Source organism: Marinomonas polaris DSM 16579 (genome assembly GCF_900129155.1).
GTDB lineage: Bacteria > Pseudomonadota > Gammaproteobacteria > Pseudomonadales > Marinomonadaceae > Marinomonas > Marinomonas polaris.
Genome location: NZ_FQVF01000030.1, coordinates 1 through 49,975, shown reverse-complemented (window position 1 = coordinate 49,975; position 49,975 = coordinate 1). Strand labels below are relative to the sequence as shown.

The 49,975-nt window shown below is 46.7% G+C and carries 53 protein-coding genes and 1 pseudogene; 18 read left to right on the top strand and 36 right to left on the bottom strand.

Annotated elements, in window-relative coordinates:
* The coding region (locus BUA59_RS22415) for a transposase (RefSeq protein WP_139222361.1) at positions 1 to 435 on the top strand (435 nt) is incomplete at its 5' end.
* 223 nt (positions 436 to 658) lie between these two features.
* On the opposite strand, the gene BUA59_RS22405 is transcribed toward BUA59_RS22415, so the two are convergent.
* The 6 genes and pseudogenes from BUA59_RS22405 to umuD all read right to left on the bottom strand — a co-directional run bounded on the left by BUA59_RS22405 (position 659) and on the right by umuD (position 6,396).
* Positions 659 to 1,108 (bottom strand): TetR family transcriptional regulator, encoded by a 450-nt coding sequence (locus tag BUA59_RS22405; RefSeq protein ID WP_072842298.1) that lies wholly within the window; start codon positions 1,106 to 1,108, stop codon positions 659 to 661.
* Positions 1,101 to 2,945: a tyrosine-type recombinase/integrase gene (locus BUA59_RS23965; RefSeq protein WP_175550807.1), complete on the bottom strand. Its 1,845-nt coding sequence runs from the start codon at positions 2,943 to 2,945 to the stop codon at positions 1,101 to 1,103. Before BUA59_RS23965 ends, BUA59_RS22405 begins: the two co-directional genes overlap by 8 nt.
* Positions 2,942 to 4,552, bottom strand: coding sequence for a hypothetical protein (locus BUA59_RS22395; protein WP_072842284.1), 1,611 nt, complete (start codon positions 4,550 to 4,552; stop codon positions 2,942 to 2,944). Before BUA59_RS22395 ends, BUA59_RS23965 begins: the two co-directional genes overlap by 4 nt.
* 10 nt (positions 4,553 to 4,562) lie before the next feature.
* Positions 4,563 to 5,720: a tyrosine-type recombinase/integrase gene (locus BUA59_RS22390; protein ID WP_072842282.1), complete on the bottom strand. Its 1,158-nt coding sequence runs from the start codon at positions 5,718 to 5,720 to the stop codon at positions 4,563 to 4,565.
* Positions 5,721 to 5,839: 119 nt separating this feature from the next.
* Positions 5,840 to 5,950, bottom strand: a pseudogene (locus BUA59_RS22385) (Y-family DNA polymerase); the annotation flags it as partial.
* Complete coding sequence (gene umuD, locus BUA59_RS22380) at positions 5,950 to 6,396, bottom strand: translesion error-prone DNA polymerase V autoproteolytic subunit (RefSeq protein ID WP_012069683.1); 447 nt, start codon at positions 6,394 to 6,396, stop codon at positions 5,950 to 5,952. The pseudogene BUA59_RS22385 and the gene umuD, both read right to left, overlap by 1 nt.
* Before the next feature lie 203 nt (positions 6,397 to 6,599).
* Between umuD and BUA59_RS22375 the strand changes: the two genes are divergently transcribed.
* Both BUA59_RS22375 and BUA59_RS22370 read left to right on the top strand, forming a co-directional pair.
* A complete protein-coding gene (locus BUA59_RS22375) occupies positions 6,600 to 6,929 on the top strand; it encodes a helix-turn-helix domain-containing protein (RefSeq protein WP_072842278.1) in 330 nt (109 codons plus the stop codon).
* 93 nt (positions 6,930 to 7,022) lie between these two features.
* Complete coding sequence (locus tag BUA59_RS22370; RefSeq protein ID WP_072842276.1) at positions 7,023 to 7,700, top strand: hypothetical protein; 678 nt, start codon at positions 7,023 to 7,025, stop codon at positions 7,698 to 7,700.
* On the opposite strand, the gene BUA59_RS22365 is transcribed toward BUA59_RS22370, so the two are convergent.
* A complete protein-coding gene (locus BUA59_RS22365) occupies positions 7,697 to 8,116 on the bottom strand; it encodes a type II toxin-antitoxin system YafO family toxin (protein ID WP_100187815.1) in 420 nt (139 codons plus the stop codon). The genes BUA59_RS22370 and BUA59_RS22365 overlap by 4 nt on opposite strands.
* 1 nt (position 8,117) lies before the next feature.
* Positions 8,118 to 8,270, bottom strand: coding sequence for a hypothetical protein (locus BUA59_RS23960; RefSeq protein ID WP_157789907.1), 153 nt, complete (start codon positions 8,268 to 8,270; stop codon positions 8,118 to 8,120).
* 359 nt (positions 8,271 to 8,629) lie between these two features.
* On the opposite strand from BUA59_RS23960, the gene BUA59_RS22360 reads away from it, so the two are divergent.
* Both BUA59_RS22360 and BUA59_RS22355 read left to right on the top strand, forming a co-directional pair.
* On the top strand, positions 8,630 to 9,523 hold the full coding sequence (locus BUA59_RS22360; protein ID WP_072842274.1) for a cation diffusion facilitator family transporter: 894 nt from the start codon (positions 8,630 to 8,632) through the stop codon (positions 9,521 to 9,523).
* 150 nt (positions 9,524 to 9,673) lie between these two features.
* Positions 9,674 to 11,008 carry a PQQ-dependent sugar dehydrogenase gene (locus BUA59_RS22355; RefSeq protein ID WP_072842272.1) on the top strand — a complete coding sequence of 445 codons (1,335 nt, stop codon included), beginning with the start codon at positions 9,674 to 9,676 and terminating at the stop codon, positions 11,006 to 11,008.
* A gap of 121 nt (positions 11,009 to 11,129) precedes the next feature.
* Here BUA59_RS22355 and BUA59_RS22350 read toward each other — a convergent pair whose 3' ends face one another.
* The 7 genes from BUA59_RS22350 to BUA59_RS22320 form a co-directional block, all read right to left on the bottom strand.
* Positions 11,130 to 11,417: a sll1863 family stress response protein gene (locus BUA59_RS22350; protein ID WP_072842270.1), complete on the bottom strand. Its 288-nt coding sequence runs from the start codon at positions 11,415 to 11,417 to the stop codon at positions 11,130 to 11,132.
* Between the two features lie 50 nt (positions 11,418 to 11,467).
* Positions 11,468 to 12,397, bottom strand: coding sequence for a carbamate kinase (arcC, locus tag BUA59_RS22345; protein WP_072842268.1), 930 nt, complete (start codon positions 12,395 to 12,397; stop codon positions 11,468 to 11,470).
* Between the two features lie 65 nt (positions 12,398 to 12,462).
* Complete coding sequence (gene argF, locus BUA59_RS22340) at positions 12,463 to 13,464, bottom strand: ornithine carbamoyltransferase (protein WP_072842266.1); 1,002 nt, start codon at positions 13,462 to 13,464, stop codon at positions 12,463 to 12,465.
* A 93-nt stretch (positions 13,465 to 13,557) separates the two neighbouring features.
* Positions 13,558 to 14,799, bottom strand: a complete 1,242-nt coding sequence (locus BUA59_RS22335; RefSeq protein ID WP_072842264.1) for an arginine deiminase — start codon at positions 14,797 to 14,799, stop codon at positions 13,558 to 13,560.
* Positions 14,800 to 14,914: 115 nt separating this feature from the next.
* Positions 14,915 to 16,324: a YfcC family protein gene (locus BUA59_RS22330; protein WP_198432114.1), complete on the bottom strand. Its 1,410-nt coding sequence runs from the start codon at positions 16,322 to 16,324 to the stop codon at positions 14,915 to 14,917.
* A gap of 203 nt (positions 16,325 to 16,527) precedes the next feature.
* Positions 16,528 to 17,463, bottom strand: a complete 936-nt coding sequence (locus tag BUA59_RS22325; RefSeq protein WP_072842260.1) for an OmpA family protein — start codon at positions 17,461 to 17,463, stop codon at positions 16,528 to 16,530.
* Complete coding sequence (locus BUA59_RS22320; RefSeq protein WP_072842258.1) at positions 17,460 to 17,876, bottom strand: DUF4398 domain-containing protein; 417 nt, start codon at positions 17,874 to 17,876, stop codon at positions 17,460 to 17,462. Before BUA59_RS22320 ends, BUA59_RS22325 begins: the two co-directional genes overlap by 4 nt.
* A 451-nt stretch (positions 17,877 to 18,327) precedes the next feature.
* Between BUA59_RS22320 and BUA59_RS22315 the strand changes: the two genes are divergently transcribed.
* The 11 genes from BUA59_RS22315 (at position 18,328) to BUA59_RS22265 (ending at position 27,939) form a co-directional block, all read left to right on the top strand.
* Positions 18,328 to 19,710, top strand: coding sequence for an NAD-dependent succinate-semialdehyde dehydrogenase (locus tag BUA59_RS22315; protein WP_072842256.1), 1,383 nt, complete (start codon positions 18,328 to 18,330; stop codon positions 19,708 to 19,710).
* Between the two features lie 10 nt (positions 19,711 to 19,720).
* Entirely contained in the window at positions 19,721 to 20,872 is a 1,152-nt protein-coding gene (locus tag BUA59_RS22310) for an NAD(P) transhydrogenase subunit alpha (RefSeq protein WP_072842254.1), read from the top strand.
* A 71-nt stretch (positions 20,873 to 20,943) separates the two neighbouring features.
* On the top strand, positions 20,944 to 21,285 hold the full coding sequence (locus BUA59_RS22305) for an NAD(P) transhydrogenase subunit alpha part 2 (RefSeq protein WP_012069672.1): 342 nt from the start codon (positions 20,944 to 20,946) through the stop codon (positions 21,283 to 21,285).
* A gap of 10 nt (positions 21,286 to 21,295) precedes the next feature.
* Complete coding sequence (locus tag BUA59_RS22300) at positions 21,296 to 22,744, top strand: NAD(P)(+) transhydrogenase (Re/Si-specific) subunit beta (protein ID WP_072842252.1); 1,449 nt, start codon at positions 21,296 to 21,298, stop codon at positions 22,742 to 22,744.
* A gap of 71 nt (positions 22,745 to 22,815) precedes the next feature.
* Positions 22,816 to 23,850 carry an alcohol dehydrogenase AdhP gene (adhP, locus tag BUA59_RS22295; RefSeq protein WP_072842250.1) on the top strand — a complete coding sequence of 345 codons (1,035 nt, stop codon included), beginning with the start codon at positions 22,816 to 22,818 and terminating at the stop codon, positions 23,848 to 23,850.
* Positions 23,851 to 23,946: 96 nt separating this feature from the next.
* Entirely contained in the window at positions 23,947 to 24,786 is an 840-nt protein-coding gene (locus BUA59_RS22290; RefSeq protein WP_072842248.1) for a PRC-barrel domain-containing protein, read from the top strand.
* The gene (locus BUA59_RS22285; RefSeq protein ID WP_072842246.1) at positions 24,783 to 26,402 is read left to right on the top strand and encodes a bifunctional ADP-dependent NAD(P)H-hydrate dehydratase/NAD(P)H-hydrate epimerase; all 1,620 of its coding nucleotides are present in this window, start codon (positions 24,783 to 24,785) and stop codon (positions 26,400 to 26,402) included. The genes BUA59_RS22290 and BUA59_RS22285 overlap by 4 nt, the downstream gene beginning before the upstream one ends.
* 79 nt (positions 26,403 to 26,481) lie before the next feature.
* On the top strand, positions 26,482 to 26,715 hold the full coding sequence (locus BUA59_RS22280) for a DnaJ domain-containing protein (RefSeq protein ID WP_072842244.1): 234 nt from the start codon (positions 26,482 to 26,484) through the stop codon (positions 26,713 to 26,715).
* Positions 26,716 to 26,823: 108 nt separating this feature from the next.
* Positions 26,824 to 27,174, top strand: a complete 351-nt coding sequence (locus tag BUA59_RS22275; RefSeq protein ID WP_072842242.1) for an ElaB/YgaM/YqjD family protein — start codon at positions 26,824 to 26,826, stop codon at positions 27,172 to 27,174.
* Between the two features lie 118 nt (positions 27,175 to 27,292).
* Positions 27,293 to 27,664 (top strand): phage holin family protein, encoded by a 372-nt coding sequence (locus BUA59_RS22270; RefSeq protein ID WP_072842240.1) that lies wholly within the window; start codon positions 27,293 to 27,295, stop codon positions 27,662 to 27,664.
* Positions 27,661 to 27,939, top strand: coding sequence for a hypothetical protein (locus BUA59_RS22265; protein WP_072842238.1), 279 nt, complete (start codon positions 27,661 to 27,663; stop codon positions 27,937 to 27,939). Before BUA59_RS22270 ends, BUA59_RS22265 begins: the two co-directional genes overlap by 4 nt.
* 18 nt (positions 27,940 to 27,957) lie before the next feature.
* On the opposite strand, the gene BUA59_RS22260 is transcribed toward BUA59_RS22265, so the two are convergent.
* From BUA59_RS22260 to BUA59_RS22170, 20 genes are all read right to left on the bottom strand, one after another.
* Positions 27,958 to 28,746, bottom strand: coding sequence for a Crp/Fnr family transcriptional regulator (locus BUA59_RS22260; RefSeq protein ID WP_072842236.1), 789 nt, complete (start codon positions 28,744 to 28,746; stop codon positions 27,958 to 27,960).
* A gap of 304 nt (positions 28,747 to 29,050) precedes the next feature.
* Positions 29,051 to 29,938 carry a F0F1 ATP synthase subunit gamma gene (locus BUA59_RS22255; protein ID WP_072842234.1) on the bottom strand — a complete coding sequence of 296 codons (888 nt, stop codon included), beginning with the start codon at positions 29,936 to 29,938 and terminating at the stop codon, positions 29,051 to 29,053.
* Entirely contained in the window at positions 29,935 to 31,473 is a 1,539-nt protein-coding gene (locus BUA59_RS22250; protein ID WP_072842233.1) for an alternate F1F0 ATPase, F1 subunit alpha, read from the bottom strand. Before BUA59_RS22250 ends, BUA59_RS22255 begins: the two co-directional genes overlap by 4 nt.
* Complete coding sequence (locus tag BUA59_RS22245) at positions 31,470 to 32,282, bottom strand: F0F1 ATP synthase subunit B family protein (protein WP_072842231.1); 813 nt, start codon at positions 32,280 to 32,282, stop codon at positions 31,470 to 31,472. Before BUA59_RS22245 ends, BUA59_RS22250 begins: the two co-directional genes overlap by 4 nt.
* Positions 32,283 to 32,285: 3 nt before the next feature.
* Entirely contained in the window at positions 32,286 to 32,567 is a 282-nt protein-coding gene (locus tag BUA59_RS22240; RefSeq protein WP_072842229.1) for a F0F1 ATP synthase subunit C, read from the bottom strand.
* 61 nt (positions 32,568 to 32,628) lie between these two features.
* On the bottom strand, positions 32,629 to 33,324 hold the full coding sequence (locus BUA59_RS22235) for a F0F1 ATP synthase subunit A (protein WP_072842227.1): 696 nt from the start codon (positions 33,322 to 33,324) through the stop codon (positions 32,629 to 32,631).
* Positions 33,324 to 33,677 carry an ATP synthase subunit I gene (locus tag BUA59_RS22230; RefSeq protein ID WP_072842225.1) on the bottom strand — a complete coding sequence of 118 codons (354 nt, stop codon included), beginning with the start codon at positions 33,675 to 33,677 and terminating at the stop codon, positions 33,324 to 33,326. Before BUA59_RS22230 ends, BUA59_RS22235 begins: the two co-directional genes overlap by 1 nt.
* Positions 33,667 to 34,071 (bottom strand): AtpZ/AtpI family protein, encoded by a 405-nt coding sequence (locus tag BUA59_RS22225; RefSeq protein WP_072842223.1) that lies wholly within the window; start codon positions 34,069 to 34,071, stop codon positions 33,667 to 33,669. Before BUA59_RS22225 ends, BUA59_RS22230 begins: the two co-directional genes overlap by 11 nt.
* A complete protein-coding gene (locus tag BUA59_RS22220) occupies positions 34,068 to 34,484 on the bottom strand; it encodes a F0F1 ATP synthase subunit epsilon (protein WP_072842221.1) in 417 nt (138 codons plus the stop codon). Before BUA59_RS22220 ends, BUA59_RS22225 begins: the two co-directional genes overlap by 4 nt.
* Positions 34,459 to 35,931 carry a F0F1 ATP synthase subunit beta gene (atpD, locus tag BUA59_RS22215; protein ID WP_072842219.1) on the bottom strand — a complete coding sequence of 491 codons (1,473 nt, stop codon included), beginning with the start codon at positions 35,929 to 35,931 and terminating at the stop codon, positions 34,459 to 34,461. Before atpD ends, BUA59_RS22220 begins: the two co-directional genes overlap by 26 nt.
* A gap of 224 nt (positions 35,932 to 36,155) precedes the next feature.
* Positions 36,156 to 36,896 carry an ABC transporter ATP-binding protein gene (locus BUA59_RS22210; RefSeq protein ID WP_198432113.1) on the bottom strand — a complete coding sequence of 247 codons (741 nt, stop codon included), beginning with the start codon at positions 36,894 to 36,896 and terminating at the stop codon, positions 36,156 to 36,158.
* Positions 36,889 to 37,050 (bottom strand): hypothetical protein, encoded by a 162-nt coding sequence (locus BUA59_RS24060; protein ID WP_217653771.1) that lies wholly within the window; start codon positions 37,048 to 37,050, stop codon positions 36,889 to 36,891. The genes BUA59_RS22210 and BUA59_RS24060 overlap by 8 nt, the downstream gene beginning before the upstream one ends.
* Entirely contained in the window at positions 37,037 to 38,215 is a 1,179-nt protein-coding gene (locus BUA59_RS22205) for an ABC transporter permease (protein ID WP_217653770.1), read from the bottom strand. The genes BUA59_RS24060 and BUA59_RS22205 overlap by 14 nt, the downstream gene beginning before the upstream one ends.
* The gene (locus tag BUA59_RS22200) at positions 38,212 to 39,507 is read right to left on the bottom strand and encodes an efflux RND transporter periplasmic adaptor subunit (RefSeq protein WP_072842217.1); all 1,296 of its coding nucleotides are present in this window, start codon (positions 39,505 to 39,507) and stop codon (positions 38,212 to 38,214) included. Before BUA59_RS22200 ends, BUA59_RS22205 begins: the two co-directional genes overlap by 4 nt.
* A gap of 3 nt (positions 39,508 to 39,510) precedes the next feature.
* A complete protein-coding gene (gene tkt / locus BUA59_RS22195) occupies positions 39,511 to 41,673 on the bottom strand; it encodes a transketolase (RefSeq protein WP_217653769.1) in 2,163 nt (720 codons plus the stop codon).
* Between the two features lie 23 nt (positions 41,674 to 41,696).
* The gene (tal, locus tag BUA59_RS22190; protein WP_072842215.1) at positions 41,697 to 42,875 is read right to left on the bottom strand and encodes a transaldolase; all 1,179 of its coding nucleotides are present in this window, start codon (positions 42,873 to 42,875) and stop codon (positions 41,697 to 41,699) included.
* Positions 42,872 to 43,588: an HAD family hydrolase gene (locus tag BUA59_RS22185; protein ID WP_084122652.1), complete on the bottom strand. Its 717-nt coding sequence runs from the start codon at positions 43,586 to 43,588 to the stop codon at positions 42,872 to 42,874. The genes tal and BUA59_RS22185 overlap by 4 nt, the downstream gene beginning before the upstream one ends.
* Entirely contained in the window at positions 43,588 to 44,667 is a 1,080-nt protein-coding gene (locus tag BUA59_RS22180; protein WP_072842213.1) for a class I fructose-bisphosphate aldolase, read from the bottom strand. The genes BUA59_RS22185 and BUA59_RS22180 overlap by 1 nt, the downstream gene beginning before the upstream one ends.
* On the bottom strand, positions 44,660 to 47,053 hold the full coding sequence (locus BUA59_RS22175) for a phosphoketolase family protein (protein ID WP_245813226.1): 2,394 nt from the start codon (positions 47,051 to 47,053) through the stop codon (positions 44,660 to 44,662). Before BUA59_RS22175 ends, BUA59_RS22180 begins: the two co-directional genes overlap by 8 nt.
* A 16-nt stretch (positions 47,054 to 47,069) precedes the next feature.
* On the bottom strand, positions 47,070 to 47,294 hold the full coding sequence (locus BUA59_RS22170; RefSeq protein ID WP_072842211.1) for an SHOCT domain-containing protein: 225 nt from the start codon (positions 47,292 to 47,294) through the stop codon (positions 47,070 to 47,072).
* Positions 47,295 to 47,581: 287 nt separating this feature from the next.
* Between BUA59_RS22170 and BUA59_RS22165 the strand changes: the two genes are divergently transcribed.
* Complete coding sequence (locus BUA59_RS22165; RefSeq protein ID WP_072842209.1) at positions 47,582 to 48,433, top strand: endonuclease I family protein; 852 nt, start codon at positions 47,582 to 47,584, stop codon at positions 48,431 to 48,433.
* A gap of 632 nt (positions 48,434 to 49,065) precedes the next feature.
* Here BUA59_RS22165 and BUA59_RS22160 read toward each other — a convergent pair.
* Complete coding sequence (locus tag BUA59_RS22160) at positions 49,066 to 49,377, bottom strand: DUF2695 domain-containing protein (RefSeq protein ID WP_072842207.1); 312 nt, start codon at positions 49,375 to 49,377, stop codon at positions 49,066 to 49,068.
* Between the two features lie 318 nt (positions 49,378 to 49,695).
* Here BUA59_RS22160 and BUA59_RS22155 point away from each other — a divergent pair.
* Positions 49,696 to 49,975: transposase (locus BUA59_RS22155; RefSeq protein WP_139248932.1), on the top strand; the 280-nt coding region annotated here is incomplete at its 3' end.

Below are 49,975 nucleotides of genomic sequence, written 5' to 3'. Positions count from 1 at the left end.
GCGTTCCCGCAACTGCTGGCCGCCTACGAGCACAAGGAGCGCTTCTACGGCATCTGGGACGCCACCACACGGCTCCAGGCAGAAGCCGCCCTGGACGAGTGGATAGCCACCATCCCGAAGGGCCAAAAGGAAGTCTGGAGCGATCTGGTCAGGGCAGTGGGAAACTGGCGCGAAGAGACCATGACCTACTTCGAGACGGACATGCCCGTCACCAACGCTTACACGGAGTCCATCAACCGACTGGCCAAGGACAAGAACCGTGAAGGGCGCGGTTACTCCTTCGAGGTGATGCGGGCACGAATGCTCTACACCACGAAGCACAAGAAGAAGGCACCGACTGCGAAGGTCTCTCCTTTCTACAAGAAAACCATCGGTTACGGACTGCCGGACTTCGCAGAGGAACTCAACTACGGAGTCGATCTATCAACCATCTGAGGGTGGTATCAGATTGATGGGGTGAAGGTGCCCCATCAACCATTAAATCCGTATACCCGTTTAACTCGCGGCATGCCAGTTATGCGACAGCAATGCTTCGATTTGACTTGAGCGTTGGTCGGGAGGCGAATACGTACATGCCAGCCAAGCGAGTACACCCCTGATCTGTTTGCCAGTGTGCAGCCCGGCGCCTCGCAGAAAGTCATGCAGGTGATGGATCAAATCAATGCGAAATAGGGTCGGGACACGTTGCGACCGGGACGTGTCCCTCGTGCTTCGGAGTTAAAGCCACAACCTTTCCGCCGGCGACTGTTTTCAACTTAGCCATTTCGAACAGCAAACGCTGGTTTACAGAGGCAATTCGGGCAAGCTCCTCTAATAGCTGATCGTTTTCCGCACGGAGTGCCCTGTTCTTCTCCTTCTCATGCATCAGCGCCTGGTGCTTCGAATCTCGCTGGGCGCGTACCGACTTGCCCATGAGATTGCGAATTTTCTCTGCCACCGCTGGGTATGTATTGTGGATGAGACCGGGCGTAACACCTGCTGCTCGGGCAACCGCAGCGATGGAAAGCTTTTCGTTACCTGCGACAAGACTATCGATGACCTTATCAAGCGAATTTAGGGTCTTCGATCTTGAACGAGCAGGGGCCTGATCATCAGTGGATTTACTCATCATTTACAGCCCGGTTCGTATCGTCGTTTATGGGAGAGAGACCCAAGCTAGTGATGACGTCCAGTGCGACTTGCAAGTCGCGCTCTGCTCGCTGCCTCACGGCAGGGCCAACGTCATCGATTTTGATAAGCTCTTGCTGTTGGATATAAATGTCCTGCCAGGTGCCAGCGAAGAATTCATCGATCACCGAATTTTTGCACCCTGGGCACCGTGTGGCCTCGTATAGGCCTGCGCCTCCGCAGCCCCGCTCCGTTGCAATGCACCAGCCGTGTCCAGTCGCACGAATGTTGGCATGCGGGGCCGTCTGCGCGAGCAAAGCGGCCCTGTTCTTGATTGGAATTGCCCGCAATTCCACAATCTTTTCGCCTGCTCCACCTGCCAGTGGTTGATCATCGAGCCATGATTCGATCAGGTCAATTTTGAACTCCGTCATCTGCTGCAAAATCTCATCAAATAGAGTCAGATCTTGCTGTGGATTGGACGCATAAAGTTGGGTCATGCTCATACTGCTGTGTTTGAACTGCCATTTAAGCCAGATCAGTGAAGTGCGCCCCATTCGAGACTCTACGAAACACCTTGCATATGTCCGTCTGCACTGGTGTGTTCTCAGTTGCCAGTCGCTTCCAGCGGCTTTAGCGATTCTTACAAATGCCTCGTTAGAACCCTGACCACTGAGCGCCTCAACATGTTTCTCTTTGAGCTTGCCTCCATTTGCGTGCCGCCCCAAAAATAGTTTCTTTGAGTCCTTTTGCGCTTTCTCTAACCTTAAAAGATGCTCTGCGGGGTTGCTTGGATGAGTCGTTCTTGCGAGCCTTCTAATCTCTTGTTCCAATTCATTTCTGATAGTAACCGAATATTTGGCCAAAAGATCCAGCGCGCCCAAAGTCAACTCAGGCACAAGATATTCTACGCGCCCCTTGCCAGTTTTATGTTCAATGGTAGATACCCAGCAAAATACGACCCCATTCTTGAATTCTCTGCGCCATGCACCAACCTCAATACCAATGGCTTCGTCATTACGCATGCCGCTAGTAATTGAGACTATGTACAACACAGCATCCCGGACACGAATAGAGATTCGATCATCGCTAGGATGGTAGCCAATGCCGCTGACAGCCAATTCATCTCTGGCCTGTCGAACAATCTCTTCACAATAATTAAAAATTTTGGATTGTTCGCCGGGAGGTATGATATCTGTCCGCCCTACATTCTTACCGGCAGCGTCAGCGCCTTTGATTTTGCCAATCCCACAGACTCGCCATAGCGACGCATCACCCCACGGATAACGTTGAAGAGGAAATATCGTATCGGCAGAAAACACCCATAAGAAATCAATCACTCGTAAGCGTCCATACAGAGGAAGCGGCCTTAACTTCAATTCCTCTTTGCAATGGTGAACATAGTTACTAATATGAAGAGGACGGACATCCGCAAACCTTGAAACACCGAGACTGTTTAGCCACCGAACGAACGGCATAACGCTTGCGACAGCGAAAGTAGTAATGCCGCGTGCGATTGGAGGCTTGGAGCGGGGAAGACCTCTTTTAAACCAAGCATAAGCAACCGCTTTACAGTCATCTATCAAAGCCGGAGGCATGCTCATGTCCCAGGCGATGAATTTATAAGACTCGGAAACATTGGCCTGATCAAAAAACGGACGTAAATCCCATTGTGCATCACCAAACCGGCTAAGGACTAATGTCTCGCCTTTCTCATTGATGATTGCACTGATCACAATAGCATCGCGCTCTTCTGGGCTCAGGCCGTTAGCCGTAACCGGCTGTGCGATAAGGACATCATATGCTTTCAATGCTGCATTAGAACTTCTGATATTCAAATCGACCCGCTCCGTTTCTTTTTCATAAACTCAATCTTTTTTGCCCAGAACAGGTGCGGAGCAGATTCAGCTTTGGCCTTGGCTTCATTTACCAACGCGACATCAAATTTTCGCGAGGTGAACTCATTTATCAGCCGGATATAGTCAAGCTGACGTTTACGCCATTCGTCCCACTCATCAGTAAGGAAATATTCAATTTCCGCATACAGGAATTGCTGATAGCTAAATAAACGATATAAATCCTCAACCGTCCCCACAATCGCATAGCTAGGGCAACCTAGACAGTGAATGAACTCAGAGCAATGATTTACGCCATCTTTCGGTGCCCGGCTACCGTAGAGGCTATCCTTGCAACCGCCCGGTGGGGTTGGTGTGACGTTGATGCCGCGAAGCTTGTCCGGAAAGGCCTCGCCAACAAATGTCGCGCCTTCGACCTTGATCTCATCGTTGATTTTCAGATAGTGGTTATCTGCGACACCGGGACTATGGCCCATGACGGAGGAAACCTCCAGGATGTCACCACCGCTCAACTTCCACAAACGGCTCTCCATAGTTTTTCGCAGCCGACTAAGCGTTACGTGCAGACGATCACCCTGATCGTCCTGGAGGGCATGACGCTCACAGATGCTTTTAGTTGAAATGTATAAAGCACCAGATTTAAGGTAAACAATTTTGTTCTCGCCACCTCGTTGCCCTGAGCGGTACAACCATACATGTGAACGAATTTCTTCGGATGCAAGGGCGACAAGAGGCTTGCTGATTTCGAGAGCCTTATTCAAAACTGCAACACCATCGAGCGGAATAGTGCTGAACTCATCTATCAGATTAGTTTGCCGTATCGTCTTGCTCTGCGCACCTTTTCCTCTACGCTTGATTGTATTTATCAATCTTAGATTTGGCACAAACGGATGAGGCTTGAGGGCGTCTCTAGTCATTTCTAAAAGTGGCGTAGTGTTGATGCCGGATCTTGCCGCCGTGATCAGTAACATCACCGACATTGCCTCAGCTCCGTTACCGATAAATGTGCCCTTATGGATAGCTATAAGGTCAGACTTCAACGCCCCCAGCAGCCTCTGCATTTCTCCCATGGAAAGCGGGTCTGCGTCCTTCGTGCTTTGCGCATTGTTAGGAAATGGATTAGGCGGCAAAAGATCATCAGTATTGGTTTCAATGAACCCATAATCAGCTAGCACAATGACCAATGACTTAAAGCTGGTATAGTAATTCTTGGCAGTTGAACCGTTAGGATACTTTAGTTTAAGCCAGGAGATAAAACGCTCCATGTGGCGTTTGGTCAGGCTGTTTGGTGTTGCGGGTGGAGACTTTATTGCCCCGCCCCCCAGAAAACCAAGGAAAAACCTCAATCCATTTACAGAGTAGCCAATCAATGTGGCCACGGAAAAATTGCCTCCTTGCAGCAACGTCCTGATCACATGAATACTTTGAATTGCCCACGCATCGAAGCCAAGGCCTAAATATTGAGTGTGGTCGAGCTGTCTATGGTTTCTTGGGTTCCTAGGTAAATCAATCTTGATGCTGTCCTCGACAGCCTCAAATCCTTTCGTGACGGTTTGCAAGGACGCCTTATAGTTCTTTTGCCGAGCCAACGTAATTACCTCAGGTGCGCTTATTGGAGCCAGCCATGAACATCATGTCAATTTCGTCCTCATGCGCTAGAACGGATTGAGCCTCAAGCTGATTGATAAGATGCAAGTAAATCATCGTTGTTTGAATATCTGAATGCCCCAACCTGTCTCTGACATACAACAGCGGCTCACCTTCAAATTCTTTGCTTTTCCGAAGAGCAAGCAGGGTATAAGTCCCATAAGTGTGGCGTAGCATATGGGCCCGAACATAAAAGCCACACTTTCGTTCATAGGACTTCATAACGTCCACTACGGAATCTTTTGAATAATGCCTGCCTTCATTAGTCAGCAGCAGCGCGGTAACACTTCCATCGCCATTGGACTTACGAACCTCTCGCTGGTGAAGGGAATATGACCACATGCTCTCCATCAGCGACCATGGCACGTCAATAGTTCTAGGCCGGTCGTACTTGATATGCATGTCTGAAGGATCAAGAGCAACGCTAATCATTTGCCCTGGGCGTAGTCCCTTCTTTAACCTAGGGTTGAACACATATTTGAGAGGAAAAGACCTCGCTTCACAGGAGCGAAGGCCAGTACGCACCATGAGGTGGAACAATATCTGGTGGCTTGGATCGGTATCGAGGGCAAGGCATACCTTGACTTGATCTTTGGTCAGGAATTTGGTCAAGCGCTTTCGGTCGCGAACCATCACCGAAACTTTCGTGCTCTCGGCTCCGGGCCGAGCGATATGACTGAGAAGACCGGAATGTTGGGCAGCTCTTACCCTTTTCTCACCGAAGGGCAGCACGGTTATCAGGTTGCGCTGCTTAGCCCATCGGTAGAACCTCACGATCAAGGCTAGGCGATTGTTCACCGTGCCGGGGTCAAGTGTTAATTCTCCGCTCGACCAATCCCTGTACCTCGACAGAACGCTCAGACCGTGGGCCGGGACTTCCTCGTTCCAGGCCAATCCATTTGCTTCCAGGAAGGCGAAGTAATCGTACAAACGCCGTCCATAGGCTTCCCAAGTCAAATCGCTTAGGGACTCACCTGACTCGATGAGCGTGTGCCAAAGGAAGGATTGAGCTGGCTCGACTGGCCACCCTTCTGACCCAATCAGCAACGGAAAACCTTCAAATGAACGACCTGCTAATGCTAGGTCTTTTGTTGCGAATACCAACCTCATGCCGCTGCCCTAAACCACTTCCAAAGGATTACCTTATGAAGCCTGGAAACTGCTGTTCCAGAGGGGTTCAGAAGGTGGCGCGGACTCTACAGGATTTACTAACGATTTCCACCCCGCAGATCGTTATTCGACAACACAACCACAGGCGTGTGCTTTAAATCTGGCCGGAACAACTTCTCGCAACTGGCGTAAAAGTTATTGCAATCGACCAAAGCAAAGACCGTCTTCATCAACCGCGCTCGTACTTGCGAACCACGCCCGTGACCACACCGAAGATCTCTAGCTCGGACTCTTCGGTAATATGAATCGCCTTATAGGCTTTATTCTTCGGACGAAGCAACACATTGGGCTTCAGCTCCAACGTCTTCACCGTCATTTCTCCATGAATGCAGGCAATGACGATATCCCCATGGCGCGCGGTTAACGAACGATCCACCACCAACACATCACCTGAATAAATGCCCACATCGATCATCGAATCCCCTTGTGCACGCACATAAAACGTCGCATTAGGATGAGCGACACAGAACTCATTTAAGTCCAAGGATTTTTCAACAAAGTCCTGAGCGGGCGAAGGAAATCCCGCTGAAACGGAATCCACATACAAAGGGATTCGCACACTATTGGCCGCGATAAACGCCGCCGACTCAGACACACCAAGATAAGTCACACGCATGATCAACACCAAAATACTGTATAGATATACAGTATAGTTTTAAGCAGCGCAAATGGCCAAGTGAATTTTTGTAAGCAGTAGGATTTCCGATTTTTCGACCAGTAATGAGGGATATTTATATTGACGAGTATGTTAATAAAACCTAACATACAAATTATACAAAAAAACGTATATTTATATTTCGTTAACAGCAGGCTATCATTATGGAAAAATTACAATTTACAAATATTTTTGATGTGATTGCTGATGATTCAGCGAAAGCGGCTGATCTCGAGTTCCGTGCAGATATGATGCTTGTGCTTAGAAACTACTTCCAATCAAAAGGCTGGAAACAAGCGGATATAATGGTTAACTTGGGCATCACCCAACCTAGAGTAAGTGAGCTAACAAGAGGCAAAGTAGACAAATTCTCTTCTGATAAACTCATTGGTTTTCTTGCAAAAATTGGTTATACGATCAAACCAACGCTGACACTGCAAGATAATCAGACACCCATTTTCGAATGCACCACACGGTCATTAAACGAAGCATAATTTCATGAAGAAACTAACTTCAAGTATTAAGCTCATTAAATTACTTAATGCAACTATTGCAGCAAATGGACAATCATAAAAGGTATATAAAACATGAGTTTCAAGGACGGGAGTTGGTGGGTTTGTTGCACTTTTATCATCATTATCAGCTACACGCTTGGTACATTGACAGGCTTTCCAATATGGTCTGCTACTGATAGTAAGCTATCAGTTTTTTCAAACTTCGCGACCAGTCTCGCTGCCATAGCAACACTTGCCGCCGCCTTTTATGCTTACAAGTCTTTCAATTCATGGGAAGAAAGGATCAAAAAGCAACACCGACTTGAACAGTCCGCAATCGCTCTAAAAGAGTTAAGCCAGTCCTATAACGCAATGATGATTGATGTAAGACAACTCTTAATCAATAACTCTCATGACAACAAAATCGAATGCGATTTAGAAAAAGCCACCAACTCAAGAGAACAAGAAAAGGCCATAGATCTACTCTCTCGCCTTAGCATGGAGCGCAGAAGCATAACCATGAACTCAATCGAGAAGTTTCACGTATCATCTTCAGCCTTTGCTTCACAACTCATAAACTGTGAAGCCTTTAATTTTAAAAACATCAGTTCAATCCCAACTGCTGCAGACACACATAGATTTTTAGAAACAATAATGGAAAAAAGAGAGACAGAACTGTCAGCAGAAGATAGCAATAAAGTTGCTTCATTCAATAAAAAGGGCATTGAAGGGATCAGAAGCCTATTTAAAGAAATCTACTCGCCCGACTAAACCACATCATCCAGCTTGCCATTGATCCAAGGCTCAACAAATTGAGTGTACAAGCTCGTAAGATAAGCACGCCATTGCACGTTGTTGTGGGCATCTGGACCTAGAATAGTTAGCAACAGGTACTTCTCTTCAAAATCATCAAAGGCATAAATCAGCCAATAGTCATTATCAGGATCACCCATTCGGGTAGTGCGATAATAGACCTGATCAATTCTAGGGTGTCGTTTAGCCCAAAGATTGGCTAGCTCTTGTGTTTGAGCGAGGTGTATATGGTGAACATGAGGGTGGCTTAATGATGCGTCACGACCATAAAAGTCTGGCTGTTCACCATTAAGCTTGTAGGATTCAAAAGTATTTTTGTGAAGCTCCCAGTCAGGAGCCATTCTAAAAATAGAGGCTGTCTGTACAATCGCCAAGTTAAGCCTTAGCTGGTTGCAGTTGCTCTTTAGAAGTAGGAAACTTGCCGTGTTTTTGAAAGTAAGCAAACACAGCGTCACCAACGGCAGCAGCTGACTTAACGTCTTTCGCGGTCGCTTTTGGCTTTTCTTGTCTTGCTTTAGGTAAAGGCATGGTAATTAACCTCAATGAAATTATGACATCATCGTCAAAATCTTATTGTAAACTCAATTTATCATGTTAGCAAAGATCATTTATGTGCCGCTTTCTACAATTAAGCGCGATTCATATACATATCAATCATCTACATAATTTCATAAAACTACGGCACAATAATATTTTTTGGCTTAAACGCCTCCCCCTCCCCCAACGCTTTGCACATCTGTTCTCTCGACTGGGTGTGCATGTAGCGTTTATATCATTCCTGCTTATGTCGTGTGGCTGGTGAATTTAATGTACAAACGATTCCCTCGAGTCTCGCTTTCCTGAAAGGTAAAAAAGGTATACTGTTTTTTATTTGCGTATGAGGATCTATGGGCCACGATCACAGCCACCATGTTAGTAATTACAATCGTGCGTTTGCCATTGGCATCGTTCTCAATGTCTTTTTTACAACGGTCGAGTTTATTTATGGTTTTGCGGCAGATTCACTCGCGCTGATTGCCGATGCAGGACACAACTTAAGCGATGTGCTGAGTTTATTGCTTGCTTGGGGCGCAAGTATATTAGCCAAAAAAGCCGCGACCGAAAAACGTACTTATGGTCTTCGTAAGGTGACTGTGGTGGCGTCTTTGATCAGTGCTGCCATGCTATTGGCAGCACTGGGAATTATTGCTTGGGAAGCGATAGCGCGTTTCTCTGAACCTGCGCCCGTTGCGAGTATTACCATGATGGTAGTGGCTGCGATTGGTGTGGTGATAAATACGGCCACCGCACTCTTGTTTATGGGAGGTCATCAGCACGACTTAAACATCAAAGGCGCATTCTTGCACATGGCAGCCGATGCGGCAGTGTCCTTAGGTGTTGTGATTGCTGGCGCACTCATTTGGTGGAAAGGCTGGTTGTGGATCGATCCTGTTATCAGTCTATTGATTGTCGCGGTGATTTTCATAGGAACATGGAATCTACTCAAAGATTCCATGAACTACACATTAGATGCTGTGCCAGACAAAATTGACATGCCAGCACTAAGAAAGTTTCTAGAAAACTTGCCAGATGTCGCGCGCATTCACGACCTACACGTTTGGCCGTTAAGCACCACAGAAGTGGCTTTAACCGTGCATTTGGTGATGAAAGACAGTACACCGGAAGGCTTCCTGCACCAAATTCAGCATCATCTACACGATGAGTTTTCGATAGAACACGCGACGATCCAAATAGAAAGCGAAGCAGACGAAGCACATTGCTCGTTAGAGCATCCGCACTGAGGTATGATTTAAAATTTATACAGCACGCTCAGTCCCAAAGGGTGTGTTTGGCTTTACTCTTTGGCTTTACTCTTTGGCTTTACTCTTTGGCTTCGCTCGTAACCATGGCAGTCTGCCATCCCTGCGTTCTATTTTCTTCAGGAAAAAATAATGAAAGATTTTTTGCTCATAAATAATAGATTTGCTGCTTATGCGGTGCTTGTTATCGGAGCATTGTCGATTAATGGCTGCGCTGAAAAATCCCCCCATCCAGAAAATTTTGGCGTAGGTGCAAACCCAACGTTACCTGAACCAGAGCACGACTTGATACCGACGTTAAAAATTGCGCCGGCGATAGGATGGCCTGCCGATAAAACGCCGATGACTGTTAAAGGCACACAGATAAACCTGTTTGCCAAAGGGTTAGACCACCCTCGTTGGTTGTATGTTTTGCCCAATGGCGATGTACTTGTTGCCGAAACTAACGCTCCGGCCAAACCTGATGACGGTAAAGGATTGAAAGGTTGGGCAATGGGATTGGTCATGAAGCGGGTTGGAGCAGCTGTACCAAGCGCTAATCGTATCACTCTACTGCGTGACAGCACTGGCGATGGCGTTGCTGATATTCAAACTGTATTTTTGCAAAATCTTAACTCCCCTTTTGGCATCGCCTTAGTGGGTAATACTTTGTATGTCGCTGATTCAGATGCGATTTTGCGTTTTCCATATCACACGGGTGACAAGCAAATTACAACACCTGGTAACAAGCTAATAGATTTGCCTGCAGGCTCTATCAATCATCATTGGACGAAAAACATTATCGCCAGTGCCGATGGTGCTCAGCTTTATGTCAGCGTTGGCTCTAACAGTAATGTCGGCGAAAACGGCATGGAGGCAGAAGCAAAGCGCGCGGCAATTTGGCAAGTGGATATAAACACTGGCGCCTCTCGGGTCTTTGCCAGCGGTTTGCGCAACCCGAATGGTATGGCGTGGGAACCGACAACAGGGAAATTGTGGACGGTAGTCAACGAGCGTGACGAACTGGGTAATGACCTAGTGCCAGATTATTTAACCTCGGTAACCGATGGCGGATTTTATGGCTGGCCCTACAGCTATTACGGGCAACATATTGATACCCGAATTCAGCCGCAACGTCCTGATCTTGTCGCGACAGCCATTGCGCCAGATTACGCATTAGGCTCACACGTAGCACCACTTGGCTTAACCTCATCTACCGGAACTAGCCTACCCTCAACGTTCAGCAATGGCATGTTTATTGGCGAACATGGTTCATGGAATCGTCGCCCACCCAGCGGCTATAAGGTTGTTTTCGTTCCCTTTGTTAATGGACAACCTTCCGCTGATCCAATCGATGTCGTGACTGGTTTTCTTAGTGAAGATGGCGATGCCTATGGTAGACCGGTTGGCGTAACCATCGATAAAACCGGCGCTTTATTAGTAGCGGATGATGTGGGTAATTTGGTTTGGCGAGTGAGTAAAAACTAAAACTCGACATAAACCGATCACGATCTAAGACTCAATATTTACCAACACTCGAATGTCAGACAAACTTTGCTCTGACATTCGACCACAAAACAAACATCGATATTCATCTTTGCCGCTCTATTTATTTAAATTTAGAGCGAGCCGACTTAACCGCTTTGCTGAGCGAGTTCCACGCACTATCCATACCTGCTTTTAGATCCTCCCATGCATCGTCGTTGGCTTCTTTCAGTTCGGTAATTTTTCGCTTGGCCGATTCTCGCATCGCATGCAGCTCCTCGATTTGTTTCGAGTACTCAATTTGCGCGTCAGCTTCTGAACTGCGGGCTTTTGCTTTGAGCAAATCAATTTCTGCGCTCCACTCGTCTAATTGTGCTTGGAGTTTTTTTTGGTAAGCTTCTTTCATGTTCATTGTCTGATCCTTTTTTTAAAAACATTTAATTACTGTTTTTACAATAGTTGCTAATACCTTTCCATTGGTCCAACCAGCTTGCTCACTCGTGTACCTGCGGTGCCTTTAACGATTGATTCAAGCTCTTCTAATGATCCAATGGCGGCGACTTTGCCGGTCTTCTCGGCAAACTGCCTGGCGGCGTTAACTTTCGGTCCCATGGAACCAGTAGCGAAGTCGTAGTTGGCGAGATCAGCAGGATTTATGCTTTTAATGCCGCGCTGCTGTGGCGTCGCCCAGTCCAGGTACACCGCCGGAACATCAGTCGCCATGATGTATAAATCGGCCCCCAGTTCCCGCGCGAGTAGTTCGCTGGATAAGTCTTTATCTATCACGGCTTCGACGCCTTTTAGAGAATGATCCGCGTCATACATAGTAGGAATGCCTCCGCCGCCACTGGCAATAACGATGGTGTTTTTTTCTAATAACCAACGAATCGGACGAATTTCAAAAATGCGCTTTGGCAAGGGCGAAGCCACGACTCGACGCCATTTTTTTCCGTCTGGTTTTATAGTCCAGTTGTTGTCTTGGGCGAGTTTATTGGCTTCCGTTTCTTCGTAAACGGGACCAATAAACTTGGTGGGATTGTTAAACGCTGGGTCTTTTGGATCGACTTCTATCATGGTTAAAAGCGTTGCCAATGGTCGCTCTTCGGGAACAAGGTTGCCCATTTCTTGCTCTATCATGTAACCAATCATGCCCTCAGTTTCGGCACCGAGAACATCCAGAGGATAAAGCTCATCCGGCTTATAGGCGTTGCCTTGCAGTGCCAATAAACCAACTTGAGGGCCATTACCATGAGTGATAATTAGCTCATTATTGATGGCTATTTTTGCCAAGGCTTGCGCTGCGATTTTAATATTCTCGCGCTGGGCTTGTGCCGTTAATGGCTCGCCACGTTTTAACAAGGCGTTACCACCCAAAGCCACTACAATTCTCATATTCCAGTCCTTTTAATTAGACGTCATTTCCTGTCAAGTCGTTACGAGTGCAGTAGTCTTGAATGTTAATGACCCAAAGTGGCGACCAACATGGCTTTAATCGTATGTAAGCGATTCTCCGCTTGCTCGAACTGAATACCTGCTTCCGATTCAAACACTTCGTCGGATACTTCCATTTCTTCAATGCCGAATTTTTGGAAGATCTCTTCGCCCACGTCGGTGTCCCGATTATGAAAAGCTGGTAAGCAATGCATAAACTTGGTGTTGCTGTTGCCAGTCGCCTTCATCAAATCGCTATTTACACGGTAAGGCGTGAGTAATTTGATGCGCTCTTCCCAAACAGAATCAGGCTCGCCCATAGAAACCCACACATCCGTATGAATAAAATCACAGTCTTTCACTGCAGCGTTTACATCTTCGGTAATAGTAAGTGTCGCGCCATAGCGTTTTTCTAATTCTCGTGCAGGTTTTAAGAACTCGTCGCTTGGCCATAAAGATTTAGGCGCAGCAATGCGTACATCCATGCCCATTAAACAGCCCGCAATCATCAATGAATGTCCCATATTGGAATGGGCATCGCCAACAAAGGCATAGCTGATTTTATTCAAAGGTTTGCCGCTGTGCTCGCGCATAGTGAGCAAATCCGCCAACATTTGTGTTGGATGAAATTCGTCGGTCAACCCGTTATAGACAGGCACACCAGCGTATTTCGCCAACTCTTCCACGACTTCCTGACCAAAGCCACGATATTCAATCGCATCAAACATACGACCCAACACGCGAGCTGTATCTTTCATGGATTCTTTCTTACCGATTTGCGAACCAGAAGGGCCTAAATAGGTGATCTGTGCGCCTTGATCAAACGACGCCACTTCAAATGCACACAAGGTACGAGTCGAGGACTTCTCAAAAATCAGACAGATGTTTTTACCCTTCAAGCCCTGCTGCTCCATGCCTGAGTACTTCGCACGCTTTAAATCGCGAGACAAATCCAACAAAAAACTCACATCTCGCTGGCTAAAATCCAACAATTTTAAAAAATTCTTATTTCGTAAATTAAACAAAATATTTACACCTTATATCTTATTGATCAAAAAATGGTCATAACCCTTTTAATTAAACTGATAACCCAATGACGTAGCGAGCGCAGTAGTCATGTTTTAGTAAGAGACAGGATCACGCCACACCGGACACGTCATACAATGACCGCCGCCACGACCTCGGCCTAGCTCTGCCCCGCTCACGGTGATCACTTCCACGCCCGCTTTGCGAAGCAAGGTATTGGTGTAGGTATTTCTGTCATAAGCGACGACAACACCAGGTTCCAGCGCGATAACGTTGTTGCCATCGTCCCATTGCTCACGCTCTTTCTGATAATGGTCGCCACCAGTTTGCACGACGTTAAGTTTTTTGATGCCTAAGCAGTCCGCTGCGAGTTCAAACAGGTGTTTCTTTTCTTTACGGAAATCAATTTGTCCAGCGTGATCACCTGGCCGCAGGCTATAACATTGGATCTCATCACAAACATCGGTAAAGGCGGTTACAACGTCGCGATCACAATGACTGAACACAGTATCAAGGTGCATAGCAGATCGAGAACGCGGCATTTGGCAGGCAATCACGCGGGTTGCTGCGCCCTGCTCGAATAATCGTTTGGCGATTTGTCCAACCGCTTGTGGCGAAGTCCGTTCGCCCATGCCGATTAACACAGAGCCATTGCCCCACGCCATAACATCTCCACCTTCTGCGGTGGCTGGACCATGATCCTGATCTGGGTCGCCCCACCAGATTTTGAAATCGCCATTGTTAAAGGCTGGCGCAAATTCGGGATGGAAACGATACACCGCGGTGACCAACAAGGTTTCTGGTCGACGTGCTGGCCAAAACATTGGATTGACTGTGACGCCGTTATAGATCCAACTGCTGTTATCACGTGGAAACTGAGTATTAGGCAGTGGAGGAATAACAAAACCATCACCACCGAGATAATTACCAAACATGCCATGAGGCTTAAAAGGCAATTCATGAACGGAAATCCCGCCAATCAAGTAAATGGCTAATTGCTCGGCAGACATATCATCAAGCCAGCTGCGCAACTCATTTAACATGCCAACGCCCACTTGATTTTCGCTAATGCGGCGGTCAAGAATCCAATTTCGAGCGCCTTTATCGCGCACGGTTTCTTCTAATAATTGACCAAATTCCAGCACTTTTACGCCACGACTTTCCATTTTCATGCAAAAGTCCATGTGGTCGGTACGTGCCTGCTGAACCCATAACACATCGTCGTACAACAATTCCGCGGCATTGCCGGGAGTAAGACGAGAATGAGCAAGACCCGGACGGCAAACGATAACTTTACGCAGTTTGCCAACTTCGGAGTGAACGCCAAATTCGATCATAGTTTTTTCCTTTTAGTGAGAACGCACTAATGAGAACGTCTCACGACTATTGATAGGTGAAAATGTGCTTTATTTAGTTTTATGTATTGATTCACATAGCCGAATACGTAACGGCTTATTCAATTAATGCGATAACACTGAGAGAGCCCATAATGATGAGACAAAGGATTAACAGCAGCGGCCAAATGAAGCGCAGCCATCTTTCGTAAGGGACTTTCGCGATAGCAAGCCCACCCATCACCACAGCAAAAGTAGGATTAAATAAATTCACTAAACCATTGGCAGACTGGTACGCCGTCACCACCAATTCTCGGCCCACGCCAGAGAAATCAGCCAGCGGCGCCATGATCGGCATAGTTAACACCGCCAAACCAGACGAAGAAGGAACAAAGAATGACATCAACACTTCAATACCAAACATCACGTTGATAAACATCACATTCGACAAACCGCTTAGGCTTTGTTCGCCCAAATGCAAAATGGTATCTGTCATGTGACCTGCGTCCATGATGACGACTATGCCACGAGCAATACCAATGATGATGGCGACACCTAATAGATCTCGTGCGCCATTAATAAAGACTTCCGTGAAGGTTTTTTCGCCCATCCAAGTAACAAAACCGATCAGCACAGACGAAGCAATAAAGAGCGCGCCCATTTTTGCCATCCACCAGCCTTGGCTCGACACCCCCCAAATCATCACCGCAAAGGTTAAAGCAAAAATCACCAAGACAAACTTCTGATTCAGCGTCAGCATAGCCTCGCCATCGGTATGAACTTTTTTACAAAATTGCGCATCGATGTCCGCTTTATGATCCGCCACAATAGACAATTCTGGGTTTTGTTTAATTTTTGCCGCATAGCGCATCACATACACCACACATGCTAGCCATCCCGTTAGCAAAATAAAGAAGCGTAAAACCATGCCTTGCGTGAAGGGAATATCGGCAGCATTAGCGGCGATAACAGTCGCAAACGGATTAATGGTGGAACCAAGCGTTCCTATGCCAGCACCCAACAAAATAATGCCAACCACCACTACAGAGTCGTAACCTGCGGCGATCATCACTGGAATCAACAAGGCATAAAATGCCAGCGATTCTTCCGCCATTCCATAGGTGCTGCCGCCGATAGCAAACAGCGCCATCAGAATCGGAATCATCCATTTTTCATGGCCTTTCAGCTTCACCATTGCGCGTGAAATCCCCGTATCAATCGCGCCTGTTTTGGTGACGACACCTAGAAATCCACCAATAATTAACACGAACAAAGCCACATCAATGGCGGCAGCTTCGTAACTGTCTGGATTATAAAAACCCGCAATAGGCGCAAGGAAAACATCCACCACACCTTGTGGGTCAGAGTCCACTTGCTGATACGTACCCGGCACAGGCACTTCCTTACCTAGCGTTACATTTTCAACACGTTCGTATTGGCCTGCGGGCACAACCCAAGTACCTGCTGCCACCAAGGCAATCAGCAAAAACAAAATGGTATAAGCGGTTGGAAATTTAAATGTCATCATTAACATCCTGTGAAAATACGGGTACTTTTTAAAAAATAAAAACCACAAATTGAACATTCAAAAACACGATACAAACCATGCTTTTATTAAATTAAAAAGACAATTAAAACATTCTAAAAAACTGATGGTGGTCACATTTTTATTAGATAAAAAAAGCAACTTGACAATATCTCCCATTATCAAGATGCTTACCTTTGAAATTACTATTCTTTATTTTCTTTTAATATATCCGCTGGAAATTCCACTGAATTAATAGTTAAACCATTTAGAATAGCAGCAGGTCTAGACATTTCGGTATTCGAAATGACAATATCTACTCGACGATTATGCTGACGACCAAGTTTAGATTCATTGGTATCTAATGGATTACTCTCCCCATTTGCAACCACCGTTAAGCGACCAGAATTGATACCTTTACCAACTAAATACTCTCTGACTGCTGAAGCTCGGTGCTGAGATAATTTAAGATTAAGAGCTTTACTACCCACGCTATCAGTGTTGCCTTCTATCACAATGCTGCGGTCAGCATACTTATTCAGAAAGACAACTAGCTTATCTAAATCAGTCAACACATTAGGTTGAAGCTGGGCCTTCCCTGTTGCAAAAGACAAATCACCCAGAGTCATAATCATGCCGCGATTCGTCGCTTTAGCATTGAGTATTCCAAGTTGTTGCTGAAATTCTTGACTGCGGTTACGCTCAGCATCGGCTTCCATACGCAATTTTTCAGTATCGGCTTTAGACTGCATAGCATCACTACGCGCCATATTCACTTCGCGATCTCTTGCCGCTAATTTGGCCTCGTTACACTGCTGACTAAGCTGCTTGCGTTCTAAAACCAACAGGCGACTTTTTGCCCGTGCTTCAGCAATATCGACCTTACGATCTGCAACCATTACAAGATGACGACCTAGTACTTCATCCTTTCTTGGCTGTTCTGCAGACAGCAATGCTTGTTCAGCGTTGTTAAATTCTAACGGCGCAGATTGAGTCAGCTGAGAATCTATTTGCAAATGAATTAACTTGGCACGTACGTTATCCGCGCCCTCTGGCTTAGATGCTGGCGCAGAACAACCAGACAGTACAAGCAAGGATGCCATACCAGCCACTTGATAAAATCGAATATTTAATGCACTCATGAGCCCGCTCCCATATTGCGATCCATTTCTTGTTTCAAGACCTCAATGCCCTCTTTTATTTCATCATTCACCTGTTGCTCTTTAATCAAGGTCGCTTTAGCGGATGCTAACTCGGCATCTACTTGAGACTCTTGCGCTAAGTAAACGGCTAAAGGCATTTGCTCCATTTCTATTGCTGCCCGTGCTTGCTGTAGCTTATTTCGTGCTTCAACTAGTTCAGGTGATGGATAACCGTTAACGCCATTCCTATCTGCATCGGCAATGGCCGTTTCTGCGGCTTGTAAAGCGCCGTACATCTTGGGCTGTGGATTATTCGAACAGGCTGTCAGTAAGACAACTACCGCCACCACAGATGAGCTTTTCAGCACATGACGACACGATGAAAAAAACAATCCTTTCATAATTTGACTCATAAATTATGTCCTCTTAAATCCCTTAAGCATGCTCTGATGAGCTATGAGGGTGTTGAAATAAAAACAATTAAAAACTGTCGAACTTCGAACTAGAACTCAGGCACATACTTTAATTATTAAAAATCTCTTTTTAAAAAATTAAATACAACTCAATCAATTTACATCAATTTTTTGCACCCTGTATGTACGCCAACACACAAAGAAAAAATCATCCGATAGAAAATACCTCATAAAAATTAAATTAATAAAAAATATTAATAACTAATAGAGCATCAAAATATTCCCACTAAAATATTTACACAATAACCCACTCTATAAAAAACACAGTGCATATAAATGCACTGTGTACGCAAACGCACTGACGAAATAAATTAAGAAGAATAGGCTCTAGCAACAAATCATTTGACCACCAGCATCAGCTGACTAAATCAAACATAAGGAATGCTTCACCATGAATTACCAAAGTGTTAACCCTTACGATGGCAAGATTCAAAAATCCTTTGAGAATATCAGCGATAAAGAACTTGAAGATAAAATGGCAACCGCCGCTGAGTGTTATCAAATCTGGCGTAATAAAAGCTACGCCGAGCGTGCCGTTATCATCGCCAAAGCGGGAGAAATACTGCATGCCCGTGCGGATGAATTCGCCAAAAAAGCAACACTTGAGATGGGTAAACGAATCGACGAAGCCCGTGGCGAGGTCGAATTCAGCGCCCGAATCATGGCGTATTACGCAGAAAACGCCGAACGCTTTCTTGCTCCAGTCAAACTCGACCCAACTCGTGGCGAAGCGCACATGGAAAGCAGCCCGATTGGCTTGATCCTTTGTGTTGAACCTTGGAACTTTCCTTACTATCAATTAGCGCGAGTCGCTGGCCCGCATCTCATGGCTGGCAACGTCATCTTGATCAAACATGCGGCCTGCGTACCACAATGCGCCGTTGCCTTTGATGAATTATTGACAGAAGCTGGCGCTCCTGCAGGCTTGTATACCAATTTATTTATCTCTCACGAACAAGCCAATAATCTAATTGGTGATCCTCGTATAAAAGGCGTCGCGCTAACTGGCAGCGTCCCAGCTGGCAGCGCGGTTGCTTCTAGCGCAGGCCATCACCTTAAAGTATCGTCCATGGAATTAGGTGGCAGTGATGCGTTTATCGTCCTTGAAGATGCCGATCTAGAAAAAGCCGTCAAATGGGCAGTATGGGGGCGCATGTACAACGCAGGCCAAACCTGTTGCGCAGCAAAACGCTTTATCGTTATCGAAGAATTAGCCGACAAATTTCTGGATAAATTTCAGGCTGCACTTAGCGCACTCAAACCTGGCGACCCAATGGACCCAAAAACCACCCTTGGCCCTTTGTCTACTGAATCCGCGTTAATCGGTTTGCTCAAGCAAGTGGATGCCGCAGTCGAGCATGGTGCAAAAGTACTGATCGGTGGCAAACGCTTCGATCAAAAAGGCGCTTTCATGCAGCCCACTATTCTCACCGATATCACACCAGACAACCCAGCATACCGTGATGAATTCTTTGGCCCAGTTGCGATGTTTTTCCGCGTTAAAAATGAAGACGAAGCGATTGCTCTAGCAAACGACTCTGACTTCGGTTTAGGCGGATCGGTTTACACCAAAGACATCGAACGTGGCAAACGTGTCGCCAGCCAAGTGGAAACCGGCATGATGTTTATCAACAACATCGACTGGACGGATGCAGAACTACCTTTCGGTGGTATTAAAAAATCGGGTTACGGACGTGAACTCGGCAGCATGGGGATTCAGGAATTCGTTAACAAAAAACTGGTACGCCTAGCCACTCTCGACGCGCCAGAATAAGGATCTCGTCATGTATGTAAACCTTGCCATTTTAAAAGAAACGCAGCCCCATGAAAGACGCGTTTCCTTGGTGCCATCACTCACCGCTAAATTAATCAAACTTGGCGCTCGGTTGCATATGCAATCGGGCGCTGGCGATGCGGCTAAGCTGTCAGATTCCGCCTATCAAGACGTCATTTTCATGGATGACCGCCATGCCTTGGTCGAAGACGCAGATGTGGTGTTAGCGGTTCAGCCGCCCGCTATGTCGGTCATTAACGCCATGAAACCGGGCGCAATATTGATTTGTTTCGTTTATGCGGCGAATGAACCTGAGTTTGTTCAATGCCTGCTCACAAAAAAGATTACCTGTTTTGCCATGGAACGCATTCCACGTATCTCTCGTGCCCAGTCAATGGATGCGTTATCCAGTCAATCGGCTTTAGCGGGGTATTATGCGGTCGCCCTTGGTATGAGCAATATGACTAAGGTGCTACCTAAAATTACCTCAGCGGCAGGCGTCATTGGCCCAGCCAAAGTCTTAGTCATGGGCCTTGGTGTCGCAGGACTCGAAGCCATCGCCACAGCGCAACGACTTGGCGCGGTCGTTGAAGGCTACGATGTTCGCCCCGAAACCAAAGAACAAGCATTATCTCTAGCAGCGACCTTTGTCGACACAGGCGTTGATGCCACTGGCAAAGGCGGTTATGCCCGCGAACTCACACCCGAAGAAAAAATCACCGTCAATAAAGCACTAACAAAACACATTCAAGCAGCCGATTTGATCATCACCACAGCCGCTATTCCGGGTAAAGCTTCCCCCAAACTAATTAGCAAAGCACAAGTCTCTGGCATGAAACGCGGCTCGGTGATCGTCGATTTGTCTGCGGATGGCGGCGGTAATTGCGACGCATCAACACCCGGCGAAACGACTCATATTGATGGCGTCACGATAATCGCTCCATTAAACGTGCCATCCATGCTCGCAGCGGATGCCAGCGAGCTTTACGCCAAGAACCTGTTCAACCTGCTCGCCCTAATGATGAAGAACAACATAGTCACCATCGACTGGGAAGACGAAGTGCTTGCCGATACTGCTCTGACCCACGATGGCAAGCTTTGCGACGCAACTAAAACAGATAAAACAGATAAAAAAGCCAAAGCAAAATCTCAATCTAAATAACCTAAAAAAACCGATAACCAAATTAGACAACCAAACCGCAAAAACGGTTTGAATAGCATAGGAAGTGAGTGATGAGTTTTGATTTCACGATTACGGGCTTTGTCGCCCTGTACATATTCATGCTGGCAGGATTCGCAGGCTGGGTCATCATCGGCAATGTGCCAGCTATTTTGCATACACCGCTGATGTCCGGTTCCAATTTCATACATGGCATTGTGGTCGTTGGTGGGCTTTACACACTCATTAACGCCAGCACGACGCAGGAACAAGTTATTGGCTTTTTTGCTGTTCTGTTAGGCGCCGGCAATGCTGCAGGAGGCTACGCGGTGACGGATCGGATGCTGGCGATGTTTAAGAGCAGTGAACCAGCCAGCAAACCACATCGCAGCCACGCTTCGAAAAAGAAACACTAAGGACACAATCATGCTCACTCTTTTAGCGCAACTGACTATCGGCGCTGCCAACCTTGTGGCCGCTTTTCTTTTTCTCTTTGGTCTCAAACGCATGTCCTCACCAGCCACCGCTGCGTCTGGCATTCGTTTGGCTGGCATCGGCATGGTCGCCGCTGTGTTGGCAAGCTTTCTCTACGTTTTGAACATTGATGACAGCGTAAAGCCTTATCTACTAATGAATATCACCCTCGCCTTGCTGGCCCTTGCCATTGGCGGTGTCGGCGCATGGCTTGCCGGACGTAAGGTCGCCATGACGGCTATGCCGCAAATGGTCGCCATTTATAACGGTATGGGCGGTGGTGCAGCAGGTGCCATCGCCGCAGTGGAGTTATTTGGCAATAACGCCCATGACGCTAGTCAATTGATTGTTACCTTACTTGGTGCATTAATCGGTGCCATTTCTATGTCCGGCTCTGTGATTGCCTGGGCAAAACTGCAAGGCATAATCAACAAACCATTAAGAATAAAGAGCCAACAAATCATCAATGGAGTGGTCTTTCTTGCTGCCATCGCTGTGGCAGGCTGGATCGTCTTTGTCACACTGAGTGGCGCTGATCCGCTTCTGTCTATTGCAAGCTGGACTTACATCTTCTTCGCCATTGCACTGATATTCGGCATATTAATGACCTTGCCAATTGGCGGTGCAGACATGCCCGTGGTGATCTCTATCTACAACGCCTTCACTGGTCTGGCAGTGGGTCTTGAAGGCTTCGTTTTAGGCAATCCGGCTTTAATGATTGCCGGCATGGTGGTTGGCGCCGCTGGCCTATTACTAACCTTGCTAATGGCAAAAGCCATGAACCGATCCGTCGCTAATGTGTTGTTTACCAATTTCGGTGACATTGTTAAGGCCAAACATGGCGCGATGAAAGGAACAGAGCGAGAAACCGCAGCGTCAGATGCTGGCATTGAAATGCGCTATGCATCAAGCGTTATCATAGTGCCGGGCTACGGTCTTGCTGCTGCTCAAGCACAACAAAAGCTCTACGAATTTGTCAAATTACTCCAAGCAGCTAAAGTCTCCGTCAAGTTTGCCATTCATCCCGTTGCTGGCCGTATGCCGGGGCAAATGGACGTGTTATTGGCCGAAGCTGGCGTTCCTTACGATCTTATTTTCCAACTCGATGACATCAATGAAGAATTCGCCACAACGGATGTGGTGCTAGTAATTGGCGCCAATGATGTGGTCAACCCTGCAGCACGTACGGATAAATCCTCACCCATTTTTGGTATGCCGATCCTCAACGCTGACAAAGCCAAACAGGTTTATGTCATCAAGCGAGGCCAAGGCAAAGGTTATTCAGGCATCGTCAATGCCCTGTTCTACTCACCCAATTGCAACATGGTATTTGGTGATGCTCAGGACGTACTGATCAAAATGATCGAATCCGTGCGTAGTTTGGGTAAGGCGTCATCCTAAAAGCATCTTCGCTAAAGAAAGCACGATTTGCACTTTCTTTATTTAAACCACTAACTCAACAGGAACCTATTATGACTAAACAAATGCAAGCGGCGGTCGTCGAACAATTCGGCGAAGGTCTCGTTCTTAAAGAAATGGACATTCCGACTCCAGGTCCAGGGCAAATCTTGGTTAAAACCGAAGCCTGTGGGGTCTGTCACACCGATTTGCACGCTGAAGCGGGCGACTGGCCAGTAAAACCCTCTCTTCCGTTCATTCCCGGTCATGAAGGCATCGGTATTGTGGTGGCATTGGGCGAAGGTGTTACCGCGGTAAAAGAAGGCGATCGTGTCGGTGTGCCTTGGCTCTATTCTGCCTGTGGTCACTGTGAACATTGTCTTGCTGCTTGGGAAACCGTGTGTGGCGAAGCCGAGTTCGGCGGCTACACCAAAAACGGCGGTTTCGCTGAATACATACTCGCTAACCCAAATTACGTCGCTCACATTCCTGCTGGCTTATCTGCCACAGAAGCTGCACCGCTGATCTGCGCGGGCATTACCACTTACAAAGGCCTTAAAGAAACCAAAGCGCATCCAGGCGATTGGGTAGTTATTTCGGGTATCGGTGGCCTTGGGCATTTGGCGGTTCAATACGCTAAAGCCATGGGCTTGCATGTCTGCGCGGTGGATATCGACGACAAAAAGCTCGATCACGCGACTCGACTCGGTGCCGACGCAGTGGTCAATGCCAAACACGAAGGCGCGATTGAAGCCGTAATCAAGGCAACAGGCGGCGGTGGTCATGGCGTATTAATCACCGCACCTTCGCTGATTGCTTTCAATCAAGGGGTTGCCATGACACGCAAACGTGGCATTTGTGTACTGGTTGGCTTGCCACCGGGTGAATTCCCAGTGCCATTGTTTGATGTGGTTGCTAACTGCATCACCATTCGCGGCTCGTTTGTAGGTACGCGCCAAGATATGGCCGAAGCATTAGCCTTTGCTGCCGAAGGCAAAGTAAAAGCAGACATTGAGCTACAGCCATTGTCTGCCATTAACGATGTTTTTAAGCGTCTGGAAAATGGTGATGTTCCGTCACGAGTGGTTATTGATTTCGCATCGAGCTGAGTTAGTCCATTAACAGCTAAGTACTAACGCCCTTCCCTCGGTTAACGCCGAGGGATTCTTTATTACAAGCTACCTAATTTAAAGGGATAACTTCTTATGCTACGCAGCATGAACGATTTAGAAAAATACACCATTGCTGCCAGCGACGGTCATGTGGGTATGGTAAAGGACGTTTTGTTTGATGACTTAACGTGGGTGGTCCGCTATTTCGTAGTGGAAACAGGTCTTTGGCTGATGCATCGTAAAGTTCTTATCTCTCCGATTTCTATTCAAAAACCCAACCGCTGGGAGCATATCCTTCCGGTGTTAATTACCACAGACCAAGTAAAAAACAGCCCAAAAATCGACACAGACCAACCTGTTTCACGTCAGCATGAAATGGATTATCTGGGGTTTTATGGCTATCCAAATTATTGGGGCGGCACGGGGCTATGGGCTGGTGGTATGTACCCTTATTTGATGTATCCGGGCTATATCGATTCGCTCAATGGAGACGAAGAAATCCACAAGGCAGAAGTGGCTCATCAAGCCGTTTATGACGCAGAAAACCAAGAAAACCATCAAAACAAAGACCCTAATTTGCGTAGTTGCCAAGCCATCATCGATTATCACGTACACGCGAAAGATGGCGACATTGGCCATATCGCTGAAATATTAGTAGAAGAAAATACCTGGGCGGTGCGCTATTTGGTAATCAATACCAGCAATTGGTGGGGAGGACATCAAGTACTGATTTCACCAGAATGGATCAAAGACATTGATTGGTTAGACGAATCCCTCACTATCGATCTAACGCGTCAGTTGATTAAAGACTCACCAGAATACGACTCAACCGAACAGATTAATCGACACCAAGAAGCGGAAATGTACGAGCATTATGGGCTAACCGGTTATTGGGCCCGTGCACCAAAAGCCAATCTGGTGGCACAACAATGAAACGTTTAACGATTCCTCAACCCGGCCATTGGGAATCCGGCTTAGACTCACAACGCGGGCAGTCTGATCGTCTGCCACACGCCCTTCTCAACAGGGTTCAAATGACCGAAGTTGACCGATTAACCATTGCCTATGGCATCAATGCAATCACTCTAATGGAAAACGCTGGCCGTCCTGTGGCAGACGCTATTATGAATCGCTGGAGCTTGCGGCCAGTATTAGTACTTTGCGGCCCCGGCAACAATGGCGGTGATGGTTTTGTCGCTGCTCGGCATTTGGCTGAAGCAAACTGGCCAGTGCGCGTCGCGTTACTCGGCACTCGTGATCAGCTTCGTGGCTCTGCGGCACATCATGCTTCTCTCTGGAATGGGCCCGTTGAAACGCTCACGCCCGATGCTCTAAACGGCGCGGAGCTGATTGTCGATGCGATATTTGGCGCGGGTCTAACTCGCCCCTTAGAAGGCGCGGTAGCCGAGACCCTTGCTGTAGCGGCGGCTAACAAACTGACCATTATAGCCGTCGATGTGCCGAGCGGATTAGTGGGCGACACTGGCGAAAATATGGGTGCTGTGCCTTGCGCCCTCACTCTAACCTGCTTTCGTAAAAAGCCCGGTCATCTGTTGCAACCGGGGAAAAGTTTGTGCGGAGAACTGGTCGTCGCCGATATAGGAACACCCGCTTCCGTGTTTGTCAGCATTCCCCCTGATACTTTTGAGAATCATCCCGCGTTATGGGCTGACGATTTGCCATTATTAAATCAACACAGCAACAAATATAGTCGAGGTCATGCGCTGGTTTGGGGCGGCTGGCCAACCACTGGCGCGGCTCGTATGGCGGCTTTGTCGGCGGCTCGTGTCGGCGCTGGACTGACAACAGTCGCGGTGGACATGAGCCAGAGTTACCTCGCTCTTTCTGTGTATGCTGCAACACTAACCAGCATCATGGTCAAGCCAATTCACCGACATCAAGACTTGGCTATACTGCTTGAAGATAAACGCATTACGGGCTTACTGATTGGTCCCGGCGCGGGTATTGGTCCCGACACCCAAGCACGAGTCTTGACCATGCTGAAGTCTGGACAGACAACCGTTCTCGATGCTGATGCGCTTACTTCATTCCAACACAAGCCAAGCGATCTGTTTGACGCGATCACCGGTCCATGTGTGCTGACGCCACACGAAGGAGAATTTACTCGCTTGTTCAAAGACGTGGTCGACTCTTCTGGTCACGACAAGCTGTCCCGCGCTCGCGCTGCAGCTAAAGCAAGCGGTGCCATCGTCATACTGAAAGGCAATGATACCGTCATCGCCGCCCCTGATGGACGCGCCATCATCAATACCAATGCACCATCAACCTTGGCAACCGCAGGATCTGGCGATCTGTTGGCAGGCATAGTGCTCGGTCTACTTACACAAGGCATGGAACCTTTTCATGCCGCTGCGGCGGCCGTTTGGTTGCACGGTGCAGCAGCAAACAACTTTGGACCAGGATTAATCGCGGAAGATTTACCCTATCGCTTACCTGCCGTCTTTAAACAACTGGCCCTGCTGATGAAACAAACAGAACGCCATTTTTCAGAAATGGAAATGACAATCGAGTTTTCTGCATCTCATTAAGGGAAATGGACAGATTCGCACAGCTCAAAAACGAACGGCTCTGTACTTTTTATTCATCTATTTTGATCGGAGACTGACCATGCAATTCAATGATTATTACAAAACCCTAGAAGTAGAACTCACCGCATCGGCGAAAGAAATCAGAGAGTCTTACCGCAAGCTTGCCCACAAATATCATCCAGATATTTCTGAGCAGTCAAATTGCGAGCCCTTGTTCAAAGAAATTACCGAAGCCTATGCCGCACTAAAATCATCAGGCAGACAATCAGGTCATGGCAGCCTTTATACACAGGCCAATTGCATCGAGCTTTAAAAACAAAGCTTGCTAAGTTCGCTGACGAACAGACCTGGGCTTTGCCTTCACTTAGTCTAGAAAACAATAGAGTAGCGTTTAACATCCACCACAAAAAAGGAATGCATAATGAAAACGTCTAAGATAGATGGTCATACTCCAGATCATAGTCAAAGCCATAACAGCACAATGGATAAAGTCTCTACTGAATTCAGTCACTTTCTGTCCGACATAGAAGATTTGGTGAAAGCCAGCACGTCTGTTACTGGCGAAGAATTGGCGCAAGTACGAGCAAAAATTAATGACTCAATCTCTGCGGCAAAAGCCTCTATAAATCACACTAGTGCAACGGTTTCTAGTGCAGCAAAAAAATCTGCTGCAGTGGCCAATACCTACGCCCATGAAAAGCCTTGGCAAGTGATTGCAGCCAGTGCCTTAGTAGGTGTTGTATTCGGTGCCTTGTTAGCGCGACGCTCTTAAACAGCTTGTCTAACACAAATAGTAGTGTTTCTCGAATAAGAGCCAGCAACATGCCATATTACGCCATATCTATGAGGTCGGAGAATGCACTGCAAAGCGCATTCAATCCGTTAAATAATTGAAGAGCCTGCAACGATTACATTCCGCCAAAGAACGTCTTATTGACCAAACCAGACTGCACTGGCGGCTGATGAAGGTAGAATGGGTGGAAGAAAAAAGACGACTCAAACAAATGTTTGCAGCAGCCTGTATTGGCTTCGCCTGTTTTATTTGTTTCTGTCTCTTCCTTGGTGTGTTTGTCGTCGCCTTATGCTGGAACACAAACTATTTAATTAGCGCGATTGCGTCGGTATGCATTCTTTACGGTGCTATTTCGTATTTTGCCTGTCGACGCTTCTTCGCCCTATTGACTCATCCAGATGGATTTTTTGCCGCAACACGCGCAGAAGTTGCCGAAGACATCGAGATAATTAAGCAAAATATTCTATGAATTATAAAGCGCTATCCAAACAAGATTTAGTCAAGCAGCGGGAGTCTTTACGTCTTGAATTAGAGGAAAATCGTCGCACTATAAAACGAATTGCCATTGATTCCGACAATACATTTCCTCGCAGCATTCTGATGCGCCTACTGACCAAAAACAATGTCGTCGACCTCGCATCAAAAGTGTCCTACATGGCGATCAGTATCAGCTTAGTAAGAACACTTTCGAGAGGAATTCGATTCATCAACACAACACGAAAGGCGTTTCATAAATCGGTATAAAAAAGCACATTATCATAGCTATTTTTTGGGCAAGGAAGACTTTTTTACCAAAGAATACACTTTCGGTAAGGAATAGGTTTTCGGCACCACATATGGCAATAAACGATCTGTTTCTGTCTTCACCACGGCGTAACATTCGCAGCTCAATTCTTCGAGTTTCGATCTGTCTAGCACAGTGATGTGACCTCGGTGATAATCGATCACCCCAAGCTTTTGCAATTTACCAGCCGCTTCGGTGACACCTTCACGGCGCACGCCTAACATATTGGCAATTAATTCTTGGGTCATGGTGAGATGGTTATCGGACAAACGATCAAGTGACAATAACAACCAGCGACACAATTGTTGGTCGATAGAGTGGTGCCGATTGCAGACAGCGGTTTGCGCCATTTGGGTGATCAAGGATTGCGTATAACGCAGCATTAATTCTAGCAGCTTACCGTGCCGATTAAATTCTTCCGTTAGCATGCTGCCTTTTAGGCGATACGCATATCCCGCGCTTTGCACCACCGCTCGGCTAGACGTACTTTCGCCACCCATAAATAAGGCGACGCCCACCAAACCTTCATTGCCCACCACAGAAATTTCGGCAGACGCGCCACTTTCCATCACGTAAAGCAAAGACACTATGGCATCGACAGGAAAGTGTACATAAGCTAATTTGTCGCCCGCTTCGTACATCACTTGCCCTAATTCCAGTTTTTCCAACTCAAGAAAAGGAAAGATACGGACTTGAACTTCCTCAGGTAAGGCGGCTAATAAGTGATTCTGTAATGGTGAAAAGGTCGTATCGATTGCATCATGCATAGGATAATTCTTAAGTATTTTTCAAGTGAAAATCAGGTCGCAACAAAGCGATAGAATGAGACCGTTTCACGAAGTCGCGAGCGAAGCCAAGACGAGGCAAAAATAGACGAAAAAGCAGAGTTTATTGGTTATAAATGAGCATTTTGAGTCTATTTTTAACAAAGTATTGGCAAGCACAGTAATCGTGCAATGATCTCAAGACATTTCTATCGTTTTGCTACTCAAAGTTCCGTGCGCTAGCGAACACACTACTCTTTATTAAAGCGTAACCTACGATTTACTCACTAAAATGTTGATCTAGGTTCTAATTCAATGCATTAAAACCCGATAACACATCCGATAATTCTTCATCAATGTCACTTTGACGCAGACGGTGAAAGGTTTTATTGAGGTTTTCTTGTATCTCATCAATGTTCTTTTCAGCTCGCTGCATGGCGGCAAGACGGCTGGCATTTTCGCTGGCAAGGGATTCCGCGCAGGCTCTAAAAAGGCTAACAAACAGATATTCACGTACAAAAGCGCGGTGTGTTTGATCCTGATCTGGCATCACTTCAACAAGATTATTACTTGGCCAATCAATAGCAACCAACTCTCGCTGCCAAGCTTCCTCCAAAGGCAAAAGCTGCTGATTCACGGGTCGAGAAATCGAATTGGCTTCGGGTTTATGATGAAACAAAAATACTTGGTCAATCAGCCCCTGATCTCGTTTTGCTTCCAGCTCAATTAAAATCTCGCCGACTAATCCAGTAATGGTGTTGATCGAATGAGGTAATTCAAAACTTTCTTCGGTCTTTAAATCCGTATCTAACAAGCGAGACTCAACTCTTTCCCCAACAGCCCAAACCATTTTATTGCCCGATAATTTTGCCAAGGAGTCGACAACAAACTCGACCATGACTTCATTAAATTGGCCAACTAAGCCTTGATCCGACCCAAATACAATCACTCCGATGGCAGGTGCGTCTTTCTGAGAGCGATTAACGATTACCTCAGGCCGTTCTAATTGTGCAGTTTGCGACAAACACGCCGATAATCCCAATTGCACGTTTCGATAATAATCATCGAGCGAATGCACAGCCTTTTCATATTGCCCAATACTCGACGACGCGATGGTTTTCATGCTGCGCACCACTGACTCTAAGTCTTGGGCGCTGGTAATTTTGTGACGCAAACTGGCAATACTGTCTGTCATGCTGGCTCACCTGAACCTGAACCTGTGTCGGTGTTAAAGGCTTCAAGCGCTTCACGCACTAGCTCAAGAATCACCGCTTTATCTTCTTCACTTAATTTATCAGTACTTTCTAAACGCTCTGCAATATCATCGGTGATATTCGCAGCAGCATCCCGAACGGCTTGCTCCGCGGCTGGCATATTGTCTAAGTCAATGTCATCAAACAAATCTGCGGTCAAAGCAACTAAAACGGCGATTTGTTCCGCCATGGACACCGGCGAGAATTCTGGCTGCTTCAAGCAAGCTCGGATGCGTCGACCATGTTCAATAATTTTCAGCGTATCATCGTCTAATCGAGCGCCAAAACGCGCGAAGGTTTCCAGTTCCTCGAATTGCGCATAAGCCAATTTAAGATCCACCGTGACACCGCGATACGCGGCTCTTTGCGCTTTACCACCCACCCGAGACACAGATTTCCCCACATCAACCGCAGGCAAAATACCCAGTTCAAATAAGGCCGGCGAAAGGTAAATTTGCCCATCGGTAATGGAGATAAGATTGGTCGGAATGTACGCCGAAATATCCTGCGCTTCGGTTTCAATAATTGGCAACGCCGTCAATGAACCGCCGCCGAGTTCCTTGCTCAGATGCGTCGCTCTTTCTAACAAACGCGAATGAATATAAAAAATGTCGCCGGGGAAGGCTTCTCGTCCTGGTGGACGACGCAACAACAAAGACAATTCACGATAAGCTCGAGCATGGTGCGTCAAATCATCGTAGACAATCAGCACATCACGACCCTGTTCCATAAAATATTCCGCGATACTGGTCGCCGCATAAGGTGCAACATAGGCTAAGCCCGGTGGCTCGTTGCCTTCTGTCACAACCACGACTGTGTATTCCATCGCACCTTGTTCGCGCAAAGTGGCAATAACCTTGGCAACTCCAGACGCGCGTTGACCAATAGCACAATAGACACACAAGACGTTTTTGCCGCGCTGATTGAGAATCGTGTCCATGGCAATCGCCGTCTTGCCAGTTTGTCGGTCACCAAGAATCAATTCTCGCTGCCCACGCCCGACTGGTATCAAGGCATCAATTACCTTAATGCCCGTTTGCAACGGCACACTCACGCCAGCTCGATCCATAATGGCTGGCGAAGGTCGTTCGATTGGTAAGCGCTCGGTAGTCGCCAGATTGCCCTTGCCATCCAAAGGTTTACCGATTGGATTGATAATGCGACCAACCAAGCCATCGCCAACCGGCACATCGACCACGTGACCAAGTCGTTCGACTTCATCACCAGCTTGCAAATGCCAGTACTCGCCAAGCAATACCACGCCAATTTCGTCTTCATCGACATTAAACGCGATGCCATAAATATCACCGGGAAAAAGCAATAACTCGTCGTAGCCAACATTAGGCAAGCCAGATACCTTGGCAATCCCCGTGGCCACACTGGTAATCTTACCGATTTCCCGTGGTGACAAAGCGGGTTCGAACGATTCCCGAGCCTGTTTTAAATCAGCAAATAACCCGTCAAACATCGACATCATGAAGCCTGCTCTTGGCTTTTCTCAAGCTCAGGGCTTTCGTCTTGAACAGCATTATGAGAAAGCATCACGTCATTGACTCGCTTAGTCAGCGTAGTCAGGTAATCAGCGATGCTCCAACCAATTTTCTGACCGTGGGAATCGATCTCAATCCCGCTGATCAAATTAGCATCCGTGGCAAATTCAATAACAACACCATCGCCCAATAAGCCATGTAACGCCTTGGTAATCTGGGTGATTTGTTTTTTAGGCAAATCAAACGCCGTATGCACGATTAATGCTTCGGTCGAATCTTGAAAAGCCGATTGCAAATTGGCCTTTTCAGCGTCCGCTAATGCATCTAAACGCTTCACAAAAACATCTGCTATACTGGCTTCCAAACTGGTGCCAGCCATATCACTAAGCGCTTTACGGACGATGGCAAACACTTCTTCTCGTGCTCGCTGGCTTAGGGAATCTTTCAAGCTCAATTGTTCGTTTTTAAGCGCCAATTCCAATTTACTGCGCAGCGCGTCAGACTCTTGTCGAACCGATTCCAACAAACGTGCTCGCTCGGTTTTCGCTTCTTCGCCTACTATGTTCATCTTCGCCGTACGTTGTTGGTCGAATTCCGTGTTCTTTTGTTGGAATTCCTCGCGCTGCTGATCAGCCTCGGCTCTTTTGCTATCAGCGTCGGCTAGCTCATCAGCAATGCGTTTTTCACGAGCGTCAATCGTGTTCAAAATAGGACGATACAAGAAGTGTTTCAGCAACCAAACTAGGACCAGAAAATTAATCAGTTGCGCAATGATGGTGAACCAATCGATTAGCATGATTTATTGGCCTGCAGTTTGGGCTATGACATGATTCCAAAAAGGATTAGCAAACAACAAAATCATCGAGACCACAAAACAATAAATCGCGGTGGATTCGATCATCGCCAAACCCACAAACAAGGTTCGCGTAATCGTCGCAGAGGCATCAGGTTGCTGAGCCAATGACGTTAACGCCGTCGCCACCGCCTTACCTTCCCCAAGTGAAGGCCCTAAAACACCGATGGCAATCGTTAGTCCTGCCGTAATGATAGAAACCATTGCAATCATTGTCATGCTGTCCATAGTTACTCCGTAAATGTTCATAAGGTTTAATCAAATAAAAAGTTAAAATTAAAGCTCAAAGCTAACTTGTCTCAGTGCTTTGGACTTCTGTTTTTGAGGAGCTTGTAGCCGCTGCGATGTAGACAGTGGCTAGAATGAAAAAGATATAAGCCTGAACAATGCCAGTAAGCAAACCAAGCACTGTCATCACAATCGGAAATAAGAACGGGGTAATGGTGAGCAGTATCGCGATGATCATCGCGCCACTCATCATGTTACCGAATAGTCGCACCGCCAGTGCTAAGGTCCGCGACACTTCGCTAATAATATTGAACGGCAGCATAATAATAGTCGGCTGAGTATAGGAAGACAGATATCCGCCCAAGCCAGTTTCCTGAATACCAAACAGCGGCACAGCAACTAACACACACAGAGCTAACGCCGCCGTAGTGGAAAGCGAACCTGTCGGTGGTTCAAAACCAGGAATAATGGTGCCAAGAGCAGACACGGCGATAAACAAAAATAAGGTTCCCAGAAAACCGATGTATTTTTGTGGTTGGCTTAAACCTACTTCTTCAATTTGTTTGTTAATGGTGATCACCACCACTTCTAGGGCATTTTGCCAGCGGGAGCGCTGCAAATTGTTAGATAAGTTTCGAGTGATCAGAATCGATCCAACCACCAGCACTAACATTACCAACCAAGTAAACACAATGGTGGCATTGAGCTTTAAAAAGCCCAATTGCCAATAAATAATTAGATCTGGTGTCAGGTTCATTAGCGCTCTTCTGCTTGAGAATGTTTTTCTTTAAGGGTATGAATCGGCTTGATAATGACTGGGTTGTCTTTCAAACGAACCAGTCGCGTCGCGAACAAACGCAAGATTATGAAGCCAAGTAAACCTAACAGTAATTTTTGCCAGTCATTGCCCAGAAACACATAAAAACTAACCATCACGACGCTGATGCGAAACAGCATACTGAACAAGAATAAAGGTGCGACCACGCGACTAGAACCCAGTCGGCGTACTGTCCACCACAACCCAGCAAAATAAAAAACCCCTAATAGCATGCCAACAAACACGGCATAGGCAACGCCACCCCAAAAGTTGTCACCAAAATCAATTAACATTATCGTTGTCCTCAGGTTGGTGAATGTCTTTGTCTTCTTTTTGCACCCAATGCCAAGCATTGAAGCAGCCCAAACACAGGCCAACGACTAGCAAGGCCAGCGTCCATGAACGATCACTTGGGTAAGCACTATCCAACCAAATACCCAGCGCCGCACCAAGCACAGTAGGAATAGCAATCGACCATCCAACCAATCCCATCATCCCTAAGCCAGACCAGACAGTTCTAGTCACGTGTCGCTGAGCTTTTAGCTTGCGAGCGGCGACTGAGCCAACTTGCTTGCTGTAGTTGTTTTTCGGTTTGCGATCTAAAGAGCGATCTAGTTTGCGGTCTACTTTTCGATCTAGATAACGGTCCGTTTTGAGCGTGCTTTTGTCTTCATCATCGTCTTTCATGACAAACTCGCATCCTGCTTAAACGCGACCAAACGCTGAACAAAACCGCTTTCCATCTTAGTCAATGCCGAACGTAGTTTCTGCTGCTGTTCGTCAAGCTGCAGAAACTCTTCTTCTACTGCAATACGCAATTCATTTAAGCCCATACCACTCATGGCATTGCGCACGGAAATACGCACTTCCGCTCCGGTTTTCACCAATACGCCTTCATCAACAGCGATGTAAGCTTCTTCCTTGCCTTCAACTTCCACTACTAAAATGCCCGCAGACAAGGACGCCACACAATCCAATCGATTCGGCAAAATGCCAAACGCTCCTTGTGGTGTAGTCGCCACGATTCGCAGCACTTTTTGTTCTTCGCTAAATACTTTATGAGGCAGTAAAACCTTAAGCGTCATGTAGGCTTGTGGCATCTTCGCCCTCCTCGGCTTTTGGTTTATCTTCTGCGGCTTTTTTGCTTTTTTCATGGGCTTCGTCAATCGCACCAATCATGTAAAGCGCGCTTTCCGGATAGTCTTCAAATTCATCCTGTAAGATTCGCTCGCAGCCATCTAAAGCATCATCAAGACTGACCAATTTGCCAGACATACCAGTAAACTGCTCAGTGGTAAAAAAGGGCTGAGTAAGAAACCGCTCTAAGCGGCGAGCACGTCCGACAACTTTGCGGTCTTCGGGCGATAGCTGCTCCATGCCGAGCATGGCGATAATGTCTTTTAACTCGCTGTATTGCGCCAAGGTGCGACGAATCTCTTGCGCGAGATCGTAATGGCGTTTACCAGTAATGCTTGGCGTCGCCATTTTAGAACTGGACTGCAAAGGATCAATAGCGGGATAAAGCCCTTCGCTGGCGCGCTTACGGGATAAAACGATGGAAGCAGAAAGGTGAGAAAAGGTATGCACGGCGGCAGGATCTGTAAAATCATCGGCAGGCACATACACCGCCTGAATCGAGGTAATCGCACCACTGCCGGTATTGGCAATACGCTCTTCAAGTTGAGACAACTCAGTGCCCATGGTTGGTTGATACCCCAAACGCGCTGGCATTTGCCCCATCAAACCAGACACTTCCATGCCCGCCTGAATAAAACGAAAAATATTATCCATCAGCAACAAGACATCACGATGTTCGTCATCACGGAAATATTCCGCCATGGTCAAGGCGGCATGACCAACGCGAAAACGTGCGCCCGGTGGTTCGTTCATTTGACCAAACATCATCACCATGTTGTCCAGCACACCCGCTTCTTTCATCTCGCGATAAAGCTCTTCGCCTTCTCGGCAACGCTCTCCGATGCCGCAAAATATACTTACGCCAGCATGTTGGCCGACCATATTATGAATCATTTCGGTCAGCAAGACAGTTTTGCCCACGCCAGCGCCGCCGAACAAGCCGGCTTTACCACCGCGCTCTAACGGCATTAAGACATCAATCACCTTGATGCCGGTTTCGAATACTTCGGTTTTGGTGGAACGTCTTGCTAACGGTGGTGGTTCATTATGAACCGAGCGCCATTCGACGTCGGTCGGCGCGTCTTTTTTGTCAATGGCGTTGCCGAACACATCAAACATGCGCGACAAAATCCCCTTGCCTACTGGTGTCTGCAACGGCTTGCCTGTGTCTTCCACTTTCATACCACGAGCAAGACCTTGGGTTGGCGTTAAGGCAATACCGCGCACCCGCTGATCATCCAATTGGGAAAACACTTCAATGGCAATGCTATTGTCTTTACCAGTACGTAATAAAGAGCGAATCGGTGGTAACTGATTGTCTGACGATATACTGTCAAAGTGGATATCCACAACACTGCCCCGAATCGAAATCACAGTGCCTGTGTTTTGAAATGTTCTTCCTGATTCCATAGCCTTCGATTACTCCCAGTAATGACTTTAATAAGCGCACGACACCTCAGCACTACTAAAGGATGAGCCGACACAGTGCTATTAACAATGATCTATGACAGCCTTTTCCACTTTCACTTTACTTTCTCTTAATCGGTCATAGAGGATTGCGATTGTCAGCGTAATAAAAACAAGCGATAAACTCTGTGCACTAGCGAACATATGCGTCGTTTAACTCGCCATATTTAGCTAACAACTTTGTCATCAACCTCCTTGTCATCTACTACTTTGCCATCCACTACCTTAATGGTTTTATCACAGCGCGCGGCTAAGCTTGGATCATGTGTCACAAATAGCACCGTCATACCTTGTTCTCGGCTGACTTTACGCAGTAGTTCAAATACTGCATCGGCGCTTTTGGTGTCGAGGTTGCCTGTGGGTTCATCGGCGAGTAATAAGGCGGGATTCATGGCAAGTGCTCGCGCTAAGGCAACGCGCTGTTGTTGTCCACCGGATAATTGATAAGCGGGCTGATCGCGCCAAGGCGTTAAGCCAACACTATCGAGCAACATAGCAGCACGTTCGGTCATCTCTTTATTGGGAAATTCTGCTTCACCCAACAACGGCATCATGACATTTTCAAGCGCACTAAACGCACTCAATAAATTATGAAATTGAAACACAAACCCTATGTTATGACCGCGCACGCGAGTCAATGCATGATCATCCATGCGCGTGGTTTCTTCACCACAAATTGACAAGCTTCCTTCGGTTGGGCGATCCAATAATCCAACAATATTGAGCAAGGTACTTTTGCCCGAGCCAGACGGACCAACCACGGCGCAAAACTCTCCACGTTTGAGGATTAAATCAATGCCATGCAGTATTTCCACTTCATTCGGTAGACCTGTGTTAAACGACTTACGAACATTCTGCATTTTCAGGACGACGTCATTTGTATTGTGTTTAGCTTCTAATTTATCCACGAATTGCCACCACCGGATCAAGTCGTGCCGCGCTTAAAGCAGGAACGAAAGCAGAAATTAAGCCAGTTAAGGTTGCCAACAACAAAGCACCAATAAATAAGCTAGGCTCTAAACTCAAGGAAAATAGCGGCGAACCATCTTCACCTGTTAGCATTTGCATCCAGATCAATAATCCACCCCCTCCCATCGCAGAACCAATAATAGAACCGCACAAACCCAACAGCCCACCTTGCAGTACCAATAATAGAACCGCACAAACCCAACAGCCCACCTTGCAGTAAAAAGGTACGCAGGATTTGTCCTCGAGTGATTCCCATGGCACGCAAAATGCCAATCTCTCGGGATTTTTGCACTACCGACACAACCAAAACGCTAGCAATGCCTAAGGCAACCGACAGCGCGACAAACAAGCGAATAACAGTGTTTGAGCTTTGTTGTGCGCCCAACGAAGTAAATAACTGGGCATTGTTTTTTATCCAGCTGTCGGCTTGCACACCAGTTGAAGCTTCGATGCGCTGAGCAATCGTTTCTGCGGCATAAATGTCTTTGACATTGACATCCAACACAGAAACACTGCCAACCATGCCTAATAAACTTTGTGCTGTGCGCAAAGCAACATAGGTGGTTTGTGAGTTGGCCGTTTTATTACCGAAATCAAAAATACCCGTTATGGTAAGCGTGTTGTCAGCACCAGTTGCCATGGTAACGCGGATTTTGTCGCCTAAACTGACGCCCAAATCACTTGCTAGTTCGATGCCGATTAAAATATCTGATCCGGTTAAGTCCATCGTGCCACTGACCATTTTGTCGGTCATATCAATAATCTGGAAATAGAGATCTGGCTTCACCCCATTAATAGAAATGGCTTGACTGGTATTGCCTCGCACCACTAAAGCAGAACCCTTGGCGGCGGGAGACACCACCAATACATCAGGTATCTCCGAGATTTGCACCATGATACTTTGCCATTGATCAATACTGTCAATGCGTTGCAAAGGCGTCTGAATAATCGCACCTTCCACAACCGCACCTACCGCTAAAGTGCTGTTACTGCTGCGAAGCGGTCGCACCGTTTCTTTAGCAGGCTGTAATTGAATATGCGCTTGACCACTCAGAACACTTTTGGTGATATTAGATTGCAAGCCAGCCATCAATGCAGACATAAAGACAATCACCGCCACACCTAAGGCAACGCCACTGATAATAAAAGCTGTTTGAGTACGCCCTTCACCCAAAAAACGCAAGGCGACAATCCATTCAAACGGCTGCCAACTGGGTAAGGTTTTTAACTCGCTCGCTTCTAACGCTTTCTCGCTCATAGCGAATCAGCTTGCAGCAATGGACGAATGCGATCGCCATCGGTAACGGTGACCGAACTCACTGGAACAACTTGATCACCAGCGCTTAATCCTGTTAACACTTCACTCATGCCATCACTGCGCAAACCAAGAGTGACGACTTGTCGATGGACTTGTTTGCCATCCAGTTTTAACACCCAAGGCGCGACCGAATTGACATCATGAACCGCAGCACTGGAAACAAGCACGGCATCGCTGCGACTCGCCACTTTTATGTCCACAGAGACCGTCATGTCTTGGCGCAAATAGTCTGGTGGTTCAGGGACTTGCAGCTTCACTTCCACGGAACCTCGATCAGAGTCTATTCCCGGATTGATATAAACCAGTTGGGCACTAAAAAGCTGATCTGGATAAGCATCAGCAGAAGCTAATGCTGATTGATTTAATGCAAGTAGATGAAGATTTTTTTCTTCGATTTGCACGACCATTTGTGTTTCGCCAGATGGAGAAAGCTGCATTAGCGTTTCGCCAGGTTGAACTACATCACCTGGCTCCACATTGCGTGCAATCAACACACCGTCCACAGGCGCTTTTAATGTGGTGTAAGCCAATTTAGCTTGAGCTAATTCAAGGCCGGCCTGAGCTTGCTCAAGGCTCGCTTCATCTAGTGCTACTTGGCTGCCATTAGTTTGTAAACTAATCATTTTTGATTGCAAACTACTGACCTTACTACGAGTAACTTTTTCGGCACGCACTGCTTCATCCAGACTGGATTGGCTAATCAAATGTTTTTTCAATAAACTTTGACTGCGTTCCAGATCTTGCAAGGCTGCCATTTGATTGGCTTTGGCTTCTTCTACTTCTTGCTCTGCCATGGGAGCTTCTACTTCGTGTAATTGACGAAGTTCTGCTTTTGCTAACAGCACAGCAGCCTTGGCTTGGCTTACCGCCGCATGCAACTCACTAGATTCCAATTCAACAAGTGGCATATTCACTTCAACCCTTTGCCCCTCATTAACAGGAACCGCTCTCACTGTACCGGTAATTTGTACGCCAATATCAACGCGATGTGGCGCTTCTACACGACCACTGGCCACAACGGTTTGTACAAAATCACGCTGAACAACGATTTCAAGCAGGACTCTTGGCCCCAACATAAATCGTACTCCTGCCGTTATTGCCAAGACTAAAATAGCGATAACCAGCAAAACAATGCCGATATGTTTATGAGTTAAACCAAAGATCTTTGAGGTGACAGTTGACCCATCTGCTTCCGGCTCGCTGGTATTTTTAGAATCGCTTGTACTGGTCATGCTCTATTCCAAGTTTTTTAAAGAAGTTAACGTGCTTTTATGATGACTCGATGAACCAGCATGACGAGCAATTTGTGCCTTTGCGGACTTAATAATATGAGCAGGATCAAAACCAAAGTGCTGTTCAACCACTTTACGCGGTGCCGACAAGCCAAAGGTTTGCATGCCAATGATTGTTCCTGCATAACCAGTGTAACGTTCCCAACCAAAGGTAGAGCCTTCTTCCACGGCAACTCGTGCTTGAACCGCTGGCGGCAAAATTTGATCTTTGTATTCCTGCAACTGGCTTTCGAATAATTCCCACGATGGCATGCTGACCACGCGAGCTTTAATGCCTTCGATTTTTAACTGTTCGTACGCAGCAACACAGAGCGACACTTCACTGCCCGTTGCTAATAACAAAACATCTGGCTTGCCATCTTTCGCATCGGCAACAATATAAGCGCCAAAAGCCAAACCACTGGCGCTACCATATTTAGCGCGATCCAGCGTCGGCAACGCTTGGCGAGTTAACACCAGACACGCTGGCATATGATTATTAGCCATAATAACGCGCCATGCTTCGACAACTTCATTCGCATCTGCTGGCCGCAATACCAAGATTCCCGGCATAGCTCGCATCGCAGCAAGGTGTTCAACGGGCTGATGTGTTGGGCCGTCTTCGCCCATGCTGATTGAATCATGAGTCCAGATCGAAATCAGCGGCAGCTCCATCATTGCGCTGAGCCGAAGCGCTGCACGACAATAATCGGTAAAGACAAAAAAGCTCGCCACATAAGGTCGTAGTTTTGACAAAGCAAGACCATTGCCGATAGCGCACATGGCATGTTCACGCACACCAAAATGGAAGTTTCGTCCAGCGTAATTGTCCGCTTGAAAATAGTCAGAACTGGTTGGTTTTCCGGCCTTCAATTCTCCAATTTGTCTCATGCTACCATTGGATTCAAAAGACAATTCCGTCTTGGTAGAAGGCGACAAATCTGCCGAGCCACCCAGCAACCAAGGCACTCGTTGAGCAATGGTATTAAGAACCAGCCCTGAGGATTCACGTGTCGAGATGTCTTTGCCGTCCGCTGTGAATGTAGGCAAGCCAAAGTCCCAAGCTTGAGGAAGATGCGTTTGCTGCATCTGAGTAATTTGCCCGGCCAATTCGGGGTATTGATAATGATAAGCCGCAAAGGTTTTTTGCCATTCAGCATGAGTTTTCACACCACGTTGACCGAAATTCGCTGCAAAATAATCGACAACTCCGGCAGCTACATCAAATTGGGATTCTGGATCAGCACCATAAAATTCTTTGGCAAGATGTACTTCTTCTACCCCAAGTGGTTCACCATGGGCCTTCGCCGTATCTTGTTTATGGGGCGCACCATAACCAATATGACTCTGTACAATGATCAGAGTCGGACGATCTTCTGTATCAATAAACGCCTGATACGCCGCGCTTAGTTGCGTTAAATCATTGGCGTCGCTCACCCGCACCACATTCCAACCGTAAGCCTTGAAACGTGCCGCCACATCTTCACTAAAAGTGATCTCAATGGAACCTTCGATACTGATGTGATTGGCGTCGTAGATCCAACACAAATTCGATAATTTCAAGTGCCCAGCCAAGGAAGCGGCTTCACTGCTGATGCCTTCCATCATGTCGCCATCGCCACACAAGGCATACACATTATGGTCGAACAAGGTGTAATCGGGGCGATTATAGGTCGCCGCCTGCCAGCGTTCAGCAATTGACATACCAACACTTGTCGCCAAGCCTTGTCCAAGCGGCCCTGTGGTGGTTTCCACGCCGCTGGTCCAGCCATGCTCTGGATGACCAGTACAACGACTGCCAAGTTGGCGGAACTGTTTTAGATCTTCCATGGTGACCGCTAAGCGCTCGCCAGCAGGATAACTCGCTGCCTTTGCTTTCACTCCGGTCAAGTGCAATAAACTATACAACAAGGCGCAGGCGTGACCGGATGACAACACAAATCGATCTCGATTCAGCCACTCAGGATCTTTTGGATCAAAACGAAGAAAACGCTGCCACAAACAATACGCCGTTGGCGCGGCGTCCATTGGCGTGCCGGGATGCCCCGATTTGGCTTTTTGCACGGCATCGATAGACAGAGTACGCAGCGTATTAATAGCAAGCTGGTCGAGCATTAACTGTTTCACTTTGGCTGACTCCTAAAAAATCGTTAAAAAGGCGCTTCGTCGTTTTCTGATTTGCTATTTTTTGACGTACTGGTTTTTACTTGCTGACTTTTTTGCTCTATGACTGCCAATAAATCGTTCCAAGACTGAATAAAAGCGTCTGCGCCCTCTTGTTGGAGCTGATCAGCCAATGCGCCAACATCGATGCCTTCTACGGCGAATTCCAACAGCTTGCTTTCAGCATCAACACCATCAATCGACATCACGCTAGACAAGGCGCCGTCTTTCGAGAAGCTTAGTAATGTCTTTTCTGGAATCGTATTAATGGTGTGTGGCGCAGCGAGTGCTGAGACGTAATAAGAGTCAGAAATCGTTGGATCTTTGCTGCCTGTGCTGGCCCAAAGTAAGCGTTGTGATTGAGCACCAGCCGCCTTTAGCGATTGCCAGTGTGGCGCTGCTAGCAGTTCACAATAGGTCTTGTAAGCCTGTTGGGCGATTGCGATACCAAGACGATTACGCAGATTAGATGAAACCTTGTCATTAACGGCAACATCCCAACGACTGATAAACAACGAAGCAACCGAGCCAACTTTTGGATCAAGTCCTTTTGCAATTCGGCGCTCGATGCCTCGCATGTAAGCCTCGGCCGCGGCGAGATATTGCTCGCTGGAAAACAGCAAGGTCACGTTAACGGGAACACCCGCAAAAATCGTTTCTTCAATGGCCGCTAAGCCTGCTGGAGTACCGGGAATTTTGATAAACAAATTGGAGCGTTTAGCGCGTTTATGCAAATCCACCGCCGCCGCAACTGTACCAGCAGTATTGTTCACCAAAAGTGGTGAGACTTCTAACGAGACCCAACCGTCCATTCCATCGGTGTTATCAAAGATGGGGCGTAATAAATCCGCCGCACGAGTTAAATCTTCCAGCGCTAATTCGAAAAACAGCGCTTCACCCGATAGACCATTGGCAGCTTTTTCTGCGATAGCTTGGTTATAGTTATCACCGTCTTTTATTGCTTTGTCGAAAATGGTCGGATTCGATGTTAGTCCTGTCACACTCAGATGATCAATATAGTGCTGCAAAGTGCCGCTGTTTAGCAGCTCGCGAGTAATGTTATCGAGCCAGATACTTTGACCTAGCATGTGCAATTGCTTGGTCGCACTTATGCTTTCAGATAAAAAGTCATCTTCAAAAGGATTGCTGTCTTTTATAGGTTTCATAATTCCTCCAATGACGCAGAACGAATGTCTGCTGCGCCAAGACCAATACAAAAATCGTGATGAATCAGCTCGCCGATGTGTTCAATAGTGACATCGGCAGCTGGATAAGGATGTGCCTTTTCTGGATCGTGAGCGTAATGACCTTGCCTTGGAAAAACCGTAGTAAGCCGGCTTCCCCAAACGCGTTTCATGGCGGTCAAAATACGCAATTTATCGTCTACCATGACATAACGCTGGGCTGGATAATGTTGCTCGACCGCATCGAGCATGGTTTCTTTGTGGATATAAATTAACACCTGACCATCCACTGCTTCCCATAACCCTGAACACTTGATTTTGCGCGGCTGCAGGACGGCTTCTCCATCGGTCAAAATGACGGTTTTGCCTAGGGTTTGCAGATGTTTAATGAGTGCCAATGCATCGGCATAAAGCCGATCCACAAACGGATAATCAAGAAAGAACTCAGCGATTAAGAGCCCTCGAGCATCATCAAGATGTTCAAGTCGATACTGTTGCAGCGCGCCTAGATAATCCGCATAACCGCGTTCTGTGCGTAACGTTTCGAATATCACCCAATAACGAGCGCTGTTTTCCTCGCCGATTTCACGAATTAAAAACGCTTTTAATTCCACCAAAATATGGTCGTTGTCGAGCAAGGTGTTATCAACATCCAGCAGAAAAACAATCTCGTCTGTTGCGCTACTATCCACCATTAGTTAGCAGCAGCGGAATATTCGCCGCGGCGCGCTGCTTTATCGTTGGCCGCTCCTTGCTGCAAGACTTTTTGTGCTGCCTCAACATTGTCATCTTGCCCGAGCCAAACTTCTAACGCGGGCAGTTCAATCGCGCGAGAAAATGAAAACGTCAGTGCCCATGGCAAACGGGATTTGTATCGGCTATTCATGGCATTTAAACGTGCCGAGGCCATTTCGGGCGTTTGTCCACCGGATAAAAAAGCAATGCCCGGCACCGCCGCAGGAACAGTACGCAACAAACAACTCACCGTCATATCGGCAACTGTCTCGACACTTTCCTGTACAGGACATAGCAATCCGGGCAACACCATGCTGGGTTTTAACAGCAAACCTTCCAGCAAAACACCTTGCTCATTCAAGTGTTGGAAAACCGCCTGTAAGACAGATTCCGTCACTTGCGCACATTGTTGTAAGGTGTGACTGCCATTAATCATCACTTCAGGCTCGACAATCGGCACCAGCCCCGCTTCTTGGCATAAGGCCGCATAACGCGCGAGAGCATGAGCATTGGCTTCAATACAGGCTATAGATGGCGTGACTCTATTGATAACCCTTGTTTGAATAGCGTCGACATCAATGCTGAATACCGCCCGCCATTTTGCGAAGCGCGCGCCCATCAGGGCATAAGCTTCCAACCGTTCACGTAAACCGTCCAAGCCTTCGGTGACTTTTTCGCCCGGATGCCCAGCCATATCTACTGCGCCAGCATCTACTTTGATACCGGGAATAATGCCCGCGTCAATCAGTACATTTATGAAGGGCGTGCCATCTTGAGTATGTTGATGAATGGTTTCATCGAACAAAATCGCACCGCTGATGCTATCGCTTAATCTTGGTGTGGTGACAATCAATTCTCGGTAAGCACGTCGCATCTCTAAGCTTTGCGCTATACCCAATTTGGCAAAGCGGCGATTGCACGTCGCCACACTTTCGTCCATCGCGAGCAAGCCTTTATCATCAGCCATCAAGCGCTTTGCGGTTTCTAGTAAGTGACTTGTAGAACCGATTGCTTGGCTAGATGAGCCCGAATCATTCATCCTTATCGCTCCATTTCCAATCACGAATTTCCGGCATATCGACACCGTATTGGTTGATGTACTGACGGTGCTCAATCAGTTTTTCACTCAACATGCGTTTCAGTTCGACGCCTTTCACGCCGGTTTGCGGTAGTCGGTCAATCACATCAATCACGAGATGAAAACGATCCATGTCATTAAGCACTGTCATATCAAACGCTGTAGTGATCGTGCCTTCTTCTTTGTAACCACGAACATGGATATTGCGATGATTGGTACGGCGATAAGTTAATTTATGAATGAGCGATGGATAAGCATGAAAGGCAAAAATCACCGGTTTATTTTCGGTAAACAAAAGATCAAACTCGGCATCATTCAAACCATGTGGATGCTCGGTTTGAGGCTGCAGCTTCATTAAATCCACTACGTTCACCACACGAATATTCAACGTGGGTAAATGCTTTCGCAAAATAGATACAGCCGCTAAGGTTTCTAGCGTTGGTACATCGCCACAACAAGCCATCACGATATCTGTTTCGGCATGATTACTTAACTCGGTATCGTTACTTGCCCAATCCCAAATGCCAATGCCTGCCGCACAATGTTTGACCGCTGCGTCCATGTCCAACCATTGCGGCGCTGGATGCTTTCCGGCAATAACAACATTGACGTAATGCTTGCTGCGCAAACAATGATCCATTACTGAAAGCAAACAGTTAGCATCAGGTGGTAAATAGACTCGTACGATTTCAGCTTTTTTATTTACCACATGATCGATAAAGCCCGGATCTTGATGAGTAAAGCCATTGTGATCCTGACGCCAAACATGAGACGCCAATAAATAATTGAGAGAGGCGATCTTAGGTCGCCAAGACAAACCAGCGGTGACTTTTAGCCATTTCGCGTGCTGGTTAAACATGGAATCAACGATATGAATAAAAGCTTCGTAGCAATTAAATAAGCCGTGTCGGCCAGTCAGTAAATAGCCTTCTAGCCAGCCCTGACACTGGTGTTCGCTAAGCATTTCCATCACGCGACCATTGGGAGCTAGGTATTCGTCATTAATTTTTGTGGTCGCTTCCCATTGTCGATTAGTGGTTTCGAACACCGCCTCAAGCCCATTAGAAATGGTTTCATCTGGGCCAAATACTCGAAAGTTCTCTTGGTTAAGCTTAATCACATCTCGCACAAATGGCCCGAGCACATGAGTATCACCAACACCGCGCACGCCGTGTTTCGGCACCGCACAAGCGTAATCACGAAAATCTGGCATTTGTAAGGATTTCAGTAGCAATCCACCGTTGGCATGAGGGTTCGCTCCCATGCGACGTTCACCTTTTGGCGCCAGTTCGGCTAGCTCTGGTAACAAACGACCCAGACTATCGAATAATTCTTGAGGGCGATAACTGCGCAACCATTCTTCGATTAATGGCAGGTGTTCTGGTTTCGATTCTGGATTAGATATTGGCACTTGATGAGCATGAAAAGTGCCTTCGATCTGCACGCCATCGACTATCTTAGGGCCCGTCCAGCCTTTTGGAGATTTTAGAATAATCATCGGCCAACGGGGACGTTCAAATACTCTATTTTCTTGGGCGTTCAATTTGATCGCCTTGATTTCCCGTACCGCAAAGTCGAGCGCTGTCGCCATAGCTTTATGCATATAGTCAGGATCACTGCCTTCGACAAAAATTGGATGCCAACCATAACCACGAAATAGCTGCTCTAGCTCTTGGTGACTGATTCGAGCCAGAACAGTTGGATTCGCGATCTTGTAGCCATTCAAATGCAAAATGGGCAAAACCACACCATCGGTATTAGGATTTAGAAACTTATTAGAATGCCAAGCGGTCGCCAAAGGCCCTGTTTCAGCTTCGCCATCACCCACCACACAGGCAGCGATTAATTCTGGATTATCAAATACCGCACCAAAGGCGTGACTTAATGAATAACCCAATTCTCCACCTTCATGGATGGAACCGGGACATTCGGGTGACGCATGGCTGGGAATGCCACCGGGAAAAGAAAACTGTTTGAACAGCTTTTGTAGGCCGACTGTGTCTTGACTTATATCAGGATAAATCTCGCTGTAACTGCCTTCCAAATACGTATTTGCCACCACGGCAGGACCACCATGACCGGGGCCAGAGATATAAATCATGCTTAAATCGTATTGTTTAATAATGCGATTCAAATGCACGTAGATAAAATTCTGTCCGGGGGTCGTGCCCCAGTGACCAAGCAAGATACGTTTTATATCAGCCAAGACCAAGGGCCGAGTCAAAAGCGGGTTGTCATGAAGATAAATTTGACCAACCGACAAGTAATTACTCGCTCGCCAATATCGATCCATTAAGCCTAATTGATCCGGTGCTAGTGCTGCGGTTTGCATCGTAGTTTTTGGCACAGTGATATGCTCCCTACTATTTGCTGGCTATTTCTTTTTTGATACGAGAAAACTCTGCTTGCTCGATATCACCACGAGCATAGCGCTCATTTAATATATCCAGAGCCGTTTTTTGAGTTTGTGCAAAGTAACGTCGATTAGATCGATAGCTGTAACCCCAATGCCCAAAACTAGAAATCAGCAAAAACCAAAAACCAATCCACAGCACCCAGCCCCAACCGTTCCAATATTCGTGATACATACAAATCTCCATGTCAAAACGTCGAAAATCAGGTGACTTTCAAACAAACTCGATAGTTCACTCTATAACGATAGGAAGACGAGATTCTGTGCGGTAACGAACGTTTAAAAATTCATCATCAAAGATAGAAGAAAAAGCTCATTTAATATGATCAAGATCAAGTCTTTACGTAGAACACACATTTTCTAACAAATCCTTTCAAAACCTTTCAAATCCTTTCAAATCCCCAGAATCTAAACACCCTGCACTTCCCTACAATTCTCGCATTATCCAAATGAGGTCTTGTTATGTGGCGCAAAGCGTTTGTTTTTCTTATGTTTTTTTCGGCATATGCGTCGGCGGGTTATTACGATGGTACAGAAGAGTTAACAGGCGATGCGCTCAAAGCAAAACTGCACAGCATCATTGATGGTCAAAAACCTCTGAAGTACACACAAAGTGGAAATACCGATTGGTACGACGGTAAGAATATCGACGTGTGGGAAGCACTGGTTTACACCGATTCCGCCTGCCCAGATGACAAACCAAAATGCGGCCTAGTGCAAATGCTTTACCTAGATGACGTGAGAAACATCAACCAAGCAAACCGAGGCAAAAGCAAAGACGATGCGTGGGACAGAGAACACGTTTGGCCAAAATCCCGCGGCTTTGCTAAACAAAGCCAAGACGGCTACACAGACCTTCATCACCTGCGCCCTGCTGACCGCAACCTAAACGGCGCGCACAGCAACTATGGCTATGGCATGGGCGGCGAAGCGATTTACGATGAGCTAGCTAACGGCAGCAAAGTATTGTCTGGCGCCTACCTAGATAAAAACAAAGAATCCTTCGAACCAACCGACCACGCCAAGGGCCAAATCGCCCGTATGGTCTTCTACATGGCTGCTCGATACGAAGCTGGCGACGACGCATCACCAGAAAACATGCCCGACCTAATCATAACCAAAGGCAATGACAAACAAAGCGGCCAACCCAGCATCGGCGACCTTTGTACACTCGTAGCGTGGAACGACAAATTCCCCGTCACCGCCTTTGAAAAACGCCGTAACGACCGAGTACAACAACTACAAGGAAATCGAAATCCGTTTATAGATCATCCAGAATTTGTGGATGGGATATGGGGGAAAGACTGCTCATAAAAAATTATGAATGGGTTCATAGGAAACATTTCTACTGCTAATTTTCATCTGAACCCAAATTCTATAAGTGTGTCTAGGGTGACGCTGGTGCCTTGGCGTTGGCTTTTAATGAGATCGTCTTGTTGGGCGGTGGTTGGATTGTCTTAGCTTTGGCGTAGTTTTTGGGTCAATGAAGATTAGGCGCTATTTTTTTATTTGCTCCAAAATTATTAACTGGGTTTGAAGGCTAGTTATCCTGTTGAGCTCTTATCTCAATTTCGTTTTGCACCAAGGGCAGGAGTAGGGATTAAGAGCCCAGCTATTCGTTCTGATTAATTTGCCTTTAATAGTTATTGTGCCGAATTGTGATTTATCACAAGAGGGACATTTATTTAAAGTTAACTGAGCGCCTATAGCCATAATGATAGCGAGAAAAGCAACCACAAATATTAGAGGTTTTTCATTGTCAGTGAATAATGAAACTAGACTACAAACAAAGAAAACAAAAAACTAGTTGGAATAATTTTAATAAATACAGCTCTTCTAACCTGATATTCTCTTACGGTATCCATATATTCTCTCTATACAGCTCATGTCCAAAGCAGCGGCGCACGTTAGTGCGTCCAGCCATCTAGTGGCGTTGCTTTGTCTTGTTATGAGTTTTCGTCAAGATGCCACCCTACAATTTCACCAACGTCATCGTAGACGTTGTATATAACCTCACAATCACAGAACCCACCATGCTCACCTAGCCATGGAACAATGACCTCAGGATTCAATTTTCGTGACTCAATGAATTCAATTGATTCCTTTAGTGTGTGGTCACACTCAGGAGCTGATTCACGGTTTAAGAAAGAGAGAAGATCTTTAAGGTTGTCGATACTCATTGGTATAGATGCGCGAATTTCATCTTGCTCATTATTCTTGTACTGAGCCTTTAACTTTTTCTTTTGATCTTTATCCATATCCATGCCAGTTTAATAGTGATGCTTGTTTAGTCTACAGCCTGTTATTTCTAGGCTATAAATCTTTATCTACTAATACTAAAAGACTTTCTTATTTACCACCAGTGCAAATCAAGCCAGATTTTAGGAATTCAAACAACCTCACTCGCGACAACAGAACACCTATACCCTGCTTTGCAGTCGCCGCGTGCGGTGACTTTGTCTATGGACCAGTTTTCCGGTGGGAAGGTGTCGCTTAGGATGAATGTAGTGGCATAGTTAATTTGGCCACCTGATTAGGGATGTTAAGATGCATCTCAGAACTAGACAGGTGACTATATGAAAAATCGTACAAGACGCACTTTTAGTACAGAGTTCAAACTTGAAGCTGCGCAATTGGTGACAGAGCAAGGCTATTCAATTATCGAAGCAGCTAAGGCTATGAACGTCAGCAAATCTGCAATGGACCGATGGGTTCGACAACTAAAACAAGAGTATCAAGGTATTACCCCAAAAGCGTCTCCACTCACGCCAGAGCAAATTGAGATTCGTGAGCTCAAGAAGAAAATATCCAACCTTGAGGAACACAATGATATTTTAAAAAAGGCTACCGCTCTCT

Bases quoted from the DNA above. Each gene is read 5' to 3' on its own strand.
- BUA59_RS22280 (WP_072842244.1), top strand. From the start codon at position 26,482: ATGCAATTCAATGATTATTACAAAACCCTAGAAGTAGAACTCACCGCA.
- BUA59_RS22160 (WP_072842207.1), bottom strand. From the start codon at position 49,377: ATGGATAAAGATCAAAAGAAAAAGTTAAAGGCTCAGTACAAGAATAAT.
- BUA59_RS22200 (WP_072842217.1), bottom strand. From the start codon at position 39,507: ATGACCAGTACAAGCGATTCTAAAAATACCAGCGAGCCGGAAGCAGAT.
- BUA59_RS22335 (WP_072842264.1), bottom strand. From the start codon at position 14,799: ATGATCGAATTTGGCGTTCACTCCGAAGTTGGCAAACTGCGTAAAGTT.
- BUA59_RS24060 (WP_217653771.1), bottom strand. From the start codon at position 37,050: ATGCTAACAGGTGAAGATGGTTCGCCGCTATTTTCCTTGAGTTTAGAG.
- BUA59_RS22370 (WP_072842276.1), top strand. From the start codon at position 7,023: ATGAGTTTCAAGGACGGGAGTTGGTGGGTTTGTTGCACTTTTATCATC.
- arcC (WP_072842268.1), bottom strand. From the start codon at position 12,397: ATGAGAATTGTAGTGGCTTTGGGTGGTAACGCCTTGTTAAAACGTGGC.
- BUA59_RS22350 (WP_072842270.1), bottom strand. From the start codon at position 11,417: ATGAACATGAAAGAAGCTTACCAAAAAAAACTCCAAGCACAATTAGAC.
- BUA59_RS22325 (WP_072842260.1), bottom strand. From the start codon at position 17,463: ATGAGTGCATTAAATATTCGATTTTATCAAGTGGCTGGTATGGCATCC.
- BUA59_RS22360 (WP_072842274.1), top strand. From the start codon at position 8,630: ATGGGCCACGATCACAGCCACCATGTTAGTAATTACAATCGTGCGTTT.
- BUA59_RS22180 (WP_072842213.1), bottom strand. From the start codon at position 44,667: ATGAATGATTCGGGCTCATCTAGCCAAGCAATCGGTTCTACAAGTCAC.
- BUA59_RS22310 (WP_072842254.1), top strand. From the start codon at position 19,721: ATGTATGTAAACCTTGCCATTTTAAAAGAAACGCAGCCCCATGAAAGA.
- BUA59_RS22245 (WP_072842231.1), bottom strand. From the start codon at position 32,282: ATGCTAATCGATTGGTTCACCATCATTGCGCAACTGATTAATTTTCTG.
- BUA59_RS22315 (WP_072842256.1), top strand. From the start codon at position 18,328: ATGAATTACCAAAGTGTTAACCCTTACGATGGCAAGATTCAAAAATCC.
- BUA59_RS22405 (WP_072842298.1), bottom strand. From the start codon at position 1,108: ATGAGTAAATCCACTGATGATCAGGCCCCTGCTCGTTCAAGATCGAAG.
- BUA59_RS22305 (WP_012069672.1), top strand. From the start codon at position 20,944: ATGAGTTTTGATTTCACGATTACGGGCTTTGTCGCCCTGTACATATTC.
- BUA59_RS22235 (WP_072842227.1), bottom strand. From the start codon at position 33,324: ATGAACCTGACACCAGATCTAATTATTTATTGGCAATTGGGCTTTTTA.
- atpD (WP_072842219.1), bottom strand. From the start codon at position 35,931: ATGGAATCAGGAAGAACATTTCAAAACACAGGCACTGTGATTTCGATT.
- BUA59_RS22265 (WP_072842238.1), top strand. From the start codon at position 27,661: ATGAATTATAAAGCGCTATCCAAACAAGATTTAGTCAAGCAGCGGGAG.
- BUA59_RS22165 (WP_072842209.1), top strand. From the start codon at position 47,582: ATGTGGCGCAAAGCGTTTGTTTTTCTTATGTTTTTTTCGGCATATGCG.
- BUA59_RS22390 (WP_072842282.1), bottom strand. From the start codon at position 5,720: ATGAGGTTGGTATTCGCAACAAAAGACCTAGCATTAGCAGGTCGTTCA.
- adhP (WP_072842250.1), top strand. From the start codon at position 22,816: ATGACTAAACAAATGCAAGCGGCGGTCGTCGAACAATTCGGCGAAGGT.
- BUA59_RS22250 (WP_072842233.1), bottom strand. From the start codon at position 31,473: ATGATGTCGATGTTTGACGGGTTATTTGCTGATTTAAAACAGGCTCGG.
- BUA59_RS22255 (WP_072842234.1), bottom strand. From the start codon at position 29,938: ATGACAGACAGTATTGCCAGTTTGCGTCACAAAATTACCAGCGCCCAA.
- BUA59_RS22355 (WP_072842272.1), top strand. From the start codon at position 9,674: ATGAAAGATTTTTTGCTCATAAATAATAGATTTGCTGCTTATGCGGTG.
- BUA59_RS22285 (WP_072842246.1), top strand. From the start codon at position 24,783: ATGAAACGTTTAACGATTCCTCAACCCGGCCATTGGGAATCCGGCTTA.
- BUA59_RS23960 (WP_157789907.1), bottom strand. From the start codon at position 8,270: ATGCCTTTACCTAAAGCAAGACAAGAAAAGCCAAAAGCGACCGCGAAA.
- BUA59_RS22260 (WP_072842236.1), bottom strand. From the start codon at position 28,746: ATGCATGATGCAATCGATACGACCTTTTCACCATTACAGAATCACTTA.
- BUA59_RS22330 (WP_198432114.1), bottom strand. From the start codon at position 16,324: ATGATGACATTTAAATTTCCAACCGCTTATACCATTTTGTTTTTGCTG.
- BUA59_RS22290 (WP_072842248.1), top strand. From the start codon at position 23,947: ATGCTACGCAGCATGAACGATTTAGAAAAATACACCATTGCTGCCAGC.
- BUA59_RS22320 (WP_072842258.1), bottom strand. From the start codon at position 17,876: ATGAGTCAAATTATGAAAGGATTGTTTTTTTCATCGTGTCGTCATGTG.
- BUA59_RS22185 (WP_084122652.1), bottom strand. From the start codon at position 43,588: ATGGTGGATAGTAGCGCAACAGACGAGATTGTTTTTCTGCTGGATGTT.
- BUA59_RS22225 (WP_072842223.1), bottom strand. From the start codon at position 34,071: ATGAAAGACGATGATGAAGACAAAAGCACGCTCAAAACGGACCGTTAT.
- BUA59_RS22220 (WP_072842221.1), bottom strand. From the start codon at position 34,484: ATGCCACAAGCCTACATGACGCTTAAGGTTTTACTGCCTCATAAAGTA.
- BUA59_RS22170 (WP_072842211.1), bottom strand. From the start codon at position 47,294: ATGTATCACGAATATTGGAACGGTTGGGGCTGGGTGCTGTGGATTGGT.
- BUA59_RS22375 (WP_072842278.1), top strand. From the start codon at position 6,600: ATGGAAAAATTACAATTTACAAATATTTTTGATGTGATTGCTGATGAT.
- BUA59_RS22240 (WP_072842229.1), bottom strand. From the start codon at position 32,567: ATGGACAGCATGACAATGATTGCAATGGTTTCTATCATTACGGCAGGA.
- BUA59_RS22300 (WP_072842252.1), top strand. From the start codon at position 21,296: ATGCTCACTCTTTTAGCGCAACTGACTATCGGCGCTGCCAACCTTGTG.
- BUA59_RS22205 (WP_217653770.1), bottom strand. From the start codon at position 38,215: ATGAGCGAGAAAGCGTTAGAAGCGAGCGAGTTAAAAACCTTACCCAGT.
- BUA59_RS22275 (WP_072842242.1), top strand. From the start codon at position 26,824: ATGAAAACGTCTAAGATAGATGGTCATACTCCAGATCATAGTCAAAGC.
- umuD (WP_012069683.1), bottom strand. From the start codon at position 6,396: ATGCGTGTGACTTATCTTGGTGTGTCTGAGTCGGCGGCGTTTATCGCG.
- BUA59_RS22230 (WP_072842225.1), bottom strand. From the start codon at position 33,677: ATGTTAATTGATTTTGGTGACAACTTTTGGGGTGGCGTTGCCTATGCC.
- tal (WP_072842215.1), bottom strand. From the start codon at position 42,875: ATGAAACCTATAAAAGACAGCAATCCTTTTGAAGATGACTTTTTATCT.